General features: G+C 55.3%; 51 protein-coding genes (2 of these 51 cut by a window edge). 28 read left to right on the top strand and 23 right to left on the bottom strand.

The window, feature by feature from the left end; all coding sequences use genetic code 11:
* From ACOTX4_RS11640 to ACOTX4_RS11610, 7 genes are all read left to right on the top strand, one after another.
* On the top strand, positions 1–455 hold the 3' end of the coding sequence (locus ACOTX4_RS11640; RefSeq protein WP_003858231.1) for a ComEC family protein. The gene continues 1,810 nt to the left of window position 1, outside the view; the window shows 455 of its 2,265 coding nt (coding positions 1,811–2,265); its start codon lies off the left edge, out of view; its stop codon occupies positions 453–455.
* Positions 456–491: 36 nt separating this feature from the next.
* Positions 492–2,240: a lipid A ABC transporter ATP-binding protein/permease MsbA gene (msbA, locus tag ACOTX4_RS11635; protein WP_003858227.1), complete on the top strand. Its 1,749-nt coding sequence runs from the start codon at positions 492–494 to the stop codon at positions 2,238–2,240.
* A complete protein-coding gene (lpxK, locus tag ACOTX4_RS11630) occupies positions 2,237–3,214 on the top strand; it encodes a tetraacyldisaccharide 4'-kinase (RefSeq protein WP_032657937.1) in 978 nt (325 codons plus the stop codon). The genes msbA and lpxK overlap by 4 nt, the downstream gene beginning before the upstream one ends.
* A gap of 43 nt (positions 3,215–3,257) precedes the next feature.
* Positions 3,258–4,487 (top strand): winged helix-turn-helix domain-containing protein, encoded by a 1,230-nt coding sequence (locus tag ACOTX4_RS11625; protein WP_003858222.1) that lies wholly within the window; start codon positions 3,258–3,260, stop codon positions 4,485–4,487.
* A gap of 45 nt (positions 4,488–4,532) precedes the next feature.
* Positions 4,533–4,715 carry a protein YcaR gene (gene ycaR, locus ACOTX4_RS11620; protein WP_063937854.1) on the top strand — a complete coding sequence of 61 codons (183 nt, stop codon included), beginning with the start codon at positions 4,533–4,535 and terminating at the stop codon, positions 4,713–4,715.
* Positions 4,712–5,458: a 3-deoxy-manno-octulosonate cytidylyltransferase gene (gene kdsB / locus ACOTX4_RS11615; RefSeq protein ID WP_003858218.1), complete on the top strand. Its 747-nt coding sequence runs from the start codon at positions 4,712–4,714 to the stop codon at positions 5,456–5,458. The genes ycaR and kdsB overlap by 4 nt, the downstream gene beginning before the upstream one ends.
* A gap of 142 nt (positions 5,459–5,600) precedes the next feature.
* Positions 5,601–6,494, top strand: a complete 894-nt coding sequence (locus ACOTX4_RS11610; RefSeq protein ID WP_023315757.1) for a YcbJ family phosphotransferase — start codon at positions 5,601–5,603, stop codon at positions 6,492–6,494.
* On the opposite strand, the gene elyC is transcribed toward ACOTX4_RS11610, so the two are convergent.
* Positions 6,471–7,250 (bottom strand): envelope biogenesis factor ElyC, encoded by a 780-nt coding sequence (gene elyC / locus ACOTX4_RS11605; RefSeq protein WP_003858214.1) that lies wholly within the window; start codon positions 7,248–7,250, stop codon positions 6,471–6,473. The two genes, ACOTX4_RS11610 and elyC, sit on opposite strands and share 24 nt — an antisense overlap.
* 120 nt (positions 7,251–7,370) lie before the next feature.
* Here elyC and cmoM point away from each other — a divergent pair, with 120 nt between their 5' ends.
* From cmoM to ACOTX4_RS11570, 7 genes are all read left to right on the top strand, one after another.
* On the top strand, positions 7,371–8,150 hold the full coding sequence (gene cmoM, locus ACOTX4_RS11600; RefSeq protein ID WP_003858212.1) for a tRNA uridine 5-oxyacetic acid(34) methyltransferase CmoM: 780 nt from the start codon (positions 7,371–7,373) through the stop codon (positions 8,148–8,150).
* Positions 8,151–8,153: 3 nt separating this feature from the next.
* Positions 8,154–9,476, top strand: a complete 1,323-nt coding sequence (mukF, locus tag ACOTX4_RS11595) for a chromosome partition protein MukF (protein WP_015570962.1) — start codon at positions 8,154–8,156, stop codon at positions 9,474–9,476.
* The gene (mukE, locus tag ACOTX4_RS11590) at positions 9,457–10,161 is read left to right on the top strand and encodes a chromosome partition protein MukE (RefSeq protein ID WP_003858208.1); all 705 of its coding nucleotides are present in this window, start codon (positions 9,457–9,459) and stop codon (positions 10,159–10,161) included. The genes mukF and mukE overlap by 20 nt, the downstream gene beginning before the upstream one ends.
* A complete protein-coding gene (gene mukB / locus ACOTX4_RS11585; protein ID WP_032657945.1) occupies positions 10,161–14,609 on the top strand; it encodes a chromosome partition protein MukB in 4,449 nt (1,482 codons plus the stop codon). The genes mukE and mukB overlap by 1 nt, the downstream gene beginning before the upstream one ends.
* 179 nt (positions 14,610–14,788) lie before the next feature.
* Positions 14,789–16,612, top strand: a complete 1,824-nt coding sequence (gene ldtD, locus ACOTX4_RS11580; protein ID WP_003858203.1) for a L,D-transpeptidase — start codon at positions 14,789–14,791, stop codon at positions 16,610–16,612.
* Between the two features lie 175 nt (positions 16,613–16,787).
* Positions 16,788–17,339, top strand: coding sequence for a YcbK family protein (locus tag ACOTX4_RS11575; RefSeq protein WP_003858202.1), 552 nt, complete (start codon positions 16,788–16,790; stop codon positions 17,337–17,339).
* A gap of 20 nt (positions 17,340–17,359) precedes the next feature.
* Entirely contained in the window at positions 17,360–18,007 is a 648-nt protein-coding gene (locus ACOTX4_RS11570) for an MBL fold metallo-hydrolase (RefSeq protein WP_022650729.1), read from the top strand.
* Positions 18,008–18,061: 54 nt separating this feature from the next.
* Here ACOTX4_RS11570 and ACOTX4_RS11565 read toward each other — a convergent pair whose 3' ends face one another.
* The 4 genes from ACOTX4_RS11565 to pncB form a co-directional block, all read right to left on the bottom strand.
* Entirely contained in the window at positions 18,062–19,252 is a 1,191-nt protein-coding gene (locus tag ACOTX4_RS11565; RefSeq protein WP_003858198.1) for an amino acid aminotransferase, read from the bottom strand.
* A gap of 184 nt (positions 19,253–19,436) precedes the next feature.
* Positions 19,437–20,495, bottom strand: a complete 1,059-nt coding sequence (ompF, locus tag ACOTX4_RS11560) for a porin OmpF (RefSeq protein WP_022650730.1) — start codon at positions 20,493–20,495, stop codon at positions 19,437–19,439.
* Between the two features lie 606 nt (positions 20,496–21,101).
* Entirely contained in the window at positions 21,102–22,502 is a 1,401-nt protein-coding gene (gene asnS, locus ACOTX4_RS11555) for an asparagine--tRNA ligase (protein WP_003858191.1), read from the bottom strand.
* A gap of 168 nt (positions 22,503–22,670) precedes the next feature.
* Complete coding sequence (gene pncB / locus ACOTX4_RS11550; protein WP_003858188.1) at positions 22,671–23,873, bottom strand: nicotinate phosphoribosyltransferase; 1,203 nt, start codon at positions 23,871–23,873, stop codon at positions 22,671–22,673.
* 254 nt (positions 23,874–24,127) lie between these two features.
* On the opposite strand from pncB, the gene pepN reads away from it, so the two are divergent.
* Positions 24,128–26,740 (top strand): aminopeptidase N, encoded by a 2,613-nt coding sequence (gene pepN, locus ACOTX4_RS11545; RefSeq protein WP_421635378.1) that lies wholly within the window; start codon positions 24,128–24,130, stop codon positions 26,738–26,740.
* Positions 26,741–26,843: 103 nt separating this feature from the next.
* Here the strand turns inward: pepN and ssuB are convergent, their stop codons facing one another.
* From ssuB to ssuE, 5 genes are read right to left on the bottom strand one after another with little or no spacing between them, the layout of a single operon-like run.
* On the bottom strand, positions 26,844–27,614 hold the full coding sequence (gene ssuB, locus ACOTX4_RS11540; protein WP_023324411.1) for an aliphatic sulfonates ABC transporter ATP-binding protein: 771 nt from the start codon (positions 27,612–27,614) through the stop codon (positions 26,844–26,846).
* Positions 27,611–28,402 carry an aliphatic sulfonate ABC transporter permease SsuC gene (ssuC, locus tag ACOTX4_RS11535; RefSeq protein WP_032608965.1) on the bottom strand — a complete coding sequence of 264 codons (792 nt, stop codon included), beginning with the start codon at positions 28,400–28,402 and terminating at the stop codon, positions 27,611–27,613. Before ssuC ends, ssuB begins: the two co-directional genes overlap by 4 nt.
* Positions 28,403–28,411: 9 nt before the next feature.
* Positions 28,412–29,557 carry an FMNH2-dependent alkanesulfonate monooxygenase gene (gene ssuD / locus ACOTX4_RS11530; protein WP_017384817.1) on the bottom strand — a complete coding sequence of 382 codons (1,146 nt, stop codon included), beginning with the start codon at positions 29,555–29,557 and terminating at the stop codon, positions 28,412–28,414.
* A complete protein-coding gene (locus ACOTX4_RS11525) occupies positions 29,554–30,516 on the bottom strand; it encodes a sulfonate ABC transporter substrate-binding protein (RefSeq protein WP_032657957.1) in 963 nt (320 codons plus the stop codon). Before ACOTX4_RS11525 ends, ssuD begins: the two co-directional genes overlap by 4 nt.
* The gene (gene ssuE / locus ACOTX4_RS11520) at positions 30,509–31,084 is read right to left on the bottom strand and encodes an NADPH-dependent FMN reductase (RefSeq protein ID WP_003858180.1); all 576 of its coding nucleotides are present in this window, start codon (positions 31,082–31,084) and stop codon (positions 30,509–30,511) included. The genes ACOTX4_RS11525 and ssuE overlap by 8 nt, the downstream gene beginning before the upstream one ends.
* 248 nt (positions 31,085–31,332) lie before the next feature.
* On the opposite strand from ssuE, the gene pyrD reads away from it, so the two are divergent.
* Positions 31,333–32,343 (top strand): quinone-dependent dihydroorotate dehydrogenase, encoded by a 1,011-nt coding sequence (gene pyrD, locus ACOTX4_RS11515; RefSeq protein ID WP_045331476.1) that lies wholly within the window; start codon positions 31,333–31,335, stop codon positions 32,341–32,343.
* Between the two features lie 166 nt (positions 32,344–32,509).
* Entirely contained in the window at positions 32,510–33,052 is a 543-nt protein-coding gene (zapC, locus tag ACOTX4_RS11510; RefSeq protein WP_003858176.1) for a cell division protein ZapC, read from the top strand.
* On the opposite strand, the gene ACOTX4_RS11505 is transcribed toward zapC, so the two are convergent.
* A complete protein-coding gene (locus ACOTX4_RS11505; RefSeq protein ID WP_003858174.1) occupies positions 33,049–34,158 on the bottom strand; it encodes a YcbX family protein in 1,110 nt (369 codons plus the stop codon). The two genes, zapC and ACOTX4_RS11505, sit on opposite strands and share 4 nt — an antisense overlap.
* Before the next feature lie 98 nt (positions 34,159–34,256).
* Here ACOTX4_RS11505 and rlmKL point away from each other — a divergent pair, with 98 nt between their 5' ends.
* The 6 genes from rlmKL (at position 34,257) to rmf (ending at position 42,182) form a co-directional block, all read left to right on the top strand.
* Positions 34,257–36,365 (top strand): bifunctional 23S rRNA (guanine(2069)-N(7))-methyltransferase RlmK/23S rRNA (guanine(2445)-N(2))-methyltransferase RlmL, encoded by a 2,109-nt coding sequence (gene rlmKL / locus ACOTX4_RS11500; RefSeq protein WP_003858171.1) that lies wholly within the window; start codon positions 34,257–34,259, stop codon positions 36,363–36,365.
* Between the two features lie 12 nt (positions 36,366–36,377).
* Positions 36,378–38,285: an ABC transporter ATP-binding protein gene (locus tag ACOTX4_RS11495; RefSeq protein WP_006809352.1), complete on the top strand. Its 1,908-nt coding sequence runs from the start codon at positions 36,378–36,380 to the stop codon at positions 38,283–38,285.
* A gap of 13 nt (positions 38,286–38,298) precedes the next feature.
* Positions 38,299–39,552: a membrane integrity-associated transporter subunit PqiA gene (gene pqiA, locus ACOTX4_RS11490; protein ID WP_045331473.1), complete on the top strand. Its 1,254-nt coding sequence runs from the start codon at positions 38,299–38,301 to the stop codon at positions 39,550–39,552.
* A 4-nt stretch (positions 39,553–39,556) separates the two neighbouring features.
* Positions 39,557–41,197 carry an intermembrane transport protein PqiB gene (pqiB, locus tag ACOTX4_RS11485; RefSeq protein WP_421635377.1) on the top strand — a complete coding sequence of 547 codons (1,641 nt, stop codon included), beginning with the start codon at positions 39,557–39,559 and terminating at the stop codon, positions 41,195–41,197.
* A complete protein-coding gene (gene pqiC / locus ACOTX4_RS11480; protein WP_017384809.1) occupies positions 41,194–41,760 on the top strand; it encodes a membrane integrity-associated transporter subunit PqiC in 567 nt (188 codons plus the stop codon). Before pqiB ends, pqiC begins: the two co-directional genes overlap by 4 nt.
* A gap of 254 nt (positions 41,761–42,014) precedes the next feature.
* A complete protein-coding gene (gene rmf, locus ACOTX4_RS11475) occupies positions 42,015–42,182 on the top strand; it encodes a ribosome modulation factor (protein WP_003858162.1) in 168 nt (55 codons plus the stop codon).
* A 71-nt stretch (positions 42,183–42,253) separates the two neighbouring features.
* On the opposite strand, the gene fabA is transcribed toward rmf, so the two are convergent.
* Positions 42,254–42,772, bottom strand: a complete 519-nt coding sequence (gene fabA, locus ACOTX4_RS11470) for a bifunctional 3-hydroxydecanoyl-ACP dehydratase/trans-2-decenoyl-ACP isomerase (protein WP_000227926.1) — start codon at positions 42,770–42,772, stop codon at positions 42,254–42,256.
* Between the two features lie 68 nt (positions 42,773–42,840).
* On the bottom strand, positions 42,841–44,601 hold the full coding sequence (locus ACOTX4_RS11465) for an AAA family ATPase (RefSeq protein ID WP_003858160.1): 1,761 nt from the start codon (positions 44,599–44,601) through the stop codon (positions 42,841–42,843).
* A gap of 186 nt (positions 44,602–44,787) precedes the next feature.
* Here ACOTX4_RS11465 and matP point away from each other — a divergent pair, with 186 nt between their 5' ends.
* Positions 44,788–45,240, top strand: coding sequence for a macrodomain Ter protein MatP (gene matP / locus ACOTX4_RS11460; protein WP_003858158.1), 453 nt, complete (start codon positions 44,788–44,790; stop codon positions 45,238–45,240).
* Positions 45,241–45,305: 65 nt separating this feature from the next.
* Here the strand turns inward: matP and ompA are convergent, their stop codons facing one another.
* Positions 45,306–46,358 carry a porin OmpA gene (ompA, locus tag ACOTX4_RS11455; RefSeq protein WP_003858156.1) on the bottom strand — a complete coding sequence of 351 codons (1,053 nt, stop codon included), beginning with the start codon at positions 46,356–46,358 and terminating at the stop codon, positions 45,306–45,308.
* 356 nt (positions 46,359–46,714) lie between these two features.
* Entirely contained in the window at positions 46,715–47,224 is a 510-nt protein-coding gene (gene sulA / locus ACOTX4_RS11450) for an SOS-induced cell division inhibitor SulA (RefSeq protein ID WP_003858155.1), read from the bottom strand.
* Between the two features lie 217 nt (positions 47,225–47,441).
* On the opposite strand from sulA, the gene ACOTX4_RS11445 reads away from it, so the two are divergent.
* Positions 47,442–48,068: a TfoX/Sxy family DNA transformation protein gene (locus ACOTX4_RS11445; protein WP_023315767.1), complete on the top strand. Its 627-nt coding sequence runs from the start codon at positions 47,442–47,444 to the stop codon at positions 48,066–48,068.
* On the opposite strand, the gene yccS is transcribed toward ACOTX4_RS11445, so the two are convergent.
* Together yccS and ACOTX4_RS11435 are read right to left on the bottom strand one after the other, a co-directional pair.
* The gene (yccS, locus tag ACOTX4_RS11440) at positions 48,025–50,187 is read right to left on the bottom strand and encodes a YccS family putative transporter (RefSeq protein ID WP_346399468.1); all 2,163 of its coding nucleotides are present in this window, start codon (positions 50,185–50,187) and stop codon (positions 48,025–48,027) included. The two genes, ACOTX4_RS11445 and yccS, sit on opposite strands and share 44 nt — an antisense overlap.
* Positions 50,188–50,205: 18 nt before the next feature.
* Complete coding sequence (locus ACOTX4_RS11435) at positions 50,206–50,652, bottom strand: YccF domain-containing protein (RefSeq protein ID WP_003858149.1); 447 nt, start codon at positions 50,650–50,652, stop codon at positions 50,206–50,208.
* Between the two features lie 122 nt (positions 50,653–50,774).
* Between ACOTX4_RS11435 and helD the strand changes: the two genes are divergently transcribed.
* Positions 50,775–52,829 (top strand): DNA helicase IV, encoded by a 2,055-nt coding sequence (gene helD / locus ACOTX4_RS11430; protein ID WP_045331463.1) that lies wholly within the window; start codon positions 50,775–50,777, stop codon positions 52,827–52,829.
* Positions 52,830–52,882: 53 nt separating this feature from the next.
* Here helD and mgsA read toward each other — a convergent pair whose 3' ends face one another.
* Entirely contained in the window at positions 52,883–53,341 is a 459-nt protein-coding gene (gene mgsA / locus ACOTX4_RS11425) for a methylglyoxal synthase (RefSeq protein ID WP_003858146.1), read from the bottom strand.
* An 80-nt stretch (positions 53,342–53,421) separates the two neighbouring features.
* On the bottom strand, positions 53,422–54,084 hold the full coding sequence (gene csgI / locus ACOTX4_RS11420) for a curli synthesis inhibitor (protein ID WP_023315770.1): 663 nt from the start codon (positions 54,082–54,084) through the stop codon (positions 53,422–53,424).
* Positions 54,085–54,255: 171 nt separating this feature from the next.
* Here csgI and ACOTX4_RS11415 point away from each other — a divergent pair, with 171 nt between their 5' ends.
* The gene (locus ACOTX4_RS11415) at positions 54,256–54,669 is read left to right on the top strand and encodes a CoA-binding protein (RefSeq protein WP_003858138.1); all 414 of its coding nucleotides are present in this window, start codon (positions 54,256–54,258) and stop codon (positions 54,667–54,669) included.
* 32 nt (positions 54,670–54,701) lie between these two features.
* On the opposite strand, the gene hspQ is transcribed toward ACOTX4_RS11415, so the two are convergent.
* Both hspQ and rlmI read right to left on the bottom strand, forming a co-directional pair.
* Entirely contained in the window at positions 54,702–55,019 is a 318-nt protein-coding gene (hspQ, locus tag ACOTX4_RS11410) for a heat shock protein HspQ (RefSeq protein ID WP_003858136.1), read from the bottom strand.
* Between the two features lie 60 nt (positions 55,020–55,079).
* The gene (rlmI, locus tag ACOTX4_RS11405) at positions 55,080–56,270 is read right to left on the bottom strand and encodes a 23S rRNA (cytosine(1962)-C(5))-methyltransferase RlmI (RefSeq protein WP_022650747.1); all 1,191 of its coding nucleotides are present in this window, start codon (positions 56,268–56,270) and stop codon (positions 55,080–55,082) included.
* 93 nt (positions 56,271–56,363) lie between these two features.
* Here rlmI and yccX point away from each other — a divergent pair, with 93 nt between their 5' ends.
* On the top strand, positions 56,364–56,645 hold the full coding sequence (yccX, locus tag ACOTX4_RS11400) for an acylphosphatase (protein ID WP_017693676.1): 282 nt from the start codon (positions 56,364–56,366) through the stop codon (positions 56,643–56,645).
* On the opposite strand, the gene tusE is transcribed toward yccX, so the two are convergent.
* On the bottom strand, positions 56,642–56,971 hold the full coding sequence (tusE, locus tag ACOTX4_RS11395; RefSeq protein ID WP_032610197.1) for a sulfurtransferase TusE: 330 nt from the start codon (positions 56,969–56,971) through the stop codon (positions 56,642–56,644). The genes yccX and tusE overlap by 4 nt on opposite strands.
* A gap of 88 nt (positions 56,972–57,059) precedes the next feature.
* Positions 57,060–57,671, bottom strand: partial view of an FtsH protease modulator YccA gene (gene yccA, locus ACOTX4_RS11390; RefSeq protein ID WP_003858127.1) — the 3' portion only. 48 nt of this gene lie beyond the right edge of the window; the window shows 612 of its 660 coding nt (coding positions 49–660); its start codon lies off the right edge, out of view — the gene reads right to left on this strand; it ends in the stop codon at positions 57,060–57,062.

Below are 57,671 nucleotides of genomic sequence, written 5' to 3'. Positions count from 1 at the left end.
CCGTGCACTGGCCACCCGAAAATACCTCGGCAAAAGGTAACAACCGCTCCTGCGTGGTAAAAATCGATGACGGCGAACAAAGCGTTTTACTGACCGGAGATATTGAAGGGCAGGCAGAACTGGCAATGCTGAGCCACCGCTGGCGTCAACTAGCGTCTACACTGATTCAGGTGCCGCATCATGGAAGTAACACGTCATCTTCAACACCGCTGCTACAGCGCGTGGAGGGACAGGTTTCGCTGGCCTCGATGGCCCGCTATAACGCGTGGCGTTTCCCTTCCATCAAAGTAGTCAGGCGCTATCGAACTGAGGGATATCTCTGGCTTGATACTCCGCAGTCCGGACAGATATCTGTGACGTTTTCGCACCAAAGTCGGCAAATTCGCCGCTTACGTGAACACTATTTACCGCGTTGGTATCATCAGTGGTTTGGCGCGCCCGTAGATAACGGGTAGAATATGCGGCTATTTCAACAAATGCTGGTTTTTTGAATGCATAACGACAAAGATCTCTCCACGTGGCAAACGTTCCGCCGGCTCTGGCCGATGATTGCTCCTTTCAAAGCAGGCTTGATCGTGGCGGGCGTAGCGTTAATCCTCAACGCAGCCAGCGATACGTTTATGTTATCGCTTCTCAAACCGTTACTGGATGACGGTTTCGGTAAAACGGATCGTTCAGTGCTGCTATGGATGCCGCTGGTGGTTATTGGGCTGATGATCTTACGCGGAATCTCCAGCTATGTATCCAGCTACTGCATCTCCTGGGTATCCGGTAAAGTGGTGATGACCATGCGCCGTCGGTTATTCAGCCATATGATGGGGATGCCGGTCTCATTCTTTGACAAGCAGTCAACCGGTACCCTGCTGTCGCGTATTACCTACGATTCAGAGCAGGTTGCGTCGTCCTCTTCCAGCGCACTGATTACCGTTGTGCGTGAAGGCGCATCCATCATCGGCCTGTTCGCGATGATGTTCTATTACAGCTGGCAACTGTCGCTGATCCTTATTGTGCTGGCGCCGATTGTCTCCATCGCGATCCGCGTGGTATCAAAGCGTTTTCGCAACATCAGTAAAAATATGCAGAATACGATGGGGCAGGTGACTACCAGCGCCGAGCAGATGCTGAAAGGCCATAAGGAAGTGTTGATCTTCGGCGGTCAGGAAGTCGAAACCAAACGCTTTGACAAGGTCAGCAACAGAATGCGTCTGCAAGGGATGAAAATGGTATCGGCCTCGTCGATTTCCGATCCGATCATTCAGCTGATTGCCTCTCTGGCCCTGGCCTTCGTCCTGTATGCCGCAAGCTTCCCGAGCGTAATGGAAACCCTGACTGCGGGTACCATTACCGTGGTGTTCTCATCCATGATTGCGCTGATGCGTCCGCTGAAATCGCTGACTAACGTCAACGCCCAGTTCCAGCGCGGGATGGCAGCCTGTCAGACGCTGTTCAGCATCCTCGATTCCGAACAGGAAAAAGATGAAGGTACACGCGTGATCGAGCGCGCTAAAGGCGACCTGGAATTCCGTAACGTGACCTTTACCTATCCAGGCCGTGAAGTGCCGGCGCTGCGTGATATCAGCCTGTCCATCCCGGCGGGTAAAACCGTCGCGCTGGTCGGTCGTTCCGGTTCGGGCAAGTCGACCATTGCCAGCCTGATTACCCGTTTCTACGATATCGACCAGGGCGAGATCCTGCTTGATGGTCACGACCTGCGGGAATATACCCTCCAGTCGCTGCGTAACCAGGTCGCGCTGGTCTCGCAGAACGTGCATCTGTTCAACGATACGGTGGCGAACAACATTGCGTATGCCCGTACCGAAGAGTACAGCCGTGAAGAGATCGAGAATGCGGCGCGTATGGCCTATGCGATGGACTTCATTAACAAAATGGATAACGGTCTGGATACGATCATTGGCGAAAACGGGGTGCTGCTCTCCGGTGGTCAGCGTCAGCGTATCGCGATTGCCCGTGCGCTGCTGCGCAACAGTCCGATTCTGATCCTCGATGAAGCAACGTCCGCACTGGATACGGAATCTGAACGCGCTATCCAGTCTGCTCTGGATGAATTACAGAAAAACCGTACCTCGCTGGTTATCGCGCACCGTCTGTCGACCATCGAACAGGCTGACGAAATCGTGGTGGTGGAAGATGGCGTGATCGTTGAACGCGGCAGCCATGCGGACCTGCTGGAACAGCGTGGTGTTTACGCGCAGCTTCATAAAATGCAGTTCGGTCAATGATTGCACGCATCTGGTCGGGTGAATCCCCTCTGTGGGTGCTGCTTCTCCCGCTCTCCTGGCTGTATGGCCTGGTGAGCGGTGCTATTCGTCTGCTTTACCGCCTTGGGATCAAGCGCGCCTGGCGCGCACCGGTACCGGTAGTGGTGGTCGGCAACCTGACGGCGGGTGGAAACGGCAAAACCCCGGTGGTGATCTGGCTGGTAGAGCAGCTCCAGAGGCGCGGTATCCGCCCGGGAGTTGTCTCACGCGGTTACGGTGGTAAAGCGGCGCAGTATCCACTGGTGCTGAGCCCAGCTACGACAACCGCTGAAGCCGGTGATGAGCCGGTACTGATTTACCAGCGTACCGGCGCGCCGGTTGCGGTATCGCCGGTGCGCAGTGATGCCGTGAAGGCACTGCTTGCGGAGCATGATGTACAAATCATCATTACCGATGATGGTTTGCAGCATTACGCGCTGGCGCGTGATAAAGAGATCGTGGTCATTGACGGTGTGCGGCGTTTTGGCAACGGCTGGTGGCTTCCAGCCGGTCCAATGCGCGAGCGTGCGTCGCGCCTGAAAACCGTCGATGCCGTGATTGTGAACGGTGGTGAAGCCAGAGCGGGCGAAATCCCGATGCTTCTTCGTCCCGGACAGGCCGTAAATATGCTGACCGGCGAGCGTAAAGACGTCGCGCAGCTGGATCGTCTGGTTGCGATGGCCGGTATAGGTCATCCGCCGCGTTTCTTCGCAACGCTGGAGCAGTGCGGCGCGCGGCTGGAAAAACGGGTGCCGCTGGCCGATCACCAGGCGTTAGTTGCCGAAGAGGTTGAAAGGCTGGCAGCGCCGGGCCAGACGCTGATCATGACGGAAAAAGACGCGGTAAAATGCCGGGCCTTTGCGAAAGAAAACTGGTGGTATCTGCCGGTTGACGCTGAACTCAGCGGCGAACAGCCGGAACATTTGCTCAAGGAACTGCTCGCGTTAGTGCAGTAACTTCTACGCGGTTCCGGTGGCGCTTTGACTGACAGGAAAACGCATGTCTCTACCGCAACTCTCACTTGCAGCCGCACGAAACCTGCATCTTGCCGCCCAGGGGCTTCTGAAAAAGCCCCGCCGCCGCGCGCAGCCAGCTGATATCCTCTCTACCGTGCAACGCATGTCGTTGCTGCAAATCGACACCATTAACATCGTGGCGCGTAGCCCGTATCTGGTCCTGTTTAGCCGCCTGGGAAACTATCCTCCGCAGTGGCTGGATAATGCGCTGAGTCAGGGCGAACTGATGGAATACTGGGCGCATGAAGCCTGTTTTCTCCCGCGCAGCGATTTTGCACTGGTGCGTCACCGCATGCTCGCCCCGGACAAAATGGGCTGGAAATACCGCCAGGAGTGGATGGTGGAACACGCGGATGAAATAGAACAACTGATTGCCCATATTCAGAAAAACGGTCCGGTACGCTCCGCGGATTTTGAACACCCGCGAAAAGGCGCCAGCGGATGGTGGGAGTGGAAACCGCACAAACGCCATCTTGAAGGGCTGTTTACGTCGGGCAAAGTGATGGTGGTCGAGCGCCGCAACTTTCAGCGCGTCTATGACCTCACGCACCGCGTTATGCCTCACTGGGACGATACGCGTGACCTGCTGTCTCAGGAGGTAGCCGAAGCCATCATGCTCGGGAACAGCGCCCGCAGCCTTGGCATCTTCCTCCCGCAGTGGCTGGCGGATTATTATCGTCTGCGTCAGCCGCAGCTAAAACCACTGCTCGAAACGTGGCAGCGCGAACAGCGCGTCATGCCGGTCTCGGTAGAGTCGTTAGGTGAAATGTGGCTGCATGCGGATTTGTTCCCTCTGCTGGCGCAGGCGCAGGAGGGCAAACTCCAGGCGACCCACAGTGCCGTGCTGTCGCCGTTCGACCCCGTTGTCTGGGACAGAAAGCGGGCCGAACAGCTGTTTGATTTCAGCTACCGTCTGGAATGCTACACCCCGGCGCCCAGGCGTCAGTATGGTTATTTTGTTTTGCCGCTGCTGCACAAAGGACAGCTTGTCGGGCGCATGGACGCTAAAATGCACCGTAAAACCGGCATGCTTGAAATTATCGCGCTCTGGCTGGAAGAGGGCATAAAGGTGACGGCTGGCCTGGAAAAAGGGTTAACGACTGCGCTCAGTGAATTTGCGCGCTGGCAGGGGGCGCATGAAATTGTACTCGGTCGCGTGCCTGTGGAGCTGTTTGCGACCTGTCGAGATGGCTGGGAAACAGACACTCCCTGAAAAGGGAATATGATAAGCTTTAGGGATTACCCATACGGAGGAACTATGGATCACCGTTTACTAGAAATTATTGCCTGCCCGGTGTGCAACGGCAAACTGTATTACAGCCAGGATAAACAAGAGCTGATTTGCAAACTGGACAGCCTGGCGTTCCCGCTGCGTGACGGTATTCCGGTCCTGCTGGAAAAGGAAGCCCGTTCACTGGTGGCAGAAGAGATCAAACCATGAGTTTTGTTGTCATTATCCCTGCGCGTTATGCTTCAACGCGCCTGCCAGGTAAACCGCTGGTGGATATCAATGGCAAACCGATGATTGTGCATGTCCTTGAACGGGCACGCGAATCGGGCGCCGGACGTGTCATCGTCGCCACCGATCACCCGGATGTCGCGCGAGCGGTTGAGGCCGCGGGTGGGGAAGTGTGCATGACCCGTGCCGATCATCAGTCAGGCACCGAGCGCCTGGCGGAAGTCGTCGAAAAATGCGGTTTCAGCGACGAGACGGTGATTGTGAACGTGCAGGGCGATGAGCCGATGATCCCGGCGGCGATTATCCGTCAGGTGGCCGACAACCTGGCTCGGCGTCAGGTCGGGATGGCAACCCTCGCGGTGCCGATTCACCACGCTGAAGAGGCGTTCAATCCGAATGCGGTGAAAGTGGTCATGGACGCAGAGGGCTACGCGCTCTATTTCTCCCGCGCTACCATTCCGTGGGATCGCGATCGTTTCGCGCAATCGAAAGAGACAATCGGCGAAACCTTCCTGCGCCACATCGGTATTTACGGCTACCGCGCCGGCTTTATTCGTCGCTACGTCGCCTGGGCACCAAGCCCGCTGGAGCATATTGAAATGCTCGAACAGCTTCGCGTGCTGTGGTACGGCGAGAAAATTCACGTTGCGGTTGCCCAGGAAATCCCAGGCACCGGCGTGGATACCCCTGAAGATCTCGAGCGCGTACGCGTCGAAATGCGTTAATTCGCTGGCATCCCCTCGTCTGGGGGGATGCTCTCCCGCCAGGCGATTTTCCTTTTCTTTTTCATTATTGATCTCTACCGGGTGACATCCGGGTTTCGCGCGCTCATTATAAAAGCAGTAGTCTTAATGGGGGTAATCTCATATGGAACAGCTGCGTGCTGAACTCAGCCATCTCCTTGGCGAAAAGCTAAGCCGGGTGGAATGCGTGAATGAAAAGGCCGATACCGCACTCTGGTCGTTGTATGACAGTCAGGGAAACCCCATGCCGCTGATGGCCAGAAGTTTTACCTCGCCGGGCGTCGCCAGACAGCTGGCCTGGAAAATGTCGATGCTTGCGCGGGAAGGGACTGTCCGTATTCCGACGGTCTACGGCGTGATGACCCATGAGGAGCATCCCGGCCCGGATGTTCTGCTTATCGAGCGTTTACGCGGGGTTTCTGTTGAAGCCCCGACGCGTACACCGGAGCGCTGGGAACAGCTGAAAGATCAGATTGTCGAGGCTCTGCTTGCCTGGCATCGGCAGGACAGCCGGGGTCTTGTTGGCGCGGTAGACAGCACCCAGGAAAACCTGTGGCCGCTGTGGTATCGCCAGCGTGTCGAAGTGCTGTGGGGCACGCTGAACCAGTTCAACAACACCGGCTTAACGATGCAGGACAAACGTATTCTGTTCCGCACCCGGGAATGTCTGCCGACGCTGTTTGAGGGTTTTAACGACAACTGCGTGCTGGTTCACGGCAACTTCACGCTACGCAGTATGCTTAAAGACTCGCGCAGCGACCAACTGCTGGCGATGGTCGGGCCGGGGATCATGCTCTGGGCGCCGCGCGAGTACGAACTGTTCAGGCTGAGCGAGGGCGGGGCGGCGGAAGATTTGCTCTGGCACTATCTTCAGCGCGCCCCCGTTGCGGAGGCCTTTCTCTGGCGACGCTGGCTCTATCTTCTCTGGGATGAGGTGGCGCAACTGGTCAACACCGGGCGCTTTAATCGCGCCAGTTTCGATCTGGCCGCAAAATCACTCCTGCCCTGGCTTGCCTGACGAACCCTTAAGCCACTGCCACAAGCGGCCAAGCGTCTCGTAGCCGACGCGGTCGCTGTGCATCAGCCATACCGGGGACGGGATTATCCGTTCCCACGGATTGAGCGGGGCGTCAATAGCCATCTGGTTTGCCGGAGCAGGAAGCGGATGCAGGCCCTGCTTCTCAAAGAAAATCATTGCGCGCGGCAGGTGTGAAGCAGAGGTCACCAGCAGGAACGGTACATCACCGATGGCCTGTTTCACCGCCGCCGCCTCTTCTTCGGTATCTTTTGGGCTATCCAGCGTGATGATGGCGGAACGCGGTACGCCAAGTGATTCAGCCACTCTTGCTCCTGCTTCAGCGGTACTGACCGGGTTGGTTTTTGCCGCAGCGCCCGTGAAGATCATCTTCGATCCAGGATTGGCCAGCCACAGGCGGATCCCCTCGTTCAGGCGCGGCAGGCTGTTGTTGATCAGGTTCGAGCTGGGCGCCCAGTTCGGATCCCAGGTATACCCGCCGCCCAGCACCACGATATAGCCCACCTTCTGATTTCCCTGCCACGTCGGGTAGGTGTTTTCAATCGGACGTAATAAACCGTCAGCGACCGGTTGCAGGCTGAGTAACAGCAGCGCCAGCCAGCCCACGGTAACAAGGGATTTACCGCTTTTCTGAAAGCGGCTAAACCATATCATTGCCAGCCCCAGCGCGATGAGAAGCAACAGCAGGGGAAGGGGAAGCATCATGCCTCCGATATATTTTTTTAGGGTAAAAAGCATCCTTTTTGGTTCCTTTTTTAACCATACAGCAGGCGATTGTCGGTGATATTACACCAGAGTGGTTCATTCTCCGCGCGGGTGTGACAAAATAGCGGTTTTGCAGTGAGTGGAACCCTCCCAATGCGGGATCGCAATTTTGATGACATCGCGGAAAAGTTTTCGCGCAACATTTATGGCACCACCAAAGGTCAGCTTCGTCAGACGATCCTCTGGCAGGATCTGGACAAGCTGCTGGCTGAATTCGGTGACCGACCGTTGCGCGTGCTGGATGCCGGCGGTGGGGAAGGTCAGACTGCAATTCTGATGGCGCAGCGGGGACATCACGTCACGCTTTGCGATCTTTCTGCCGAGATGGTTGCGCGCGCCGGGCGAGCGGCAGAAGAGAAAGGTGTGAGCGACAACATGCATTTTATACATTGCGCCGCTCAGGACATTCCGCAGCATTTGGAAACGCAGGTTGATCTGATATTGTTTCATGCTGTGCTCGAATGGATCGCCGAACCCCAGGCGATGTTAAAAACGCTGTGGTCGATGTTGCGCCCGGGCGGTGCGTTATCGCTGATGTTTTACAATGCCAACGGCCTGCTAATGCGAAACGTGCTGGTCGGCAATTTTGGCTACGTACAGCAGGGCATGTATAAAAAGAAACGACGCACGCTTTCACCGGATTTCCCCCGTGAACCGCAGCAGGTCTATGGCTGGCTGGAGGAGATCGGTTGGGAAATTACCGGCAAAACCGGCGTGAGGGTGTTTCATGATTATCTGCGTGATAAACAAAAACAGGATGACTGTTTAGACGCCTTAACAGAAATAGAGACGCGGTACTGCCGCCAGGAGCCTTATCTGAGCCTTGGCCGCTATATACACGTCACCGCGCGCAAGCCGCAGATGCAAGGATAATCTATGAGTGAATTTTCCCAGACAGTCCCCGAACTGGTTGCCTGGGCCAGGAAAAACGATTTCTCCATCTCGCTGCCGGTAGACAGACTCTCATTCCTGCTGGCGGTTGCGACGCTAAACGGCGAACGCCTGGATGGCGAAATGAGTGAAGGCGAACTGGTGGATGCGTTCCGCCACGTCAGTGATGCGTTTGAGCAAACCAGCGAAACCATTAGCGTGCGTGCCAACAACGCAATCAATGATATGGTGCGTCAACGTCTGCTGAACCGCTTTACCAGCGAGCAGGCGGAAGGAAACGCCATCTATCGTCTTACGCCATTGGGCATTGGCATTACCGACTATTACATCCGCCAGCGCGAATTTTCCACGCTGCGTCTCTCCATGCAGCTCTCTATTGTTGCAGGTGAGCTGAAGCGTGCCGCCGACGCGGCTGATGAAAACGGTGACGAATTCCACTGGCATCGCAACGTTTACGCGCCGCTGAAATACTCGGTCGCCGAGATTTTCGACAGTATCGATCTGACTCAACGTCTGATGGACGAACAGCAGCAGCAGGTGAAAGACGATATCGCTCAACTGCTTAATAAAGACTGGCGTGCGGCTATCTCCAGCTGTGAACTCTTGCTGTCAGAAACGTCCGGTACGCTGCGTGAGTTGCAGGATACGCTGGAGGCGGCGGGGGATAAGCTACAGGCCAATCTGCTGCGCATCCAGGACGCGACAATGGCGCACGACGATCTGCATTTTATCGACCGTCTGGTGTTTGATTTGCAGAGCAAGCTTGACCGTATTATCAGCTGGGGCCAGCAGTCAATCGACCTGTGGATCGGTTACGACCGCCACGTGCATAAATTTATCCGTACCGCCATCGATATGGATAAGAATCGCGTCTTTGCTCAACGTCTGCGCCAGTCGGTACAGACCTATTTCGATGCGCCGTGGGCGCTGACCTACGCCAACGCCGATCGTCTGCTGGATATGCGCGACGAAGAGATGGCGCTGCGCGATGAAGAGGTCACCGGTGAACTGCCGCCGGATCTGGAATACGAAGAATTTAACGAAATTCGCGAGCAGCTTGCGGCGATGATCGAAGAACAGCTCGCTGTCTACAAAACCAGACAAGCACCGCTGGATCTTGGCCTCGTGGTACGCGACTATCTGGCGCAGTATCCGCGCGCGCGCCACTTCGATGTTGCCCGCATTGTTGTAGACCAGGCGGTGCGCCTGGGCATCGCACAAGCCGATTTCACCGGACTGCCGCCGAAGTGGCAGCCGATTAACGATTACGGAGCCAAGGTACAGGCGCATGTCATTGACAAATATTGAACAAGTGATGCCAGTTAAGCTGGCACAGGCGCTGGCGAATCCGTTGTTTCCGGCGCTGGACAGCCAGCTGCGTGCCGGTCGTCACATTGGCCTTGACGAGCTGGATAATCACGCCTTTTTGATGGACTTTCAGGAGTACCTGGAAGAGTTTTACGCTCGCTATAACGTTGAGCTGATCCGCGCGCCGGAAGGGTTTTTCTACCTGCGTCCGCGCTCTACCACGCTTATTCCGCGCTCGGTGCTTTCCGAACTGGATATGATGGTCGGCAAAATTCTCTGCTACCTCTATCTCAGCCCGGAACGTCTGGCGAATGAAGGGATCTTCACCCAGCAGGAGCTTTACGATGAGCTGCTGTCGCTGGCGGATGAAAGCAAGCTGCTCAAGCTGGTGAATAACCGCTCAACGGGGTCCGATCTGGACCGTCAGAAATTACAGGAAAAAGTTCGCTCATCCCTTAACCGTCTACGCCGTCTGGGAATGGTCTGGTTCATGGGTCACGACAGCAGCAAGTTCCGCATCACCGAATCGGTCTTCCGTTTTGGCGCCGACGTGCGTGCGGGTGATGATGCGCGTGAAGCGCAGCTGCGCATGATACGTGACGGTGAAGCGATGCCGGTGGAAAACCATTTGCAGCTCAATGACGAGCACGAAGAGAATCAGCCGGATAGCGGGGAGGAAGAGTAATGATTGAACGCGGTAAATTTCGCTCACTGACGCTGATTAACTGGAACGGCTTCTTTGCCCGAACCTTCGATCTGGATGAGCTGGTGACAACGCTCTCCGGCGGTAACGGGGCGGGTAAATCCACCACCATGGCGGCCTTCGTGACGGCGCTGATACCTGACCTGACCCTGCTGCACTTCCGTAACACCACTGAAGCGGGCGCCACGAGCGGCTCTCGTGATAAAGGTCTGCACGGTAAGCTGAAAGCGGGCGTTTGTTATTCAGTGCTGGACGTGATCAACTCCCGCCATCAGCGCGTGGTTGTAGGCGTGCGTCTGCAACAGGTTGCCGGCCGCGATCGTAAAGTAGATATCAAACCGTTTGCGATCCAGGGGCTGCCTACCTCCGTACAGCCAACCGCGCTGCTGACGGAAACCCTGAATGAACGTCAGGCACGCGTCCTGACGCTCCAGGAGCTGAAAGACAAGCTGGAAGCTATCGAAGGCGTGCAGTTTAAGCAGTTTAATTCCATTACCGACTACCACTCTCTGATGTTCGATCTCGGCGTGGTAGCCCGTCGTCTGCGCAGCGCGTCAGATCGTAGTAAATACTACCGTCTGATTGAAGCCTCCCTGTACGGCGGTATCTCCAGCGCCATTACCCGCTCCCTGCGCGACTACCTGTTGCCGGAAAACAGCGGCGTGCGTAAGGCCTTCCAGGATATGGAAGCCGCGCTGCGTGAAAACCGCATGACGCTGGAAGCGATTCGCGTTACGCAGTCTGACCGGGACCTGTTTAAGCACCTGATCAGCGAAGCCACCAACTACGTGGCGGCGGACTATATGCGCCACGCCAACGAGCGCCGTATTCATCTCGATCAGGCGCTGGAGTATCGCCGCGAGCTGTTTACCTCCCGCAAACAGCTGGTGGCCGAGCAGTATAAGCATGTCGAAATGGCGCGCGAACTGGGCGAGCACAATGGTGCGGAAGGGGATCTGGAAGCCGATTACCAGGCGGCCAGCGATCATCTGAATCTGGTGCAGACCGCGCTGCGTCAGCAGGAAAAAATCGAGCGCTACGAAGCCGATCTTGATGAGCTGCAAATTCGTCTTGAAGAGCAAAATGAAGTGGTGGCCGAAGCTGCCGAATTGCAGGAAGAGAACGAAGCCCGCGCGGAAGCCGCCGAGCTGGAAGTGGATGAGCTGAAAAGCCAGCTCGCTGACTACCAGCAGGCGCTGGACGTGCAGCAGACGCGTGCGATTCAGTACAACCAGGCGTTGCAGGCGTTGCAGCGTGCCAAAGAGCTGTGCCATCTGCCGGACCTGACCCCGGAAAGCGCTGACGAATGGCTGGATACCTTCCAGGCCAAAGAGCAGGAAGCCACTGAGAAACTGCTTTCTCTCGATCAGAAAATGAGCGTGGCGCAAACGGCGCATAGCCAGTTTGAGCAGGCGTACCAGCTGGTGGTGGCGATTAACGGTCCGCTGGCGCGTAACGAAGCGTGGGACGTTGCCCGTGAGCTGCTGCGCGACGGCGTCAATCAACGCCATCTGGCCGAACAGGTGCAGCCGCTGCGCATGCGCCTGAACGAGCTGGAACAGCGTCTGCGTGAACAGCAGGAAGCCGAGCGTCTGCTGGCGGAATTCTGCAAGCGTCAGGGTAAAAATTACGATTTCGACGAGCTTGAGGCCCTGCATCAGGAACTGGAAGCGCGTATTGCGGCCCTGTCCGATACCGTATCGAATGCCAGCGAACAGCGCATGACGCTGCGTCAGGAGCTGGAACAGCTTCAGTCCCGTTCGACGACGCTCTTACAGCGTGCGCCGATCTGGCTGGCTGCACAAAGCAGCCTGAACCAGCTCAGCGAACAGTGTGGCCAGGAGTTTGCCTCCAGCCAGGACGTCACCGAATACATGCAACAGCTGCTGGAGCGTGAGCGTGAAGCGATTGTTGAGCGTGACGAAGTGGGCGCGCGCAAGCGTGACGTCGATGAGGAGATCGAGCGTTTAAGCCAGCCAGGCGGCTCAGAAGATCCGCGTCTGAATGCCTTAGCCGAGCGTTTCGGCGGCGTGCTGTTGTCTGAAATTTACGACGATGTTGGTCTGGACGATGCGCCGTACTTCTCCGCGCTGTACGGTCCATCCCGTAACGCGATTGTGGTGCCGGATCTGTCGCTGATTTCTGACCAGCTTGCAGGGCTGGAAGACTGCCCGGAAGATCTCTACCTCATCGAAGGAGATCCGCAGTCGTTTGATGACAGCGTATTCAGCGTTGACGAGCTGGAAAAAGCGGTGGTGGTGAAAATCGCCGATCGCCAGTGGCGCTATTCGCGCTTCCCGGAACTGCCGCTGTTTGGCCGCGCCGCGCGTGAAAGCCGCATTGAAAGCCTGCATGCCGAGCGCGAAACGCTTTCTGAACGTTTTGCGACCCTGTCGTTTGATGTACAAAAAACGCAGCGTCTGCATCAGGCGTTCAGCCGCTTTATCGGCAGCCATTTGGGCGTGGCCTTTGAGCCCGATCCGGAAGCCGAAATTCGCAAGCTCAACACCCGCCGCGGTGAGCTGGAGCGTGCGCTGGCTAGCCATGAAAATGACAACCAGCAGAGCCGCGTCCAGTTCGAGCAGGCGAAAGAGGGCGTTGCGGCGCTTAACCGCATTCTGCCACGCCTGAACCTGCTGGCGGACGATACGCTCGCCGACCGCGTGGATGAAATTCAGGAACGACTGGACGAGGCGCAGGAAGCCGCGCGCTTTGTGCAGCAGCACGGCAATCAGCTGGCGAAGCTGGAGCCGATGGTTTCCGTTCTCCAGAGCGACCCGGAACAGTTTGAACAGTTAAAAGAGGATTACGCCTGGTCACAGCAGGTGCAGCGCGAAGCGCGTCAGCAGGCGTTTGCCCTGACGGAAGTGGTGCAACGTCGCGCGCACTTCGGCTACTCCGATTCAGCAGAAATGCTGAGCGGGAACAGCGATCTTAATGAAAAGCTGCGCCAGCGCCTTGAGCAGGCGGAAGCGGAACGTACGCGCGCGCGCGAAGCGATGCGTACTCACGCCGCACAGCTGAGCCAGTACAGTCAGGTGATGGCGTCGTTGAAAAGCTCCTTCGACACCAAGAAAGAGCTGTTAAACGACCTGCATAAAGAGTTGCAGGACATTGGCGTGCGCGCCGACAGCGGTGCAGAAGAGCGGGCACGTATTCGCCGCGATGAGCTGCATGCTCAGCTCAGCAACAACCGTGCGCGTCGTAATCAGCTGGAAAAAGCGCTGACCTTCTGTGAAGCGGAGATGGACAACCTGACGCGTCGCCTGCGCAAGCTGGAACGTGACTATCACGAGATGCGCGAGCAGGTTGTGACCGCGAAGGCGGGCTGGTGCGCGGTGATGCGCATGGTGAAAGACAACAACGTGGAGCGTCGTCTGCACCGCCGCGAGCTGGCGTATCTGTCGGCCGATGAACTGCGTTCTATGTCGGATAAGGCGCTGGGCGCGCTGCGTCTGGCGGTGGCGGATAACGAACACCTGCGCGACGTGCTGCGCATGTCCGAAGATCCGAAGCGTCCTGAGCGCAAAATCCAGTTCTTCGTGGCGGTGTATCAGCACTTGCGCGAGCGTATCCGTCAGGACATCATCCGTACCGACGATCCGGTTGAAGCGATCGAACAGATGGAGATCGAGCTGGGCCGTCTGACGGAAGAGCTGACCTCCCGCGAGCAAAAGCTGGCAATCAGCTCCCGCAGCGTGGCGAATATTATTCGTAAAACCATTCAGCGCGAGCAGAATCGTATCCGTCAGCTGAACCAGGGCCTGCAAAGCGTGTCGTTTGGCCAGGTCAACAGCGTGAGGCTGAACGTGAACGTGCGCGAGGCGCACTCCACGCTGCTGGACGTGTTGTCTGAACAGCATGAGCAGCACCAGGATCTGTTCAACAGTAACCGCCTGACCTTCTCCGAAGCGCTGGCGAAGCTGTATCAGCGTCTGAATCCGCAGATTGACATGGGCCAGCGTACGCCGCAAACCATCGGCGAGGAGCTGCTGGACTACCGCAACTATCTGGAAATGGAAGTTGAGGTTAACCGTGGCTCAGACGGCTGGCTGCGCGCGGAATCCGGTGCGCTCTCTACCGGTGAAGCCATCGGTACCGGTATGTCGATTCTGGTGATGGTGGTGCAGAGCTGGGAAGATGAAGCGCGTCGTCTGCGCGGCAAAGACATCTCTCCATGTCGTCTGCTGTTCCTCGATGAAGCCGCGCGTCTCGACGCCCGCTCCATCGCCACGCTGTTTGAGCTTTGCGAGCGACTCGATATGCAGCTCATCATCGCGGCGCCGGAAAACATCAGTCCGGAAAAAGGGACAACCTATAAGCTGGTGCGTAAGGTGTTCCAGAACAGTGAACACGTGCACGTCGTGGGCCTGCGTGGTTTCGCCCCGCAGCCACCGGAGTCATTACCGGGCACGGCTGACGCCTCTTAACCTGGGGTGCGACAAATAGCGGCGCTCATGCGCCGCTTTTTTTATTCACTTAACTTGTGTTCAGGGCTGCGTTATCTTTAAACTTCTTTACATAAGGCAAGGCAGCAGCGTGTATGCCTTTCTATACTGAAGGAAAGCTCCAGAATACTGGGCATGTCGTGAAAAACAGGGGGCAAGGGATGTTGCTTAAGAAGAATCGTGGTCGTCAGCTGTCTGCGCTGAGTTTGTGCCTGACAGTGATGTTTGCTCCACTGTTTACCGCTCAGGCCGATGAGCCTGAAATTGTACCGACTGACAGCTCCGCGACGATGGGCGCGCAGCCGACGTCACTGTCACAACCGCTGGATCAGTCTCCGGCGACGGCCATCATGGCCGGCATTAAACCGCTGCCGGAAGGCATCGATACTGGATCATTACGTCAGCAGCTTATGACCGGGCTGCCCTCGGGCTATACTCCCGCTTATATTAACCAGCTCACGCTGCTTTACGCTGCGCGCGATATGAAACCGATGTGGGAAAATCGCGAGGCGGTACGTGCCTTCCAGCAGCAGCTGGCTGAAGTGGCGATTGCAGGTTTTCAGCCGCAGTTCACGACCTGGGTTGAACTCCTGACCGATCCTGCCGTGACCGGACAAGCGCGTGACGTGGTGCTGTCTGATGCCATGATGGGCTACTTACAATTTGTTGCGGGGATTTCGGTGAACGGCAACCGCTGGTTATACAGCAGTAAGCCGTACAAGCTGGCGACGCCTGCGCTGTCCGTCATTAACCAGTGGCAGCTGTCGCTGGATAACGGCGAACTGCCGCGCTTTATCGCAAGCCTTGCGCCTGCCCATCCGCAGTATGCCACGATGCATCAGTCGCTTCTTGAGCTGGTTGCGGATTCCCGCCCGTGGCCTCAGCTGCGCGGCACCACAACGCTGCGTCCGGGGCAGTGGAGCAGCGATGTGCCTGCGATCCGCGAAATTATGAAACGCTCCGGCATTCTCGACAGCGGCCCTAAAATTGCACTGCCCGGTGACGAGACGCAAAATGCGGTCGTCAGCCCGTCGGCGCCGGTAAAAGAGAAAACCGCCGTTGCGTTGAGCAATAAGCCCGCCGCTTACGATCGCGAGCTGGTCGCCGCAGTGAAGCAGTTCCAGGCCGCGCAGGGGCTGGGCGCTGACGGCGTGATTGGTCCATCTACTCGCGACTGGCTGAACGTCTCTCCGGCCCAGCGGGCTGGAGTGCTGGCGTTGAATATCCAGCGCTTGCGCTTGCTGCCGGGCACGTTATCCACCGGCATTATGGTCAACATTCCGGCGTACTCCCTGGTCTACTATCAGGACGGTAGTGAAGTGCTGGCGTCCCGCGTGATTGTCGGCCGACCTGACCGTAAAACGCCAATGATGAGCAGCGCGCTGAATAACGTGGTGGTTAACCCGCCGTGGAACGTGCCGCCGACGCTGGCGCGCAAAGATATTCTGCCTAAGGTCTGGAATGACCCGGGTTATCTGGAGCGACATAACTATACGGTGATGCGTGGCTGGAACAGCAAAGAAGCGATTGACCCCTGGATGGTGGACTGGTCAACGATTACGCCTTCGAACCTGCCGTTCCGTTTCCAGCAGGCACCGGGCGCACATAACTCGCTGGGACGTTACAAATTCAATATGCCAAGTTCGGACGCAATCTATCTGCATGATACCCCGAACCATAATTTGTTCCAGAAAGACGCACGCGCGCTCAGCTCCGGCTGTGTCCGCGTGAACAAGGCCTCTGAGCTGGCGAATATGCTGTTGCAGGATGCAGGCTGGAACGATACGCGGATATCAGATGCGCTGAAGCAGGGAGATACGCGTTATGTCAATATCCGCCACAATATTCCGGTCAATCTTTACTATCTGACGGCGTTTGTAGGGGCAGACGGACGTACCCAGTATCGTACAGATATTTACAATTATGATCTGACAGCGCGATCCGGCGCACAAATTTTGCCAAAAGCGGAACAATTAATCAGGTAAATGAAGTAGTTCGGTAAAAATGATTGTCGTAAGTTATGGTGAATATGAGGCGATCTGGCTGCAAGCCGCGTATTTACTGGGGTTGGGCGCCTTGACGTAACAGGTTTTGCCAGTTATGGTGCCCTTCGTGCGCTAAGCATATTGACAATTTCTTTTACCTGTAGACCTGATTATCATGGACAAATTTGACGCTAATCGCCGCAAATTGCTGGCGTTAGGTGGCGTTGCGCTGGGCGCAGCAGCCATCCTTCCGACGCCAGCATTTGCCACCCTCTCGACACCTCGTCCGCGTATTTTAACGCTCAACAATCTGCATACTGGTGAGACGCTTAAAGCGGAATTTTTCGATGGCAGAGGCTATATTCAGGATGAATTAGCAAGACTCAACCATTTTTTCCGTGATTTCCGCGCGAATAAAATCAAAGCCATCGACCCTGGATTATTCGATCAGCTTTACCGCTTGCAGGGACTGCTGGGGACCAAAAGGCCGGTGCAGCTCATCTCTGGCTATCGCTCTCTGGATACCAACAATGAACTGCGTGCCCACAGCCGTGGGGTAGCGAAAAAAAGCTATCACACCAAAGGGCAGGCGATGGATTTCCATATTGAGGGCGTTTCGTTAGCCAATATTCGCAAAGCGGCGTTATCTATGCGCGCAGGTGGTGTAGGATACTACCCACGTAGCAACTTTGTGCATATTGATACCGGGCCGGTTCGGCACTGGTAATAACGAAACACAGGAGCAGTATGAACTATCGTATTATTCCGGTTACCGCGTTCTCACAGAACTGTTCATTGATCTGGTGTGAACAAACTAAACTGGCCGCGCTTGTTGATCCCGGTGGCGACGCTGAGACAATCAAGCAGGAAGTCGCTGCCAGCGGTGTAACGCTGATGCAGATTTTACTCACCCATGGCCATCTCGACCATGTGGGTGCAGCGGCTGAACTGGCTGAATACTACGGTGTGCCGATTATCGGCCCGGAAAAAGAAGATGAGTTCTGGCTACAGGGATTACCTGCTCAAAGCCGTATGTTTGGCCTGGAAGACTGTCAGCCACTGACACCGGACCGCTGGCTGAACGAAGACGATCGCGTTAACGTAGGGAATGTAACTTTACAGGTGTTGCATTGCCCCGGACATACGCCCGGCCATATTGTCTTCTTTGATGACGTGTCGCGTCTGCTGATTTCCGGTGACGTGATTTTCAAAGGGGGCGTAGGACGCAGTGATTTCCCACGCGGCGATCACGGTCAGCTGATTCAGTCGATTAAGCAGAAGTTATTACCGTTAGGTGATGATGTGACGTTTATCCCTGGACACGGACCAATGTCAACGCTGGGGGATGAGCGGTTGCATAACCCGTTCCTTCAGGATGAAATGCCTGTCTGGTAAACCCGGTAAAATAAAAAAGCCTGCACGATGCAGGCTTTTTTTTAGGGATGCAGGTTACAGCACCGCGACAATGGCTTCGCACAGCGGCGCCATGTTGTCAGGCGTCATACCTGCAACGTTCACGCGGCCAGATGCAACGGCATACACGCCAAACTCTTCACGCAGGCGCAGCACCTGCTCTTTGGTCAGGCCGCTGAAGGAGAACATGCCGTTCTGCTTGATGATGAAGCTGAAGTCACGGTCAGCGCCTTTCTCAGCCAGCGTGTTCACAAACAGCAGACGCATGCGCTGAATGCGCTGACGCATATCGTTCAGCTCTTGTTCCCAGATGGCGCGCAGCGCATCGTTGCTCAGGATCGTCGCGACCACAGACGCACCGTGTGCCGGTGGGTTGGAGTAGTTAGCGCGGATCACGGACTTCATCTGGCTGAATGCGCGATCGACGGTTGCTTCGTCAGCAGCCACCAGCGTACAGGCGCCGACACGCTCGTTATACAGACCAAAGTTCTTGGAATAGGAGCTTGCGACTATCAACTCTTGATGCACGGCGGCGAATGCACGCAGACCTTCTGCATCTTCTTCCAGACCACGGGCAAAGCCCTGGTAAGCGAAGTCAAACAGCGGCAGCCAGCCTTTTTCAACGGACAGCTTAGCCAGCTGTTCCCACTGCTCAAGCGTAGGATCGATACCGGTTGGGTTATGGCAGCAACCGTGGAACAGCACCACATCGCCCGCCTGGGCTTCGCTCAGGCTGGCCAGCAGGCCGTCGAAATCCAGCGCGTGGCTGGCTGCGTCGTAGTAGGCGTATTCACGCACTTCCAGACCCGCAGAATTAAACACGCTCTTATGGTTCGGCCAGCTTGGATTGCTTACCCACACACGCTTCACAGAAGTGTTTTTCGCCAGGAAATCTGCCGCCACGCGCAGTGCGCCGGTACCGCCTGGGGTCTGCGCCGTGCGGGCGCGTTTTTCGCTCACAATGGTGCTGCCTTTGCCGAACAGCAGCTCCTGGGTGCAGCGACCAAATTCAGGGATACCATCAATACCGAGGTAGTTTTTGGTGGTTTCGTTTTCCAGCAGATACTGCTCAGCTTTTTTGACGCTGGTCAGTACCGGAGTTTTGCCGGTTTCATCTTTATATACACCAATACCCAGGTTGATTTTGCCAGGGCGGTCGTCGGCACGAAACAGATCGGCCAGGCCCAGAATTGGGTCGGCAGGAGCGGCAGTAATGTTCTCAAACATGACGAAGTTCCATTGTGATTACAGAAGTGAAATCCGCTATCAGGTTAACGGTAGATTTACAAAATGCCAACCGTTTGCGACGAAAAGCGTGCGGCTTTTCAAAAGTCGCTATTATTTTCTCTCAGGAATAAAAAAACAGGGCCGAAGCCCTGTTCATTAAGCATATAACAACGAGGTGTGCTGATTAGAACTGGTAAACCAGACCCAGAGCCACGATGTCGTCGTTGTTGATGCCCAGCTTGTTGTCGTCTTTCAGCTGGTTGATCTGATAGTCAACATAGGTAGACATGTTTTTGTTGAAGTAGTATGTCGCACCAACGTCGATGTAGTTGATGTAGTCTTCGTCACCGATACCTTCTACGTCTTTCGCTTTAGATTTGTAGTAAGCGATGGATGGACGCAGACCGAAATCGAACTGGTACTGAGCGACAACAGAGAAGTCCTGAGACTTGTTAGCGAAACCACGGCTGCCCAGACGCGCTGCGTTACGCATTTCGCCATAAATAGCTGCCAGGTAGATGTTGTTCGCGTCATATTTCAGGCCGGTTGCCCACTGTTCAGCTTTGTCGCCTTTACCCCATTCCAGCGTCTGCTGGTTGTTGGTACGGTCAGCGGCGCCATAAGCACCCACAATGCCGAAGCCTTCGAAATCATAGCTCAGTGAGGTTGCCCAGCCGTCGCCGTTGGAACGTACTGCATCAGTACGCTCGTTTTTGCCCAGGTATTGAACACCAAAGTTCAGACCGTCAACCAGGCCGAAGAAGTTGCTGTTACGGTACGTCGCCAGGCCACCGGTACGGCCAGAGAAGAAGTTATCGCTCGCGCCGGTGTCGCCACCGAACTCAGGGAGCATATCGGTGATGCCGATTGCATCATAGACCAGACCGTAGTTACGACCGTAGTCGAAGGAGCCTGCGTCACCGAATTTCAGACCTGCGAATGCCAGACGGGTTTTGTTGCCGTTCTGTGCATCGCCACCTTCAGAGTTGTTACCCTGGAAGTTGTATTCCCACTGACCGTAGCCAGTCAGCTGATCGTTGATCTGAGTTTCGCCTTTGAAGCCCAGACGTGCGTAAGTGTTGTCGCCATCATTGCTGTCGTTATCGGAGAAGTAATGCAGGCCGACTGCTTTCCCGTAAAGATCTAATTTGTTGCCGTCTTTGTTATAGATTTCAGCAGCGTTTGCTGCACCGGCTACCAGCAGGGCAGGGACTACCACTGCCAGGATATTGCGCTTCATCATTATTTATTACCCTCATTGGTTTTTTTATGACACTCGCCACTGCCGTCAATAAATTCTGTCAATAAATATTTCCGGAACTATTGATGAGAGTTAGGTGTCTTTATGTGTCTGACAGGCATCTTTCCATTCATAGAACCGTTTCGCTACACTGAAAGTGCTACAATCTTCAAGATTCAGTTACCAAAAGAAAATATATGTAACTAAATGTGTAATTTTGGGAACTTTGTGAAGCACCTCAAACTTCAGCGCTATCTGGTGAATTAAACCTCCGCTTTATTCTTATATATATGATTTCCTTATGTTTAATTTAGCTAAAGGCCTTTCGTATAAACAGAAGTTAAACGGCTCATTATTTCTTATAATCGACAAAAGCCATCCAGATGGCTGTGAGGGTGGTTGTTTTTTGTGCTATTGCGTAAGGAATGTATTAAGCGCCATAAAAATGGGGTTATTTTTTTGTCTCAGGATATTTCGTGGAAACAAAACGTAACAGGTAGGGGTAATCGCGGGGTTGTGGTTTAAATACGCTTACTTTTGACTGACGAAAACTGACATTGCAGGATAAAATAATGGCCAGCATTTGCTGGCCATTAAGGATTTGGTCGGTTAGAAACTTGCGTTACGCGGTGTGCGTGGGAACGGAATCACATCACGTACGTTCTGAACACCTGTTACGTAAGCAATCAGACGTTCAAAGCCAAGGCCAAAGCCGGAGTGCGGGACGGTGCCGTAGCGACGGAGATCGCGATACCAGCTGTAGTCCGCCGGGTTCAGACCCATCTCCTGCATACGCGCGTCCAGCACATCCAGGCGCTCTTCACGCTGGGAGCCACCGATAATCTCACCGATGCCCGGCGCCAGCACGTCCATCGCGGCAACGGTTTTACCGTCTTCGTTAAGACGCATATAGAACGCCTTAATGTCTTTCGGATAATTTTTCACCACAACCGGTGCTTTGAAGTGCTTCTCTGCCAGATAACGTTCGTGCTCGGAGGAGAGATCCACGCCCCAGTAAACCGGGTTTTCGAATTTCTCACCGCATTTTTCCAGGATAGCGACCGCGTCGGTGTAATCCACCTGCGCGAAGTCTGCGGAGACGAAGCGCTCAAGACGGGCGATGGCGTCGTTATCGACACGCTCAGCGAAGAATTTCATGTCGTCTGCGCGCTCTTCGAGAACCGCTTTGAACACGTATTTCAGCATCGCTTCTGCCAGGCCTGCCACGTCATTCAGATCGGCAAAGGCCACTTCCGGCTCCAGCATCCAGAATTCCGCCAGGTGACGGCTGGTGTTGGAGTTTTCCGCACGGAAGGTTGGGCCGAAGGTATAGATCTTAGACAGCGCACAGGCGTAGGTTTCGCCGTTCAGCTGGCCAGAAACCGTCAGGAAGGCTTCTTTACCAAAGAAGTCTTTGTCGTAATCCACTTTACCTTCCGGCGTACGCGGCAGGTTTTCCATATCCAGCGTTGAAACGCGGAACATTTCACCTGCGCCTTCGGTATCGGATGCCGTGATCAGCGGAGTAGAAACCCAGAAGTAACCCTGCTCGTCAAAGAAGCGATGCAGCGCCTGCGCCAGCGTATGACGCACGCGGGCAACCGCACCAATCAGGTTGGTGCGCGGACGCAGGTGCGCAACTTCACGCAGATATTCGATGCTGTGACGCTTTGCAGCCATCGGATAGGTGTCCGGATCTTCAACCCAGCCGGTCACTTCCACCGAGGTCGCCTGAATTTCGTAGCTCTGACCCTGGCCCGGAGAGGCCACCACAACACCGGTGACGATCACGGAACAGCCGGTTGTCAGGTGCAGAACGTCATCATTGTAATTGGGCAGAGAATTATTAATGACGGCCTGTACAGGATCAAAGCAGGAACCGTCATAGACGGCGAGGAAGGAGATGCCAGCTTTAGAATCTCGGCGAGTACGCACCCATCCGCGCACGGTGACCTCCTGGTCAACGGCGACACGGCCCTGGAGTACGTCGGCTACAGGCACAACGCTCATAATATTCTCTCTGTTAATAGTCGGAAAAAATAAACACTTGTCCGCCCTTATAGGGGGGATATCTATGTTACCTGCCATCCGCTATCAGACAAGTAAATTTCACCGTCTTGAGAGAAGAAATAAGAAATAAATAAGAGAAGGGGAGCCATGAAGGCCCCCCCGAAGCCGTTAACTGGCTTTTTTAACCTGAGGCAGATCGAAGGCTTTACGTAATGCGCGGACAAACGCTTTGTCATGGCAGATGGTTTTGCCAGGGCTGTCGGAGAGCTTCGCGACCGGCTTACCGTTACATTCCACCAGTTTTATGACGATGTTCAGCGGTTTCACCTGAGGGATATCACAGGTTAACCGCGTACCAATCCCGAAACTCAGGTTCACCCGCGATGAGAAATGGCGATAAAGGTCGACGGCTTTTGCCAGGTCAAGGTTATCGGAGAAGACCAGCACCTTACTCATTGGGTCGATACCCAGCTTTTCGTAATGGGCGATGGCTTTCTCACCCCATTCAACCGGGTCCCCGGAATCATGGCGTAACCCCTGGTAGCGTTCGGCAAACTCAGGGCCAAAGTCGCGCAGGAACGCGTCCATGGTAATGCAGTCGGTAAGGGCAATACCCAGCCGATCCGGGTATTCCTCTAGCCACGCGGCGAGGGCGGCGCGCTGGCTGTTGGCAAGGTCAGGGCTGATCTGCTGGTGCGCCTGGAACCATTCGTGCGCCTGGGTGCCCATCGGCGTTAAATCAAGGCGACGTGCCAGATCGTAGTTACTGGTGCCAACGAACCACGGCTCCTGTTGCAGACGTCTGACAATGGCTTCCTGAACCTCGCGAGAGAAGCGGCGGCGCGTGCCAAAGTCCATCAGACGGAAGCGGGACATATCCAGCCCTTCGGTCAGTCTGGAAAACTCAACGAGTTTATTCTCCAGAGCGGCGACCGCCTGCGTCACACCGGTTTCAGGGGAGCGATAGCGGTGGGCCAGCTCGCTGATCACGGCCAGAAGCGGCACTTCCCACATGATCACCTCGCGCCACGGGCCGGTCAGACGAATGTCCAGCTTGCCGTTATCATTGGTGACGGTGACCTGTTCCGGCTTATAGCGGAACTCACGCAGCCAGTTAAGATAGTCCGCTTTGAAGAAAGGCAGGCCTGAAAGCCACTGATATTCGTCATCGGTGAGCGCCAGATGCTGCATGGCCTCGACCTGTTCACGAATGGAATCTGCGTAGATACCCAGCAAGTCGTCACCCCGGCAGCGAAATTCCGCCGCAACATGGACATCATGATAGTGGTGAAACACGGCTTGCTGCATATGCAGCTTGTACGCGTCGGTATCCAGCAACGTATGCAGAACCGGAGAAGCGAATTGAGTCATAGGTGCGCTGTAGCATCCTCTCACGGGAGCGTTTAGTACAATAAACAACTCCGGAGTATACCCTGTTTAGTGATTTATTGAACCCCGATCACAACATAAGCACACTTTATGGTCGAGAGCATTTCGTGCCCCGTGTTATAAAAATGTAGCTAAAAAGGGCGTTGTGCCTGAAAAGATGAACATTCTGCATAGCGCGTTTTACACAACAGGAATATATTGAATCGTTACTCGACAAACGATGCATAAGGTTTTCTATGACACAACAGCCACAAGCTAAATACCGCCACGACTACCGTGCGCCGGAATACCTGATAAGCGATATCGATCTGACTTTCGACCTGGATGCCACAAAAACCGTCGTGACGGCGGTAAGCCAGGTGACGCGCCAGAGCGCGACAGCCGTGCCGCTGCGTCTGGATGGTGAAGACCTGATGCTGGTTTCCCTGCATATTAACGATGAAGCCTGGTCAGACTATAAAGAAGAAGGCAACCAGCTGGTCATCGACAACCTGCCGGAACGCTTTACCCTGCGCATCGTGAATGAAATTAGCCCTGCCGCCAATACCGCGCTGGAAGGGCTTTACCAGTCAGGCGTAGCCCTGTGTACCCAGTGTGAAGCCGAAGGTTTCCGCCACATTACCTGGTATCTTGATCGCCCGGACGTCCTGGCGCGCTTTACCACCAAAATTATTGCCGACAAAACGCTGTACCCGTACCTGCTCTCCAACGGCAACCGGATTGGCGAGGGGGAACTGGAGAATGGCCGTCACTGGGTACAGTGGCAGGATCCGTTCCCTAAACCCTGCTATCTGTTTGCGCTGGTAGCGGGAGATTTCGATGTTCTTCGCGACACCTTTAAAACGCGCTCTGGCCGTGAAGTCGCGCTGGAGCTGTTCGTGGACCGTGGCAACCTTGACCGCGCACCGTGGGCAATGACCTCTCTCATCAACTCCATGAAGTGGGATGAAACGCGCTTTGGTCTCGAATATGACCTCGATATCTATATGATTGTTGCTGTCGATTTCTTCAACATGGGCGCGATGGAGAATAAAGGTCTTAACATCTTTAACTCCAAATACGTGCTGGCGCGTACCGATACCGCCACGGATAAAGATTACCTCGATATCGAACGCGTTATCGGCCACGAATATTTTCACAACTGGACCGGGAACCGCGTCACCTGTCGCGACTGGTTCCAGCTGAGCCTGAAAGAGGGCTTAACCGTCTTCCGCGATCAGGAGTTCAGCTCCGATCTGGGATCGCGGGCGGTGAACCGCATCAACAACGTGCGCACTATGCGTGGTCTGCAATTTGCAGAAGATGCCAGCCCAATGGCCCACCCGATCCGCCCGGATAAAGTCATTGAGATGAATAACTTCTACACCCTGACGGTGTATGAAAAAGGCGCTGAAATTATCCGCATGATCCACACCCTGCTGGGCGAAGAGAATTTCCAGAAAGGGATGCAGCTTTACTTCGAGCGTCACGACGGCAGTGCGGCCACCTGCGACGATTTCGTCCAGGCGATGGAGGACGCCTCTAACGTGGATCTGTCTCATTTCCGCCGCTGGTACAGCCAGGCCGGTACGCCGATCGTGACGGTCAAAGACGACTACAACCCGGAAACCGAGCAGTACACGCTGACCATCAGCCAGCGCACGCCGCCAACGGCCGAGCAGGAAGAGAAACATCCGCTGCACATTCCGTTCAGCGTTGAGCTGTACGACAACGAAGGCAACGTGATCCCGTTACAGAAGGGCGGTCACCCGGTGCATAACGTGCTGAACGTGACCCAGGCAGAGCAGACCTTTATCTTCGATAACGTCTATTTCCAGCCCGTTCCCGCCCTGCTGTGCGAATTCTCCGCGCCGGTGAAACTCGAATACAAGTGGAGCGATCAGCAGCTGACGTTCCTGATGCGTCACGCGCGCAACGATTTCTCGCGCTGGGATGCGGCACAAAGTCTGCTGGCGACCTACATCAAGCTGAACGTCAACCGTTACCAGCAGGGCCAGCCGTTGACGCTGCCGGTTCATGTGGCAGACGCGTTCCGTGCCATCCTGCTGGATGAGAACATTGACCCGGCGCTGGCGGCTGAAATTTTAACGCTGCCGTCTGCGACTGAAATCGCCGAGCTGTTTGACATCATTGATCCGATTGCCATCGTCGCCGTGCGTGAAGCGCTGACCCGCACGCTGGCGACCGAACTGGCAGATGAGTTCCTCGCCATTTACAACGCCAACAAGCTGGACGCGTATCAGGTGGAACATGCGGATATCGGTAAACGTTCCCTGCGCAATACCTGCCTGCGCTATCTGGCGTTTGGTGAGGCAGAGCTGGCGAACACGCTGGTCAGCAAGCAGTACCACGAAGCCGATAACATGACGGATGCCCTGGCCGCGCTGGCTGCAAGCGTTGCCGCCGAGCTGCCGTGCCGCGATGCGCTGATGCAGGAGTACGACGACAAGTGGTATCAGGATGGTCTGGTGATGGACAAGTGGTTCATCCTTCAGGCCACCAGTCCGGCAGCCGATGTACTCAGCAAAGTAGGTAGCCTGCTGAAGCACCGTTCGTTCACCATGAGCAACCCGAACCGCGTCCGCTCTCTGATTGGTGCCTTCGCCAGCAGCAACCCGGCCGCGTTCCATGCCGAAGACGGCAGCGGTTATCAGTTCATGGTTGAAATGCTGACCGAGCTGAACAGCCGTAACCCGCAGGTGGCGTCTCGTCTGATTGAGCCGCTGATCCGCCTGAAACGTTACGATGCGCAGCGTCAGGCGAAAATGCGCGCCGCGCTTGAGCAGCTGAAAGGGCTGGAAAATCTGTCTGGCGATCTGTACGAGAAGATTGCTAAGGCCTTAGCGTAATAAAAAAATTGCCCGGTGGGCAGGTAAAAGCAAAACGGCAACCTCGGTTGCCGTTTTTAGTTTTTTCTCCCTCTCCCTGTGGGAGAGGGCCGGGGTGCGGGCATCAGGCATTAGCTTTAATCAACACCCGTTCACTTACCCCACGCTTCATCACCCGATCCAGCACTTCGGCTTCCAGCTCCCCCAGTCGGGCCGATCCCACGCGGCGAGGACGCGGAATATCTACCGTCAGATCCAGACCAATTTTACCTTCTTCTATTAACAGCACCCTGTCTGCCATTGCCACGGCTTCACTGACATCATGCGTCACCAGCAGCACCGTAAAGCCGTGCGTCTGCCATAGGGTTTCAATCAGATCCTGCATTTCGATCCGCGTCAGGGCATCAAGCGCGCCGAGCGGTTCATCAAGCAGCAGCAGGCCGGGACGATGAATCAGCGCGCGTGCCAGCGCTACGCGCTGCTTTTGTCCACCCGACAGGGCCGCAGGCCACTCTCCCGCGCGATTCTCCAGCCCTACCGCAGCGAGTGCCTGCCGGGCGTCCTCCCGCCAGCTGCCCTTCAGGCCCAGCCCGACGTTATCCATCACCGTTTTCCACGGCAGCAGACGCGCATCCTGAAACATCATGCGCGTATCATCCTGAATCGTGGCCAGCGGCGTAGTGCCTGCCAGAATGTCACCGCTGTTTGGCGCTTCCAGCCCGGCTAAAAGACGCAGCAGGGTACTCTTGCCGCCACCGCTGCGGCCGACAACGGCCACGAACTGTCCGGCAGGAATGTGCAGATCCAGTGCATTCAGAATGGTGTTGTCGCCGTAGCGTTTGGTCACGCCGTTCAGCAGTAACGGTGTTCCCTGGTTCAGTCGTGCAGTATTCATGCTTTCGCCTCCTGAGCGGTGTAGGCCGGGTTCCAGCGCAGCCAGCTACGTTCCAGCCACTGGGCGCTGACGTCCGCAAGTTTGCCGAGCAGGGCATAAAGGACAATGGCAACCACCACCACGTCCGTTTGCAGGAACTCGCGGGCGTTCATCGCCAGATAACCAATGCCGGAGTTAGCCGAAATGGTTTCCGCCACGATCAGGGTTAGCCACATCAGGCCGAGCGCAAAACGCACCCCAACCATAATGGAGGGCAGGGCGCCCGGCAGGATCACATGGGTAAACAGGGCAAAACCTGACAGGCCATAGCTGCGGGCCATCTCAACCAGACCGCGATCGATATTGCGGATCCCATGCCAGGTATTGATATAAATCGGGAATAACGTTCCCAGCGCCACGAGGAAAATTTTGGCGCTCTCATCAATGCCAAACCACAAAATAACCAGCGGGATAAGCGCCAGATGCGGCACGTTACGCAGCATCTGAACGGAGGTATCCAGCAGCCGCTCACCCCAGCGGGACAGGCCGCTGATCAGCCCCAGCGTCAGGCCGATGCTTCCGCCAATCGAAAAGCCGATTACCGCGCGCCAGGAGCTGATGGCAAGATGTTGCCACAGCTCACCGCTGGCGCTGAGCGACCAGAACGCTTCCACAACGCCCTCCGGAGAGGGCAAAATGCGGCTCGACAGCCAGCCAGTTGAAGACGCCAGTTGCCAGACGAGGACAATGCCGACGGGCAGAAACCACGGCGCGGCGCGCAGTAGCCATTTTTGTGCGGTTGCAGACATGGTGGCTCCTTAGCTTTGCGCGACTTTTCTCGGGATAAACGCGTTCGCCACGGCTTCGCCCTGTAACTGAAGCTGGCGTGGCTGCGGAATTTCCGGGATAGCGACATCCAGGTGCGGAAACAGCAGTTCACCCACCTTGTACGCCTCCTCCAGATGCGGGTAGCCAGACAGGATAAAGCTGTCGATCCCCAGCGCCGCGTATTCATTAATGCGTGCCGCTACGGTTGGACCGTCGCCGACCAGCGCCGTGCCGGCGCCGCCGCGCACCAGACCCACCCCGGCCCACAGGTTCGGGCTGATCTCAAGATTTTCACGCTTGCCGTTGTGCAGGGAGGCCATCCGGTGCTGGCCCACGGAGTCGGTTTTGGCAAACGCCGCCTGTGCTTTAGCGATAGTATCGTCGTCCAGATGAGCGATCAGACGGTCGGCGGCTTGCCAGGCCTCGTCGTTGGTTTCGCGGACGATCACGTGCAGGCGAATACCAAAGCGTACCGTACGGCCATGCTCTGCGGCTTTAGCGCGTACCTGAGCAATTTTCTCTTTCACCAGCTCCGGTGGCTCGCCCCAGGTCAGATAGAGATCGACCTGCTCGGCCGCCAGCTCCTGCGCCACGTCCGACGATCCGCCAAAATAGAGGGGAGGGCGCGGCTGCTGTACCGGCGGGAAGTAGAGCTGCGCATCGCGAACGTGGATATGTTTCCCTTCGAAGGTGACGGTTTCCCCTTCCAGCAGACGTCGCCAGACGCGGGTGAACTCTGCGGAGGCTTCATAGCGTTCGGTATGATCGAGGAAAACGCCATCCCCCGCCAGCTCCTGCGGATCGCTGCCCGTCACAAGGTTGAATAGCGCACGGCCGTTGGAAAGCCTGTCCAGCGTTGCCGCCTGACGCGCCGCGACGGTGGGCGACACCACGCTCGGGCGCAAGGCTACCAGGAATTTCAGGCGCTGGGTGACGGGGATCATTGACGCGGCAACCAGCCACGCATCCTCACATGAACGGCCCGTCGGGATCAGCACCCCGGTAAAACCGATGCGGTCTGCCGCCTGGGCGATCTGCTGTAGGTAGCCGTGATCGACCGGGCGGGCGCCTTCTTCTGTGCCAAGATAGTGTCCATCACCGTGGGTGGGTAAAAACCAGAAAAGATTCAGACTCATGATTTTTTTCCTTCAATGCCAGCGGGTTGCCAGATGCGTTCGCGAATATTCACCTGCTTTGGAACCAGGCGGTTTTGATAAAAGAGGTCTGCCGTTTGCTGCTGGAGAGCGGCAACGTGGGCGTCAACCGGTGCTATGGTGGTGGGAGGACGGTGGTCAAGATAGGTGGCGATCACCGGTTCAGGCAGGCCCATGGTTTTTGCCAGCAGCGTGATGCTCTGCTGACGCTGGCTTTGGGTCAGCGCATCGGCCTGAGAGAAGGTATCCAGCACCTGCTGAATAAATGCGCCATTTTTCTCAGCGTAAGGACGTGCCGCCAGGTAGAACGAACCGGTCTGCTTCAGGGTGGTGCCGTCTTTCAGCACCCGCACACCGCCCTGCAACAGTGCGGCGGAGTAATACGGATCCCAGATAGCCCAGGCATCAACATTTTTTTGCTGAAACGCCGCGCGCGCATCGGCAGGCGTCAGGTAAACGGGCTGGATATCGGTGAATTTAAGGCCGGCCTCCTGCAACGCGCGCAGCAGCAGGTTGTGGGAGCTGGATCCTTTCTGGAAAGCAACCTTATGGCCTTTGAGGTCGGCGACGCTTTTGATCTCGCTGTTTTCCGGCACCAAAATAACCTCTGCCTTCGGCTTGGCGGGCTCAACGCCAACGTAAACCAGATCCGCCCCGGCAGCCTGCGCAAAGATCGGCGGGATATCGCCTGTGCTGCCTAAATCAATACTCCCGACGTTCAGCGCCTCCAGCATCTGTGGTCCGGCAGGGAACTCGACCCATGAGAATTTGGTCTCCGGGAAACGCTTCTCCAGCAACGCATGGCTTTTCGCCAGCACCATGCTGACGCTGCCTTTCTGATAACCGATACGCAGGCTCTCCGGCGCTTTCTCCGTCGCCTGAGCCAGCGACGCCACTGCCAGCAGACCTGCCAGCCCGATACGGGTAACTGTTTTAAACATGCGCCACTCCTTGTGATTGATGAAATGCCGCCGCGTGGCGATCCCGACGATTCAGGGCGTGCCAGAAGGTTTCAAGCGCGCTGTCGAGGCGGGTTTGCAGATTCGGCGTGAAATGCGGTTTATGCTGGTAGTCGATTACCTGTGAGTCGTCAGCGAAGACGCCATGCAGGATCTCCTGTGCTTTCAGCGCGTTCAGAACCGGCTTGAGGGCATAATCCACCGCCAGTAAATGGGCTACCGTACCGCCTGTGGCCAGCGGCAGGACGACCTTACCGTCCAGCGCACGTTCGGGCAGCAGATCGAGGAGCGTTTTCAGTGCGCCGGAAAAAGAAGCTTTATAAATCGGTGTCGCGACGACCAGCCCGTCAGCACTCTTAAGTTGTTCGATCAGGGTTTTCAGCGCCGGGCTGTCGAAACGGGCGTAGAGCAGATCTTCAGGCGCGAAATTGTGCAAATTCCAGTGACACACTTCGACATCCAGAGCATTAAGCTTTTCGCGAGCGTATTCCAGCAGTGCGCTGGAGCGAGAGGGGAAGCGGGGGCTTCCGGCCAGGGTAATGACGCGCATGGTTGCTCCTTATAACTAATTGTTTGCTTTTATCTAACATTCATAACAATTTTCAGGAGTGTGACATTGCGTGGTTATTCCACTAAATGATTTATCCTCAGGATGAATGCAGAAAAATGCATAAGAAGCGAACCGATAAGTAAACGATTGCGTTTTACGTGGCTTTTTTGCCACAGGTCAATTCCCTTTCCGGGCGGGATCGCACATAATCCCCTCCCGGTTTGCACACCGGGAATCCAGGAGAGTTCATGTACTACCCCTTCGTTCGTAAAGCCCTTTTCCAGCTCGATCCTGAGCGCGCTCATGAATTTACATTTCAGCAGTTACGCCGTATTACAGGAACGCCTCTGGCCGCGCTGGTGCGTCAAAACGTGCCGGAAAAACCAGTTCAGTGCATGGGCCTGACTTTCAAAAATCCACTGGGCCTGGCGGCCGGTCTGGACAAAAATGGCGAATGCATTGATGCACTCGGTGCGATGGGCTTTGGCTCGATCGAAATCGGGACGGTAACGCCGCGTCCGCAGCCGGGAAATGACAAGCCACGTCTGTTTCGCCTGGTTGAAGCCGAAGGGCTGATCAACCGCATGGGCTTTAATAACCTTGGCGTCGATCATCTGGTTGAGAACGTTAAGAAAGCCCATTTTGATGGCGTGCTGGGTATAAATATTGGCAAAAATAAAGACACGCCGGTCGAGCAGGGTAAAGATGACTATCTGATTTGTATGGAAAAAGTCTATGCCTATGCCGGTTATATTGCGGTGAATATTTCCTCGCCTAACACCCCAGGGCTGCGTTCATTACAATATGGCGAAGCGCTCGACGATCTTCTTAGCGCCATTAAAAATAAACAAACGGCGCTACAGGCGATCCACCATAAATATGTTCCGGTCGCGGTTAAGATCGCCCCGGATCTTTCGGCAGAAGAATTGATCCAGGTTGCCGACAGTTTAGTTCGCCATAATATTGATGGTGTGATTGCGACCAATACGACACTCGATCGCTCTCTCGTTCAGGGAATGAAAAACTGTGACGAAGCGGGTGGATTAAGTGGCCGTCCGGTACAATTAAAAAGCACCGAATTTATTCGCGCACTCTCCGCGGAATTAAAAGGCCAGCTGCCGATTATTGGCGTGGGTGGCATTGACTCCGTCATCGCTGCACGTGAGAAGATGGCGGCAGGCGCATCGCTGGTGCAAATTTATTCCGGCTTTATTTTTAAAGGGCCGCCGCTGATTAAAGAAATCGTCACGCATATCTAATCTTTTCTCTTAATCAGACAACCAGGGCTTTATTTCCAGCCCTGGTTGTTTTATATTCCGTCATTGTTGCTTATTTAGACATTATAGTCTTTTATTACTAGTGTTATAAGCGAAGCGGCAAACAGGACATTTTTAGTACAGGACGTTTAGGGGACGGGAGAGAAACATGCGAATTAAACCTGACGATAACTGGCGCTGGTATTTTTGTGAAGAGCATGACCGTATGATGCTCGACTTAGCCAACGGCATGTTGTTTCGCTCTCGTTTTGCGCGCCGAATGTTAACGCCAGACGCGTTTGCTCCCTCAGGCTTTTGCGTTGACGATGCCGCGCTCTATTTCTCTTTTGAAGAAAAATGCCGCGATCTCGATCTCTCCAAAGAACAGCGCGCCGAACTGGTATTAAACGCGCTGGTGGCGATCCGTTTCCTGAAACCGCAAATGCCGAAAAGCTGGCATTTCCTTGCGCACGGCATGAGCTGGACCCCGGCTATCGGCGATGCGGCGAGCGTCAATCTGAGCGATACCGAAGAGGAGGTGAATTTGCTGGTGGTTGAACCCGGTGAAAACGCTGCGCTCTGTTTGCTGGCCCAACCCGGCGTGAACATTGCCGGGCGAGTTATGCAGTTAGGTGATGCCATCAAAGTGATGAACGACAGGCTGAAGCCACAGCTGCGCGTTGATTCCTTCAGCCTCGAACAGGCGGTTTAAGCTTCCAGCTGTACGGATGTTTTCGGGACACAGCTACAGCACAGGATCGTGCCGTCACCGCCAATCGCAGATTTCTTCAGGGCACTCACTTCACCATCGACCAGTTTAATGCGACAGCATCCGCAAATCCCCGCGCGACAGGAATACGGTACGCGGATACCCGCCTGTTCCAGTTGTTCCAGTAGCACCTGCTGATTGTTACCACGGATAACTTTGCCTTCCCAGTGAATATCCACCGCGGAAGCGACGTTGGTTACCACGTCAACCATCTCTTCTTCCTGACCTGCGCCATACACCCTGGCAGGCCCTCGGGTAAGGATCTCGATCTCGTCGCCCACGCGGATCACGCCGCTGGAGCGGGGGATCAGGTTCTGGCCGAAGTCGACATCACCTTTATCCTGCGCGGTGCGAAATGACTGCAAGGTTTTTAGCGGTTCACCGGAAGGATGCTTCTGGCCTTTCTCCGGGCTAATGGTGGTGAGAATACAGCGGCTGCACGGTTTCACCACGTCAAAAATAACGCTGCCGATGCGGATGACTTTCCAGGTATCTTCATCCCAGGCCTCCGCTCCGGTCACCACCAGATTCGGGCGAAACTGCTCCATCTGCACGCTGGCTTTGCAACGTTTTTGTAAATCTCGCAGCGAGGCCTCGCTGGTCAGCAGAAAGGGAAAACCATCCGCGAAGGAGAGGGGAACCGCATCGTGGCGCTTCACGCGACGGGTCAGCGCAGGCCCAACCCAGCGCAGCTGAACGTCACGGGAGAAAAAGCCGCTGAGCCACTGGTTAATGTTATCCGGCGCGATACGCGCGGTAAAATGATTGCCCCACACTTCCGTTGGCGCATCAAGCGGCGCAAAATCAGCAAAGCGGATCACGACGCTTGAACCGTCTGGCGCGGTCAAATGCAGCCCGTCATGAAGCGGGGAAGGCGTAAAGCGAACCATCTGCGGGAACTGACGTGCGGTGATAAACGTACCGTCAGGCTCGGTGACCATAAAAATACGATCGAAGGCGAATCCGCTCATATCGGCCAGCGCGTGAGTCACGCCGATACCGCGCATCGATTTCACCGGATGAATAAAAAGCCTGGATAACGTCGCCACTACACACTCCCGCTAAAGAAAATAAGCCTTCAACTTTATGACATACACGCCATATTAGCTATAATGCGCGACAATTTTCTATGAGTAAAAGTGACGATATGAATTCTCTGTTTGCCAGTACGGCCCGTGGGCTGGAAGAGCTGTTAAAAACTGAACTGGAAGCCCTGGGCGCGAAAGAGTGCCGGGTGGTTCAGGGTGGTGTCCATTTTGAGGGCGACACGCGGCTTATTTACCAGAGCCTGATGTGGAGCCGTCTGGCGTCGCGCATCATGCTGCCGATGAAAGAGTGCAAGGTCTACAGCGATCTTGATCTCTACACCGGCGTACAGATGATCGACTGGACAGAGATCTTCACCCCGGACGCCACCTTTGCGGTGCATTTCAACGGCGTCAACGATGAGATCCGCAACAGCCAGTACGGTGCCCTGCGCGTTAAGGATGCCATTGTGGACTGCTTCACGCGTCGTAATAAAGAACGTCCGAACGTTGACCGTGAAAACCCGGATCTGCGTATCAACGTCTGGCTGAACGGCGATACGGCCAGTATTTCCCTTGATCTGAGCGGCGCAGGCCTGCATCTGCGCGGTTATCGCGATCGCACCGGGATGGCGCCGATCAAAGAAACGTTGGCTGCCGCTATCGTGATGCGCTCCGGATGGCAGCCAGGTACGCCGCTGCTCGATCCGATGTGCGGTTCCGGTACGCTGCTGATTGAAGCCGCGATGCTGGCCACCGACCGTGCGCCAGGGCTGCACCGCGGCCACTGGGGCTTCAAAGGCTGGGCGCAGCACGATGAGGCCATCTGGAAAGAGGTCAAAGACGATGCGCAGACCCGCGCCCGTAAAGGGCTGGCGGAATACACCTCTCACTTTTACGGTTCGGACAGCGATGCACGGGTGATTGAACGTGCGCGCAGCAACGCCCGTCGTGCCGGTATCGGCGAGCTGGTCACCTTCGAGGTGAAAGACGTGGCGAACCTGACCAACCCGTTGCCAAAAGGCCCGTACGGTACGGTGATCAGCAACCCGCCGTATGGTGAGCGTCTGGACAGCGAGCCGGCGCTGATTGCACTGCACAGCCTGCTGGGCCGCAACATGAAAGCGCATTTCGGCGGCTGGAACCTCTCCCTGTTTAGCGCCTCGCCGGAGCTGCTGAGCTGCCTGCAATTGCGTGCCGATCGCCAGTTCAAGGCGAAAAACGGCCCGCTGGACTGCGTGCAGAAAAACTACCATCTGGCAGAGATAGCGGCGGATAGCAAACCGTCAGGCGTGGCGGAAGATTACGCCAACCGCCTGCGCAAAAACCTGAAGAAATTTGAGAAGTGGGCAAAGCAGGAAGGCATCGAATGTTATCGCCTGTACGACGCTGACCTGCCGGAATACAACGTGGCGGTTGACCGCTATGCGGACTGGGTAGTGGTTCAGGAATACGCCCCGCCGAAAACTATCGATGCGCAAAAAGCGCGTCAGCGTATGCTGGATGTGATTGCGGCCACCATCGCCGTACTCGGCATTTCGCCAAACAAGCTGGTGCTGAAAACCCGTGAGCGTCAGAAAGGCAAAAACCAGTATCAGAAGATGGGCGAGAAGGGTGACTTCATCGAAGTGGGCGAATATAACGCGCGCCTGTGGGTTAACCTGACCGACTACCTTGATACCGGTCTGTTCCTCGACCACCGTATCGCCCGCCGCATGCTGGGCCAGATGAGCAAGGGCAAAGACTTCCTGAACCTGTTCTCCTATACCGGCAGCGCCAGCGTTCATGCGGGGCTTGGCGGCGCGCGTAGCACCACCACGGTCGATATGTCCCGTACTTATCTGGAGTGGGCAGAGCGCAACCTGCGTCTTAACGGCTTAACCGGTCGTCAGCATCGCCTGTTACAGGCCGACGTGCTGGGCTGGCTGCGCGATACCGACGAGCAGTTTGACCTGATCTTTATCGATCCGCCGACCTTCTCTAACTCCAAGCGTATGGAGGATAGCTTTGACGTTCAACGCGATCACCTGCGCCTGATGACCGACCTGAAGCGCCTGCTGCGTAAAGGCGGCACCATTATGTTCTCGAACAACAAGCGCGGATTCCGCATGGATCACGACGGCCTGGCCGAACTGGGACTGAAAGCACAAGAAATCAGCCAAAAAACGCTGTCTCAGGACTTTGCCCGTAACCGTCAAATCCACAACTGCTGGCTGATTTCCGCGGTCTGAAAGGAAAAATAAATGTCTTTAATTAGTATGCACGGCGCGTGGCTCTCTTTCAGCGACTCACCGCTTCTCGATAATGCAGAGCTGCATATCGAAGATAACGAGCGCGTCTGTCTGGTGGGCCGTAACGGCGCAGGTAAATCGACGCTGATGAAAATCCTCAACCGTGAGCAGGGGCTGGATGACGGCCGTATTGTTTACGAGCAGGATCTGATCGTCTCTCGTCTGCAACAGGATCCGCCGCGTAACGTCACCGGCAGCGTTTACGATTTTGTGGCCGAAGGGATTTCAGAGCAGGCGGAATACCTCAAGCGTTACCACGAGATTTCGCATCTGGTGATGACGGACCCGAGCGACAAGAATCTCAACGAGCTGGCAAAAGTGCAGGAGATGCTCGATCACCACGGTCTGTGGCAGCTGGAAAACCGCATTAATGAAGTGCTGGCCCAGCTTGGCCTGGAAGCGGATATGGAGCTGTCGGCGCTCTCCGGCGGCTGGCTGCGTAAAGCGGCGCTGGGCCGTGCCCTGGTGAGCGGGCCTAAGGTGCTGCTGCTGGACGAACCGACGAACCACCTGGATATCGAAGCGATTGACTGGCTGGAAGGGTTCCTGAAAACCTTTAACGGCACCATTATCTTCATCTCCCACGACCGTTCGTTCATCCGCAATATGGCCACGCGCATTGTCGACCTCGACCGCGGCAAGCTGGTGACTTACCCGGGCGATTACGATACCTATCTACTGGAGAAAGAAGAGAACCTGCGCGTCGAAGAGCTGCAAAACGCCGAGTTCGACCGCAAGCTGGCACAGGAAGAGGTCTGGATCCGTCAGGGCATCAAAGCCCGTCGTACCCGTAACGAAGGCCGCGTTCGCGCCCTGAAGGCGATGCGCCGCGAACGTAGCGAACGCCGTGAAGTCATGGGGAGCGCCAAAATGCAGGTTGAAGAGGCGTCCCGCTCGGGCAAGATTGTCTTCGAAATGGAGAATGTGAATTATTCGGTTGACGGCAAAGTGCTGGTGAACGATTTCTCCGCTCAGGTTCAGCGCGGCGACAAAATTGCGCTGATCGGCCCGAACGGGTGCGGTAAAACCACGCTGCTGAAACTGATGCTCGGTCAGCTCCAGGCCGACAGCGGTCGTATCCACTGCGGTACCAAACTGGAAGTGGCGTACTTCGACCAGCACCGCGCAGAGCTGGATCCAGACCGTACGGTGATGGATAACCTCGCTGAGGGCAAACAGGAGGTCATGGTTAACGGCAAGCCGCGTCACGTGCTGGGCTACCTTCAGGACTTCCTGTTCCACCCGAAACGCGCCATGACGCCGGTGCGCGCGCTGTCCGGCGGTGAGCGTAACCGTCTTTTGCTGGCGCGTTTGTTCCTGAAACCCAGTAACTTATTGATTCTCGATGAACCGACTAACGATCTGGATGTCGAAACGCTGGAACTGCTGGAAGAGTTGATTGATGGTTATCAGGGAACCGTGATGCTGGTCAGCCACGATCGTCAGTTTGTCGATAACACCGTGACCGAGTGCTGGATCTTCGAAGGCGAAGGGCGCATCGGGCAATATGTAGGCGGCTATCATGACGCGCGTGGACAGCAATCACAGTCGCTGGCGCAAAAACAGGCGAAGACTAAAAATGTCGCTGAACCTGTTGTTGCAAAAGCAGAAACTGTCAAAAAGTCTCCTGCTAAAATGAGTTATAACTTGCAGCGCGAGCTGGAGGGGCTGCCGCAGCGTCTGGAAGAGCTGGAAGCTGCACTGGAAGCACTGCAAATCCAGGTCGCTGATGCGTCATTCTTTACGCAGCCTCACGACTATACTCAGAAAGTATTGGCTGAACTCTCCCAGGCTGAACAGGCGCTGGAAGAGGCATTTGAGCGCTGGGAGTACCTTGAGTCTCTGAAAAACGGCGCATAAACAGGGATAATCTATGTGTGACCAGCACCATGCCGATCGGCATATATTATGCTCGCAATGCGATATGCTCGTGGCGTTGCCAGAGCTTGGTCACGGACATAAAGCTGCCTGCCCGCGCTGCGGCGCTACGCTGACGACCGAGTGGGACGCGCCAAGGCAGCGTCCTACGGCTTATGCGCTGGCAGCCCTGTTCATGTTACTGCTCTCCAATCTCTTCCCTTTCATCTCTATGAAAGTGGGCGGGATGGTAAGCCAGGTGGAGTTACTGGAAATTCCAGGCGTGATGTTCTCGGAAGATTACGCCAGCCTTGGCACCTTCTTTCTTCTGTTCGTGCAGATAGTCCCGGCTTTTTGCCTGGTCGTCATTCTGCTATTGGTCAATCGCGTCAGGATGCCCATCGCCCTTAAAATCAAACTCGCGCGGATCCTGTTCCAGCTGAAAAGCTGGGGGATGGCGGAAATTTTTCTCGCGGGTATCCTGGTCAGCTTCGTGAAGCTAATGGCCTACGGCGATGTGGGGATTGGCAGCAGCTTTATTCCGTGGTGTCTGTACTGCGTGCTGCAACTGCGCGCGTTCCAGTGCGTGGACCGACGCTGGGCCTGGGATGATATTGCCCCGGCGCCGACGCTCTCGCAGACGGTAAAGGTGGGCGTACCGGGTATCCGTCAGGGGCTTCGCTCCTGCTCGTGCTGCACCGCCGTGCTGCCCGCGGATGTCGAGGTGTGTCCGCGCTGTGAAACAAAAGGTCACGTCCGGCGCAAAAATAGCCTGCAATGGACCATGGCGCTGCTGGTGACCTCTGTCATGCTCTATCTGCCCGCCAATATCTTGCCGATCATGATCACCGATTTGCTCGGCGACAGAATGCCCTCGACCATACTAGCCGGGGTGATTTTGCTGTGGAGCGAGGGATCTTACCCTGTAGCAGGCGTCATATTCCTCGCCAGTATTATGGTTCCGACCTTAAAGATGATTGCCATTGCCTGGCTTTGCTGGGATGCAAAAGGGCACGGTAAGCGAGACAGCGAGCGCATGCATCTGATTTATGAGGTCGTGGAATTTGTTGGCCGCTGGTCGATGATTGACGTGTTCGTGATTGCGGTTCTCTCAGCGCTGGTGCGTATGGGGGGGCTGATGAGTATTTATCCCGCTATGGGAGCGCTGATGTTTGCGTTGGTCGTCATTATGACCATGTTTGCGGCCATGACCTTCGACCCTCGTTTATCGTGGGATCGTGAGCCCGATTCAAGCCATGAGGAAGAGTAAGAGCATGGAAAATAAGAGTGGAGAGGCTAAAGTGCAGAAGGTCAGAAACTGGTCGCCGGTGTGGATTTTCCCCATCGTGACCGCGCTGATCGGTGCATGGATCCTGTTTTATCATTACAGCCATCAGGGACCGGAAGTCACGCTAATTACCACCAATGCAGAGGGGATTGAGGGCGGAAAAACCACCATCAAGAGCCGCAGCGTAGATGTGGGTGTCGTGGAAAGCGCGACCCTGACGGATGATTTAACCCATGTTGAAATCAAGGCCCGCCTGAATGCTGGCATGGAAAAACTGCTCCATGAAGATTCTGTTTTTTGGGTAGTGAAACCGCAGGTTGGTAGAGAAGGGATCAGCGGCTTAGGGACGCTATTGTCCGGGGCTTATATTGAACTCCAGCCCGGCAACAAAGGCGCCCAGCCAGCAAACTATCAGCTGCTGGATTCACCGCCGCTTGCGCCACCGGATGCAAAAGGGATCCGCGTTATTCTGGACAGTAAAAAAGCGGGCCAGCTCTCGCCGGGCGATCCGGTGCTGTTCCGTGGGTATCGCGTCGGTTCGGTTGAAACAAGCACCTTCGATCCGCAAAAACGGACCATCAGCTATCAGCTATTTATCAACGCGCCTAATGACCGCCTGGTGACCAGCAACGTTCGCTTCTGGAAAGACAGCGGGATCGCGGTAGATCTCACCTCTGCGGGGATGCGCGTTGAGATGGGTTCACTCACCACGCTGTTTGGTGGGGGCGTCAGTTTTGACGTGCCGGAAGGTATAGATCTGGGACAACCGGTGGCGGAGAAAACCGCCTTCAGACTGTTTGACGATCATAAAAGCATTCAGGATGCGCTCTATACCGATCACATCGACTACCTGATGTTCTTTAAGGACTCTGTACGCGGCTTGCAGCCAGGGGCGCCAGTTGAGTTCCGCGGTATTCGTCTGGGGACAGTGGGACAAGTGCCTTACTTTGTTCCGGGACTGAAGCAGATGCTTGATGATGATTATCGTATTCCGGTGCTGATCCGCATTGAGCCTGAGCGTTTGATTAACCAGATAGGCGAGGACCAGGATATTGGGGAGCATATCAGCGACCTGCTGAATCGCGGGCTGCGCGGCTCGCTGAAAACCGGCAACCTGGTCACAGGGGCGTTGTATGTCGATATGGACTTCTATCCAAAAGCGCCACCAATGACGGGTATCCGTGAATTTGGTGGCTACAAAATCATTCCTACGGTCAGCAGTGGCCTGGCGCAGATCCAACAGCGCCTGATGGAAACGCTGGATAAGATCAACAATCTGCCGCTGAATCCAATGCTTGAAGCTGCGACGGGATCACTGCATCAGAGCCAGGCAACGATGCTACGTCTGCAAACCACGCTGGATAATATCAACAAGATCACCGCTAACCAGTCCATGCAGCAGCTGCCGCAGGATATGCAGAAAACGTTGCGCGAACTGAATCGTAGTATGCAGGGCTTCCAGCCGGGCTCAGCGGCCTACAACAAGATGGTGGCGGATATGCAACGTCTTGATCAGGTTTTACGCGAGCTACAGCCCGTTCTGAAAACGCTCAATGAAAAGAGCAACGCACTGGTGTTTGAAGCGAAAGACAAAAAGGATCCTGAGCCTAAGAGGGCGAAACAATGAAAAAATGGCTAATCATCGCAGGCGCACTGGTATTAACGGCCTGTAGCTCTGGAAGCGATAACAAAAGCTACTACCAGCTGCCGTTAAGCGCCCAGTCCGGTGCGCAGAGCAGCACCTCGCAGGGCAGCCGTCTGCTGTGGGTTGAACAGGTTGCCGTGCCAGATTACCTGGCGGGCAACGGGGTGGTCTACCAGACCAGCGATGTGCAGTACGTAATCGCCAACAATAACCTGTGGGCCAGCCCGCTGGATCAGCAGCTACGCAATACGCTGGTGGCGAATCTGAGCAGCCAGCTCCCCGGTTGGGTCGTTGCCTCGCAGCCTCTGGGAAGCGATCAGGACACTCTGAATGTTAACGTGACGGGATTCCATGGCCGCTATGATGGTGCCGTTGTTATCAGCGGGGAGTGGCTGCTGAATCATCAGGGTCAGCTGATTAAGCGTCCTTTTCATCTTGAACTCAAGCAGCAGAAAGATGGCTATGACGAAATGGTGAAAGTACTTGCGCAGGGATGGGCACAGGAGTCGGCTGCTATCGCAAGAGAGATTTCCCGCCTGCCATAAGTAAAATTCATCGACGAAAGCCGCACTCAGCTTCTTGCTGATTGCGGCTTTTTTTTCGTTTTGCGTTCAGGTTGTTACTTGTCCCGCGTCACATTTTTTGTACAAACGATCTTCCATGTAGCTCACAAATATGACACCCGTATGAATTTTGAACGTTGACGCTGACGTCGATTCGGGGTATTCGTTAACTGTGCTTGCACATATTGCAACCACTGTTTTCTTTCCACCAGACAAAAGAATGAGGGAAACGAGGCATGAAGAGACAGAAACGAGATCGCCTGGAAAGGGCTCATCAACGTGGTTATCAGGCTGGCATCGCCGGACGTTCAAAAGAAATGTGTCCCTATCAGGCCCTGAATCAAAGGTCCCAATGGCTAGGGGGCTGGCGAGAAGCCATCGGAGACAGGGCAGTACTTGCTTGATACCGTCTCTTTAAAAAGAAACCTCCGCAATGCGGAGGTTTCGCCTTTCTGGATGGGGCTAAAAGCCGTTATCAGAAAGCGGAGGTATCCTGGAACAGACCCACTTTCAGGTCGTTCGCGGTATAGATCAGGCGACCATCTACCAGCACTTCACCGTCCGCCAGGCCCATAATCAGGCGGCGGTTAACGATGCGTTTGAAATGGATACGGTAGGTGACTTTCTTCGCGGTAGGCAGAACCTGACCGGTGAATTTCACTTCGCCTACGCCCAACGCACGGCCTTTGCCTTCACCGCCAAGCCAGCCCAGATAGAAGCCAACCAGCTGCCACATGGCATCGAGGCCCAGGCAGCCAGGCATTACCGGATCGCCAATAAAGTGGCAACCGAAGAACCACAGGTCCGGGTTGATATCGAGTTCTGCTTCTACGTAACCCTTATCAAAGTTGCCGCCGGTTTCGGTCATTTTCACGACACGGTCCATCATCAGCATATTTGGGGCTGGTAACTGCGGGCCTTTCGCGCCAAACAGTTCACCGCGACCAGAGGCAAGAAGGTCTTCTTTAGTATAGGATTCGCGTTTATCTACCATGTTCTCAGTAAGCCTTATTTTAGTGAAGGACGCAGGATAGCTAACACGTGTACGCTGAACAAGTCCGATCAGTTCGCACTAAACCAACTTAACCAGCGTAACGGCCACGGATAACGATGACGAGCATCCTGCTGTGTCGCCTGAGCTATACGTTCCTGAATGGTCTGCATCAGGGTTGTCTGGCCTTCGCCGTCCCAGACCAGGTTTGTCAGTAAGGGTAGTGCATCCTCAACCCCTTCGATGGCCCAGACGGTGAATTGTTCCTGCTCTACCGCATCCAGAATCGCCTGGCTCAGGCTCAAATGGCGAGCGTTAGGTGCCGGAATAATCACGCCCTGTTTGCCGTTTAAACCGCGCTGCTGGCAGATTGCGAAGAAGCCTTCGATTTTCTCATTCAGTCCGCCCACCGGTTGGGCACGGCCAAACTGATCCACGGACCCGGTAATCGCAATATTCTGGTTAATCGGCACGTCTGCAAGCGCGCTGATCACGGCACACAGCTCCGCCATTGAGGCGCTGTCGCCGTCGACTTCACTGTAGGACTGTTCAAAGGTCAACGAGGCAGAGAAGGGGATCTGCTGCTCGAGCTGAAGTTCAGACATCAGGAACGCCTGCATGATCATCATGCCTTTGGCATGAATGTTTCCGCCCAGTTCGGCCTTGCGTTCGATATCGGTAAATTCGCCGTCACCAATGTGTACGACACAGCTGATACGGGAAGGCTCACCAAAGGCGCGCGGGTGTCCGGGGAACTCGATGACGGACAAGGCGTTGATTTGCCCGATACGTTCGCCTTCGGTCTCCACCAGAATCTGTTCCAGCAGAATTTCATCCTGCATACGGTCAGCAAGATAACCTTCACGCCATTCACGCTGGGCCAGCATCTGGCTAAGCTGCTCACCGGTAAACGGACCGTTACCGCTGATAACCCCCACTTCACGCAGCTGTTTACCGATCCAGAGCGGGCAGAGCGGCAGGGTTTCCTGATCGCCAGTGTAGCGTACGGCCTCGCGGATTAAGCCCGGCCACGCATCCTCGGCAGGCGAGGGCAGTGCGAAACGTTCCGCCACGGCCATAACCCACTGACACCACTGCGCCATGTCATCGGCATCGGCGATCTGAATATTATCTTCAAATTCGCTATAGACAGCCTGCTCCGCGAGTTCTGGCTCCATTTCCTGGAAATCAGCCAGAGATTCACGGTCGCCCGTCAGCACGACGGTCAGCGACAGCGGCATAGACGGAATGGATACAGGCAGCGGACGCGAATCGTCGTAGCCTACCCAGTCAAAACGTTGCTGCGTCACCACCGTTTTCAGGCGCATCCACAGCAGAGGCTGAGCAAGCAGGGTGCGAAGGGAAATGAGCAACACGCCGCCATTCGCGCGGTGTACCAGCCCCGGTTGCAGTGACACATCGCCATTGAACTGACGAAGGCAGCCGAACAGCTGTTCTGCTTCCACCCAGTTGGCGGTGATCACCTCGCCTTTTGCAGCGAACTGTCCGTCTGCCTGCGTGGCAGGTTCGTACGTCACCTCACGTCCGGCAATATGATACTGGCCACCAAAAACGGCATTCGTTTTTGGCTGCAACTGGCGCATGGCATCACCGAGAAGCGTCAGATACTCGGCTTCTTCCGGGGCTTTGAGCAGCATGAAAGGAGATGTAGCCCATGGGGATGACATCTGCTCCAACGCGTAATGCAAACGCGGTTGTGTATCGCTAAGTATGAATTCGTGTTCTTTTGTGAGGTCTGGCTGTGCAAACAGCTCCTGATAGCTCTCGGTATCCGGAACCAGGTCACGCCATGCAAGTTTCGTAATGGTCAAAGTTGATGTTTTTTAGTCAGAAGTAAAACCGTGGAGTATACCGTAAGCGGCGCACTCTGCCCAATCAGGATTCGGGTTTTCGTCATGCGGATCGCCTGCGGCGTTTCACAGGATATGATTTCTTTTCAGCAGATTGCCAAAAAACTGATATTCTGAACAGAGTTACACGGTAACACTGAGATCGCAATGAAATATCAACAACTGGAAAACCTCGAAAGCGGCTGGAAATGGAAGTACCTGGTCAAAAAGCACCGTGAAGGGGAGCTGATCACCTGCTACATCGAAGCCAGCGCGGCGCAAGAAGCTGTGGATATGTTGCTGACCCTCGAAAACGAACCGGTACTGGTCAACGGCTGGATTGAGAAACACATTAATCCGGCCCTGTTAAACCGGATGAAGCAAACTATCCGTGCTCGTCGTAAACGGCATTTCAATGCCGAGCATCAGCACACCCGTAAGAAATCCATCGACCTGGAGTTTATGGTCTGGCAGCGTCTGGCCGGGCTTGCGCAACGGCGCGGGAAAACCCTGTCGGAAACGGTGGTGCAGCTGATTGAAGATGCCGAGCACAAAGAGAAGTATGCCAGCCAGATGTCGACGCTGAAGAACGATCTACAGGCACTGTTAGGTAAAAAATAAGCGTTTTGCTTTTCTTCAGATAATAAAAAACCCCGCATGGCGGGGTTTTTTTATAAGACGATAACTTATGCCGCAGGCTGAGTTACAACGTCTTTGATACCTTTAACTTCGATCTCTACGCGACGATCTGGTGCCAGGCAGTCGATCAGTGCAGCGCGTGGTTTCACGTTGTCACAGGTAGAACCGGTAACTGGGTTAGATTCGCCCATACCACGTGGGGAGATCTTGTTAGCTGGGATACCTTTAGATACCAGGTAATCAACTACAGACTGAGCACGTTTCTCAGACAGACCCTGGTTGTAAGCGTCAGAACCGATACGGTCGGTGAAGCCCAGAACCACTACAGAACCGTCTTTAGGATCCAGGTTGCTCAGCTGGGTGTACAGCTGATCCAGTGCCTGCTGACCTTCTGGTTTCAGGGTAGCTTTGTTGAAGTTGAACAGAACGTCAGACTTCAGAGTGAAGTGCTTGGTCTGTACTTCTGGCGCTGGAGCCGGAGCTGGAGCTACGACTGGCGCATCTTCCTGCTGACCGAAACGGTAAGAAACACCAACGCTCAGCATGCCGTTGTCTGGACGAACGCCAACGGTAGCACCGTCACCGATGTTGTTAACCCACTGGTATTCCAGACGGGTAGCGATGTCACGGGTCATTGCCCACTCAACGCCACCAGCGAATACTGGGGAAACACCCGTGTCGTGGTCGTCACCAGCACGGCTGTTGCTGGAGTCTGCACGCCATACCATGCCGCCCAGACGGGTGTACACGTCCAGATCGTCAGTTACTGGGTAACCCAGTTTAGCGGTCAGCTGTACGCCCTGAGCTTTGAAAGCGCCATTGGTTTCGTTGCCTTTGTAAGGCATACGACCTAACCAGTCGTAACCCATTTCAAAGCCAACATACGGGTTAACCTGATAGCCACCGAACGCACCTGCACCAAGCTGGCTCTCATGAGTTGGGCCATCATTGTTGTTTGCGCTGTCGTACCAACCGGTGTCATGGAACTGAGACCAACCCAGTTTACCACCTGCATACCAGGTATTATCTTTCGGAGCGGCCTGCGCTACGGTAGCGAAGCCAGCCAGTGCCACTGCAATCGCGATAGCTGTCTTTTTCATTTTTTGCGCCTCGTTATCATCCAAAATTTGCCATGAATATCTCCATCGGAGGAATCACGGTTAAATCCTTCACCGGGGGGCGTGGTCAAATATAAACCTACCGATATCTTCGGCTTAGGCCGAGCACCCCTGGCGATGTAAAGTCTACAACGTAGCTGAAAACTTACAAGTGTGAAGTCCGTCAGGCATATGAAAAAAAAAGTTCCGTATACCTAATATTTAACAATTTTTGAACGAATTTTGTGCAGTAAAATTAACGAGAACCGCGTCAGACAAGACTTGCCGCAGTTTTGGCGCGTTGAACTTTTTTTGCATACTGCGGTCGAAAAAAATTCCAGGAAAACTCTTAAAATCACTCAATGGTACACATTCGAGTGAATTTTTAGCGCGGGATGTTGTCCTCTGCGATAGGAATCTCCACGAACTGGCCGCATGATGAAACCCATCGCGTTACCTTCTTCAGCCGCTTCAGTCAGACGCAAATGTTCTTCTTGCGACAGATCCTCAGGCAACCACCCAATCACGACGCTATAGTTCCCGGTACGTAATGCCCGGACCATCGACTCGACCGTATCGCAAGGGGAGAGTTGATTAATCTGCATCACCTTCGCTAACGGCAGCCCAGCCGACTGAACCCATTCGCGACTTAATTTTTGCTGTGGCGTCAGCCAGAGCTGCCAGCGAGACTGTTGCCCGAGCTGCTGCAAAAGCGGCAGGAGTAAGAGTTGTGTCAACAGCGGCTGGTCTTCACGGTAAACCACTTCACTGATAAGCCCTGTCGATTCACGCCCGATAGAATTCTGCGCAGCATTGCCTGCGGCAGAAGTAGAAGGTGTTAAGTGATTTGCATAGCCTGAAGTGTACATAATCATTCCAGCCCTGTAGTTACTGTATGGATATACAGTAACCCCTGTATGCATAAAGATCAACCTCATTTTCGGAAAGCGACTCGCAAATTTCATCCATTCCTGGTGAACATGAAAAAATCATCTTGCCCAACGGCAATAAGTTGCCTATTTTCCTGCTAACGGATCCGTTAGTAAGAAATATCGTGGTTACTGTATGATTTTTAATGGAATTATCATGAAAAAGATATCTTATGAGCGGATTTATCAATCTCAAGAATACCTCTCTCCGCTGGGCGAAATTCATCATCGCGCCCTGTTTGGCGGTTATACCCTGGCCGTGGATGAAGCGGTGTTCGCGATGGTGTCTGACGGCGAGCTGTACCTTCGCGCCTGTGAGCAAAGTGCAAAATACTGTGTAAAAAACGCTTCCTCTTTTCTGACCCTGATGAAACGAGGACGCCCAGTGCTGCTTAATTACTACCGTGTGGACGAAGGTCTGTGGCAAAACAGGGAAAAACTGCTTCAGCTCTCCTCGTTTGCGCTCGATGCCGCCAGGAAAGAGCGCTACCAGCGCCATCAGCGTAACCGGCTTAAAGATCTGCCGAACCTGACCTTTCAGATTGAGGTCCTGCTTATGGAGGCGGGCATTACCAATGAAGAGACGCTACGACAGTTGGGGGCGAAGACGAGCTGGCTGAAAATGCGCTCGAAGAATAAAGCGCTGAGTATCCGGGTATTGTTCGCGCTTGAAGGCGCGATTGAAGGGTTACATGAAGCGGCACTCCCGGCGGATATTCGCCGGGAGCTTACGGAGTGGTTTAATGCGCTGCCTGAGTCGCAGGGCCATCATTCCGCCAGGTAGCGATCTGCTGTCGCAGCCGACAAATTTCCGGCAGCAAAGCGATAAGCAGGCCAATTTGCTGAAGGACCAGTGGAGCTTTGTTGTCGGTGCCTGGATCAAGGTGTGCGATACGTTGCACCAGTTCATCCAGTGCCTGGTGAACCCGTGGCTCATCCGAAGGTTGATGATGAAGCGCATCATCAACGTAGCAAACGGCGTCGTCCAGCAGCGCCAGGATGCCCGGATTCGTCAGTTTCTCTCGGTGGGCGCCAAGGGTAGAGATATAGCTGGTGAACGTGTGGTTCAGACACAGCAGGCGGAAGGCTGTCTCACGGATTTCTGCCGTAGCGCGCGGCTCAGTTGACATATTCGAGACAACGGAAGCCAGCTCTGCGTCAGTGTTATGCGCATCGCGACGGGCAATCCGATAGGCCAGACGGTTATCGCGACCCTGATGGTATTGCTCAAGAATAGCATCCAGGTAGCGGCAGTTGGCGTTCATTGCTCTGTCGGACACCCGCGGTAAATTTCGGAAACGCCAGTCAGGCCAGATAAAACTCACCGCCGCCCAGGCGATGGCGCAGCCGATTAGCGTGTCAATCACACGGGGGAGGGCCACCTCAAAGCCTTCACCCAGCAGATTGAAGCAGAGCAGCACCAGCAGCGTGATGAACATCGTGGCGTGGGCATACTGCACATTGCGGAAAGCGAAGAACAGTACACCGGTAATCACAATCAGGATCAGTTGCCCTTCTACGGATGGCACAAAGTAGAGCACCGGCAGCCCGATGGCGACCCCGACTAATGTCCCGACAATACGCAGCGCGAGCCGATGGCGGGTAGCGTTATAGTTCGGCTGGCAGACAAACAGGCTGGTCAACAGGATCCAGTAGCCGTGGTGCAATCCTGTTATCTGGATAAACGCGTAGCCGACGCACAGTACCAGCGACATCCTTACCGCATGGCGAAAGAGGGCGGATTCCGGCGTAAAATGACGGCTCAGGCGCAGCCACATATCGCTGAAACCGTTGAGACTGTCGTCGGCAAGCTGGTTGTCAGCGTCATTGCCCGGCATCGCCATCGCCTGTTCAGACTCAATGGTGGCGAGCTGAGCATCAATGGCTCTCAGGTTGTTGAGCAGGAATCCCAGGGCTTTGAACTGTTCCGGTGATGTCCCACTGGCCTGAACGCGATCGAGCGCCGCATCCAGGTGGCTGAATGCGCGTTCAAAGCGCGGATCGTGCTGATAGGGCGTGCGCAGCAGTATTGAGCGCGCAAGTTGCTGGCAGGCCTGAGACTGCATCGACAGCAGGCGCTGGAAACGGAACATCACGTCGCTATAGCGGAATTTCTCGCGCAGGTCAGCGTACTGCACATGCGAGGAGCTGGCGCGCTCGTGAATATCCTGGGCGACAAAATAGTAGTGCAGTGTGCGCCGTGTACCGCGCTGACCGCGATCGCCGCGCAGACGGGTGAGCAGAGACGCTTTGGTCTGATTCAGCGTGGCGACCAGCTGGCCATTTGCCAGCGCCAGATCGTACAGGGGCGCCTGACTGTCCTCTTCAATATCCGGATCAAACAGCCGGGATTTCAGCTCCAGATAGTGGGCCAGCTGTTCGTAACTGCGGGCAATGTTGTCCTGTAAGGCACGAACCGGAAAAATAAGATGCCCGGTTAAGGTCAGCAGGTTATACCAGATAGCACCCAACAGCAGCAGGACCGGTTGCTGATACCACTGCTCGTAAAGAGAGACGCCCAGCATGGTGTAAATGGCAATCAGCAGGGCGCCAAACGCGATAGTGGCGTAGCGTTGCCCGAGGCCGCCGAGCAAAATGAAGCCGCTGGTGGACACCGTCAGCCCTAAGGCAAACAGCCAGGGCCACGGGAAAAGCAGCTCAACGGAGGCGGAAGCAATAAAGAAGCAGACCAGCGTGATGACCAGATTACGCAAACGACCGGCCAGGCGGTCGTCGAGATCCGCCAGCGCACCGGCCACCACCCCAAGCGTGAGGGGGATGGTGAGCTTCACATCATTCAGCCACCACGGCAGAGCGACGGTGCCGCAGAGGGCGATAAAAATCCTGACGTTATACAGCCAGTTACTGTTCCATGTATAGCGACGAAGCAGGGGGCTTAGCATGAGAGCGGCCAGTCCTTATTACTGAAAACGACGACGGGCATTGGCTTCACGCGCGGCTTGCGCGACTTCGACCGGGACAACTCGGCGTCCTACCGGCCACAGGGCGATGGTGGCAATTTTGAAATTAGCGATGCCAACCGGAATGCCAATAATCGTAATGCACTGGGCGATGCCGGCGAAAATATGCATCAGACACAGCCACCAGCCAAAGAAGATCAGCCATAAAATATTCAGCAGCGTGCCGCCGGTATTCATCAGGGCATTTTTTCTTTCCGGCTCCAGCTCATCCACGTGCACGGCTTCATTTCCATAAGGAACGAGGGACAGTTTGGTGATTTCCCAGCAGGAGCGCGTCAGCGGAAGGGTGAAGATGAGCACAATGCTCACCAGGGTGGCAAAAAGCCAGGAAAGGGTGGTGGCAAAACCGCCAAGGACAAAATTCAACACATTCAGAACGGTACGCATAAACCCTCATTTCCTTCGATATGATTAACGCCCGGTGATTGTAACGTTTTTTTGGGCTGGAGCACCTTAAAACTGGCAGTTAAACTGTCTGACAAATTATGACCTCGTGGATCCGGCAGGATATGGAACTGAAAGCAACTTCAATGGGCAAACGCCTGGCGCAGCACCCTTACGACAAGGTTGTCCTTCTCAATGCGGGAGTGAAAGTCTCCGGGGAACGCCACGAATACCTTATTCCGTTTAATCAGCTACTGGCCATTCATTGTAAACGAGGGCTGGTATGGGGGGAGCTGGAGTTCGTCTTGCCGTCAGACAAAGTGGTGCGGCTTCACGGGACCGAGTGGGCGGAAACCCAACGCTTCCACTACCATCTGAATACGCGCTGGCAACAGTGGAGCCAGGAGATGAGCGTGATAGCCGCACAGGTGCTGCAACAGGTGCTGGACGATATCGCGCTAAGCAATACGCAGCAGAAGTGGCTGACGCGCCAGCAAACCGCCGGGCTTCAGCAAAAAATTGCCCAGGCGCTGACGGCATTGCCTTTACCGGTGGCGCGGCTTGAGGAATTTGATAACTGCCGCGACGCGTGGCGGAAGTGTCAGGCCTGGCTGAACGATATCGAGAAAAGCCGTCTGGCGCATAACCAGGCCTGGACTGAGGCGATGCTTACGCAATATGCCGATTTTTTCAGTACGGTGGAATCATCGCCCCTCAATCCTGCCCAGGCGCGCGCCGTGGTGAATGGCGAGCAGTCTCTTTTAGTGCTGGCAGGCGCCGGGAGCGGCAAAACGTCGGTGCTGGTGGCACGCGCGGGCTGGCTTCTGACAACGGGCGAGGCGGTTGCCGACCAGATTTTGCTGCTGGCCTTTGGTCGCAAGGCGGCGCAGGAGATGGATGAGCGCATTCAGGCGCGTTTGCATACCCAGGATATCTCGGCGCGCACGTTCCACTCCCTCGCTTTACACATCATTCAACAGGGCAGCAAAAATGTCCCTGTTGTCAGCAAGCTGGAGAACGACGCTCAGGCTCGCCAGACGCTGTTTATCAAGGCATGGCGTCAGCAGTGCAGTGAAAAAAAGGCGCAGGCGAAAGGCTGGCGTCAGTGGCTTGAAGAGGAACTCAACTGGGAGGTGCCGGAGGGCAGCTTCTGGCAGGATGAAAAGCTGGCGCGCCGGCTGGGCTCTCGTCTTGACCGGTGGGTAAGCCTGATGCGCATGCACGGCGGCTCTCAGGCGGAGATGATAGAAAGCGCACCGGAGTCGATCCGCGCCGTGTTTTCTAAGCGGGTTAAGCTGATGGCGCCGATGCTGAAAGCGTGGAAAACCGCGCTGAAAGACGAAAACGCGGTCGATTTTTCGGGGCTGATCCATCAGGCCATTATCATTCTGGAGAAAGGGCGCTTCGTCAGCCCGTGGAAACACATTCTGGTGGATGAGTTTCAGGACATCTCGCCGCAGCGCGCTGCGCTGCTTTCGGCGCTGCGGGCGCAGAATAAACACACGTCGCTGTTTGCCGTGGGCGATGACTGGCAGGCTATCTACCGTTTCAGCGGGGCGCAACTTTCTCTCACGACGGCCTTCCACCACTATTTTGGGGAAGGCGATCGCAGCGATCTGGACACCACCTACCGCTTCAACTCGCGGATTGGCGAAATAGCCAACCGTTTTATTCAGCAGAACCCGCATCAGCTGTCGAAACCGCTTAACAGCCTGAGGTCTGGGGATAAAAAGGCCGTCACGCTGCTGGCGGACGATCAGCTGGAACCGCTGCTGGATAAACTGAGCGGCTATGCGAAACCGGATGAACGAATTCTGGTGCTGGCGCGTTACCACCACCTCAAGCCGACGGCGCTGGAAAAAGCGGCGACGCGCTGGCCAAAACTACAGCTCGATTTCATGACCATTCATGCCAGTAAAGGGCAGCAGGCCGACTACGTGATTGTGGTGGGGCTAAAAGAGGGGAGCGACGGTTTCCCGGCGCCGGCGCGGGAATCCGTGATGGAAGAGGCGTTATTACCTGTTCCGGAAGATTTTCCGGATGCAGAGGAGCGGCGCTTACTGTACGTGGCGATAACCCGCGCGCGCCATCGCGTGTGGCTCTTGTTCAACAAAGAGGAGCCGTCGGTGTTTGTCGATATTTTGAAGAGTATTGACGTGCCGGTGACGAGAAAGCCGTAACGCGCCGGGCAAATTCTGTAGGCCCGGTAAGCGCAGCGCCACCGGGCAAAAAACTACTTCAGTCTCTCCGCAAGATAACGCTGATAATCCGGGATCAAAATCTCCACCGGATCGTTAAACTGCGGCGATTCAATGATGAAATCTGCCGTTGAAAGATTGGTGGCTACCGGAATGTTCCACACCGTAGCCAGCCGCAGCAGCGCTTTAACGTCCGGATCATGCGGAACCGCGTTCAGCGGATCCCAGAAGAAAATCAGAACGTCAATTTTACCTTCTGAAATCTGAGCGCCTACCTGCTGGTCACCCCCCATCGGGCCGCTCAGCATGGCATTCACTTCCAGACCAGTTTCGCGGTGGATCAGGTTGCCGGTTGTTCCCGTAGCAGAAAGGGCATGATGCTGTAAAAGAGGCTGATGGCGACGAACCCAGTTAAGCAGCATTTGTTTACAGTGATCGTGCGCAACCAGAGCAATGTGCTTGCGCGCCGGAAGTGTGCGTGTTGTCAGTTCCATAATCTTATCCGTGAGGTTACCTCGCTACACGATGACGGGAACTGACTGATGCTGCAAGAGAAAGGACAAAAAAATGTGGCTTACGACGAAGGTTGCTGTTTCGCCCATTGCAGAAAACGGGCGCGCGTGTCCGGATCGGCATTCTGGAACCAGAACTTGAGACGTTGCTCAGTAAGGGTCTGCGACTGAGGGGGGAGTACATCCAGCTCCGATACGCCCGAAAGCAGGGTACTGTCATCCGCCATCATGGTGGCGAACTGGGGCAGCGAGGCGCGCCTGCTGGCCCTGTTGTAGGTCTCGGTGTCCGCTTCATAGTCAGTTCCCTTTGGCCTTTTTGTCAGCGCCAGAATATCCAGCTTTACCGGGATGGGCATGGAATCCCCGTCCACCAGTTCAATGCGCGGCGAGGCATCAAATGCCAGTGACTCCTTTTCTGTCTCAAGGCGCGGGAGACGAAAATTGACCTGGCTGATACGCTGGGTATTAAAGCTGACCACCAGCGGAGGCGAAATGTACACCTGCTGTTCGTTGTCGGCGAGGCGAATGGTCTTTTCCACCCGAAAAACCACCTGGTGCGGGCCGTTATCCAGCTCGATGCTGTCTGCGCCCCGCAGCAGGGAGCTGGAGACTTTTTTCCCGTCCAGCACCAGCAGGTCAATGTCGGTTGTGAGTCTGAGAGTAGTTGCGAAAACACAAACCGGCATGATTAACGCAACCACAGCCCAGGCAATGCCGGTTTTCATAGCAGACTCCTGTAGACAAACTACCCAGCAAGAATGTATCAAAATTTTTCGATAAACACGTTTACTAACATATAGACATATTCTGCCGTTTTGCCCTCATACTTCTGTATGGGATGCGTGGTTGAGATGTTCGCTTTGACGTACACTTTGAAAAAAACCAGGAGGAACAGCATGAAAGAGAACGACATTGTCGAGATTCTGACGACCACGCGCACTATCGCGCTGGTCGGCGCGAGCGATAAACCGGATCGCCCAAGCTATCGGGTCATGAAATACCTTCTGGACCAGGGATATCACGTGATCCCGGTCTCGCCGAAGGTGGCGGGGAAAACGCTGCTGGGTCAGCAGGGTTATGCGACGCTCGCGGACGTGCCGGAAAAGGTGGATATGGTGGACGTTTTTCGTAATTCAGAAGCGGCCTGGGGCGTGGCGCAGGAAGCGATCGCCATTGGCGCGAAAACGCTGTGGATGCAACTGGGCGTGATTAATGAGCAGGCGGCCGTGCTGGCACGCGATGCCGGGCTGAAAGTGGTGATGGATCGCTGTCCGGCAATCGATATTCCCCGTCTGGGGCTGGCAAAATAAAAAAAGCCCGTTTGACGGGCTTTTTTACACCTTTAGTTACGCAGTCTTGGTGCCTGTAACTGTTTGCGGATGGTCTGAGCAAGCTCGTCCATAGTGGGTTGTTCCGGATGCTCATCCTGTAGTTCACCACTCAGCTGCGCTTCGGCAAGATAGGTATGGACAGGCTGACCATCGTCGCCCTCCATAACCACATGATACCAGGGCGCGGCGCGAAGCTCTGCGTCAACGGCCAGATCGTCTGCTGACGGTTCATCAAGGGAATACTCCGGGTCGATATCCACGACCACACCCAAATATCCAAGCAAGGTGTGGCGGACCTGCTGGCCGATACCGAATTTGCTGGCAATCATAGTCACCTCCCGGGAAACATTACATACACACTATGTGCGGGCAATATTTCTCTTTTCAAGTTACATGACGCGACAGGCAAACCCTTTCAGATACAGCCCTTCCGGGTAGGTAGCGATCACCGGGTGATCGGCGGCCTGACGGAACTGCTCTATAAATTGTACATCACGACCCGCATCTATTGCGGCATCGGCGATGATTTTTTGGAATAAATCTGTCGTCATCAGGCCAGAACAGGAGAACGTCAGCAGCACGCCGCCCGGGTTCAGCAGCTGGATCGCCAGCATGTTGATGTCTTTATAGCCACGGCAGGCGCCCATCAGCTGGCTTTTATTTTCTACAAACTTCGGTGGGTCCATCACGATAACGTCAAATTTCTCGCCCTGGTCGCGGTATTTACGCAGCAGTTTGAACACGTCGTCGCGCACAAACTCCGCTTTGCTCAGATCCAGCTTGTTCAGCTCAACGTTCTGTTTCGCCACGTCCAGCGCTTCCTGTGAGGTGTCGACGCTCACAACCTGGGCACAGCCGCCCATCAGGGCAGAGACCGCAAAGCCGCCGGTATAGGAGAAGCAGTTCAGCACGCGCTTATCGGCAACGTACTGGCGCGTTGCCAGACGGCTGTCACGCTGGTCGAGATAATAACCGGTCTTATGGCCGCCCTGGATGTCCACCAGCAGCTTCATGCCGTGCTCCTCGATAGGCAGCAGGGCAGGCGGCAGTTCGCCGGTGACCGGGCCCTGCGTCAGCTCCATGCCCTCTTTTTTACGTACCGCCACGTCGCTGCGGTCGTAAATGGCACATTCCGGGAACAGGGTTTGCAGGGCGCTAATCAGCGCGGCACGCTGGTATTCCGCCCCGGCGCTCAGCAGCTGCAACACCAGGAAATTGCCGAAGCGGTCGATGGTCACGCCCGGCAGCCCGTCGGACTCTCCGGCAATCAGACGATAGCTGTCCAGCCCGTCACGCTTTGCCAGCCACTCACGCCACTGCTGCGCCTGTTGCAGACGACGGACAAAGAAGTCGATATCGATGGCTTCTTCTTTATTGAACGTCCAGACGCGCGCGCGGATCTGAGATGCAGGCGAGTATGCGCCGCGTGCTAACCATTTCCCCTGATGGTCAACAATATCGATGGTTTCACCGAGGCTGGCTTTACCTTCCATGCGGGCAACCGCGCCGGAAAAGACCCAGGGATGACGGCGCAGTAATGACTTCTCGCGCCCTTTGGCTAACACTAAACGTACACTCATAATTTGCTATTCTGTCGATTCCAATGAAATGGCCGCCATTTTCCCGACTTCAGTGAGGAAATGCAACGCGCCAGTCGGATAAGGAGAAGGATGATGTCAAATGTTTGCACCATTGCCTGGGTCCATGGCCTTGTACAGGGCGTCGGATTCCGCTACAGCACCCAGCGCGAAGCCCTTCAGCTCGGGCTGACGGGGTATGCGCGTAACATGGATGATGGCAGCGTGGAGGTTGTGGCCTGCGGTGAGGCGGATCGGGTAGAGAAGCTGGTGGCGTGGCTGAAAGCGGGCGGGCCGCGCAGCGCGCGGGTTGATAAGGTGCTAACGGAACCGCATCAACCCGACCGGGAATACGCTGACTTCAGTATTCGCTATTAAATGCATTTTACCGGCTTTGGCAGGCCGGCGATTTTTGTCGCCTGTTTAGCCGGGCCTTTCGGAAACAGGCGATACAGATAACGGCTGTTGCCTTTCTCTTCGCCAAATTTATTCGCCATGGCTTTGACCAGCATGCGGATAGCTGGCGACGTGTTGAATTCAAGGTAAAATTCTCGCACGAAGCGCACCACTTCCCAGTGTTCCGGGGAGAGGGTAATTCCTTCGTTATCCGCAATTTTCTCCGCCAGCGCTTCGCTCCACTGGCTGCTCTCTTTCAGATAACCGTCGTTATCGGTTTCGATCTCTTTGCCTTCAAAACTCAACATATTCATTCACGCTTTAGTCAAAAACCGCCTCAGTCTACCAAAAAAACAAAGCCCCGCATAAGCGGGGCCCTGTTCACAGCACGGTGAGTTAATCGCGGCTGGCGAAGCCCAGGATGCTCAGCAGGCTGACAAAAATGTTGTACAGCGACACATACAGGCTCACGGTGGCGCGGATATAGTTCGTCTCACCGCCGTGAATGATGTTGCTGGTTTCATACAGGATTGCGCCGGATGAAATCAGGATAAACACCGCGCTGATTGCCAGATGCAGCGCAGGCAATTGCAGGAAGATGTTCGCCAGCATACCGACCAGTACAATCACGATACCCGCCATCAGCATACCGCCAAGGAAGGACATGTCCTTACGGGTGGTCAGCACGTAGGCCGAGCAGCAGAAGAACACCAGCGCGGTACCGCCCAGCGCCATACCAATCACGTCGCCCATTCCGGCAGACAGATAGGCATTCAGGATTGGCCCCAGAATGTAGCCCAGGAAGCCGGTAAAGGCGAACGCGGAGAGAATACCCACCGGTTTATCCGCGGTTTTGTAGGTCAGGAACATCAGACCGTACATACCCACCAGCGTCAGGATCAGGCCTGGAGAAGGCAGCATCAGTACGGTGCTGGCCGTTGCGGTGATCGCCGAAAACGCCAGCGTCAGGCTGAGCATGAAATAGGTATTGCGCAGCACCTTATGGGT

It is taken from the genome of Enterobacter cloacae complex sp. IR5459, assembly GCF_049238005.1.
In the GTDB taxonomy this organism is placed as follows: domain Bacteria; phylum Pseudomonadota; class Gammaproteobacteria; order Enterobacterales; family Enterobacteriaceae; genus Enterobacter; species Enterobacter hormaechei_C.
Note: the sequence above shows the minus strand (reverse complement) of the source record. Positions and strands in the feature narration are given on the sequence as shown.

Bases quoted from the DNA above. Each gene is read 5' to 3' on its own strand.
- ACOTX4_RS11445 (WP_023315767.1), top strand. From the start codon at position 47,442: ATGAAAAAGATATCTTATGAGCGGATTTATCAATCTCAAGAATACCTC.
- ACOTX4_RS11495 (WP_006809352.1), top strand. From the start codon at position 36,378: ATGTCTTTAATTAGTATGCACGGCGCGTGGCTCTCTTTCAGCGACTCA.
- hspQ (WP_003858136.1), bottom strand. From the start codon at position 55,019: ATGATTGCCAGCAAATTCGGTATCGGCCAGCAGGTCCGCCACACCTTG.
- kdsB (WP_003858218.1), top strand. From the start codon at position 4,712: ATGAGTTTTGTTGTCATTATCCCTGCGCGTTATGCTTCAACGCGCCTG.
- ACOTX4_RS11610 (WP_023315757.1), top strand. From the start codon at position 5,601: ATGGAACAGCTGCGTGCTGAACTCAGCCATCTCCTTGGCGAAAAGCTA.
- ACOTX4_RS11625 (WP_003858222.1), top strand. From the start codon at position 3,258: ATGTCTCTACCGCAACTCTCACTTGCAGCCGCACGAAACCTGCATCTT.
- pepN (WP_421635378.1), top strand. From the start codon at position 24,128: ATGACACAACAGCCACAAGCTAAATACCGCCACGACTACCGTGCGCCG.
- ACOTX4_RS11435 (WP_003858149.1), bottom strand. From the start codon at position 50,652: ATGCGTACCGTTCTGAATGTGTTGAATTTTGTCCTTGGCGGTTTTGCC.
- yccX (WP_017693676.1), top strand. From the start codon at position 56,364: ATGTCAAATGTTTGCACCATTGCCTGGGTCCATGGCCTTGTACAGGGC.
- rmf (WP_003858162.1), top strand. From the start codon at position 42,015: ATGAAGAGACAGAAACGAGATCGCCTGGAAAGGGCTCATCAACGTGGT.
- asnS (WP_003858191.1), bottom strand. From the start codon at position 22,502: ATGAGCGTTGTGCCTGTAGCCGACGTACTCCAGGGCCGTGTCGCCGTT.
- ACOTX4_RS11570 (WP_022650729.1), top strand. From the start codon at position 17,360: ATGAACTATCGTATTATTCCGGTTACCGCGTTCTCACAGAACTGTTCA.
- rlmKL (WP_003858171.1), top strand. From the start codon at position 34,257: ATGAATTCTCTGTTTGCCAGTACGGCCCGTGGGCTGGAAGAGCTGTTA.
- matP (WP_003858158.1), top strand. From the start codon at position 44,788: ATGAAATATCAACAACTGGAAAACCTCGAAAGCGGCTGGAAATGGAAG.
- rlmI (WP_022650747.1), bottom strand. From the start codon at position 56,270: ATGAGTGTACGTTTAGTGTTAGCCAAAGGGCGCGAGAAGTCATTACTG.
- msbA (WP_003858227.1), top strand. From the start codon at position 492: ATGCATAACGACAAAGATCTCTCCACGTGGCAAACGTTCCGCCGGCTC.
- ycaR (WP_063937854.1), top strand. From the start codon at position 4,533: ATGGATCACCGTTTACTAGAAATTATTGCCTGCCCGGTGTGCAACGGC.
- ACOTX4_RS11565 (WP_003858198.1), bottom strand. From the start codon at position 19,252: ATGTTTGAGAACATTACTGCCGCTCCTGCCGACCCAATTCTGGGCCTG.
- mukB (WP_032657945.1), top strand. From the start codon at position 10,161: ATGATTGAACGCGGTAAATTTCGCTCACTGACGCTGATTAACTGGAAC.
- ssuD (WP_017384817.1), bottom strand. From the start codon at position 29,557: ATGAGTCTGAATCTTTTCTGGTTTTTACCCACCCACGGTGATGGACAC.
- pncB (WP_003858188.1), bottom strand. From the start codon at position 23,873: ATGACTCAATTCGCTTCTCCGGTTCTGCATACGTTGCTGGATACCGAC.
- ssuE (WP_003858180.1), bottom strand. From the start codon at position 31,084: ATGCGCGTCATTACCCTGGCCGGAAGCCCCCGCTTCCCCTCTCGCTCC.
- helD (WP_045331463.1), top strand. From the start codon at position 50,775: ATGGAACTGAAAGCAACTTCAATGGGCAAACGCCTGGCGCAGCACCCT.
- ACOTX4_RS11575 (WP_003858202.1), top strand. From the start codon at position 16,788: ATGGACAAATTTGACGCTAATCGCCGCAAATTGCTGGCGTTAGGTGGC.
- ompF (WP_022650730.1), bottom strand. From the start codon at position 20,495: ATGATGAAGCGCAATATCCTGGCAGTGGTAGTCCCTGCCCTGCTGGTA.
- pqiB (WP_421635377.1), top strand. From the start codon at position 39,557: ATGGAAAATAAGAGTGGAGAGGCTAAAGTGCAGAAGGTCAGAAACTGG.
- ACOTX4_RS11415 (WP_003858138.1), top strand. From the start codon at position 54,256: ATGAAAGAGAACGACATTGTCGAGATTCTGACGACCACGCGCACTATC.
- mukF (WP_015570962.1), top strand. From the start codon at position 8,154: ATGAGTGAATTTTCCCAGACAGTCCCCGAACTGGTTGCCTGGGCCAGG.
- pqiA (WP_045331473.1), top strand. From the start codon at position 38,299: ATGTGTGACCAGCACCATGCCGATCGGCATATATTATGCTCGCAATGC.
- cmoM (WP_003858212.1), top strand. From the start codon at position 7,371: ATGCGGGATCGCAATTTTGATGACATCGCGGAAAAGTTTTCGCGCAAC.
- ssuB (WP_023324411.1), bottom strand. From the start codon at position 27,614: ATGAATACTGCACGACTGAACCAGGGAACACCGTTACTGCTGAACGGC.
- ACOTX4_RS11525 (WP_032657957.1), bottom strand. From the start codon at position 30,516: ATGTTTAAAACAGTTACCCGTATCGGGCTGGCAGGTCTGCTGGCAGTG.
- lpxK (WP_032657937.1), top strand. From the start codon at position 2,237: ATGATTGCACGCATCTGGTCGGGTGAATCCCCTCTGTGGGTGCTGCTT.
- yccS (WP_346399468.1), bottom strand. From the start codon at position 50,187: ATGCTAAGCCCCCTGCTTCGTCGCTATACATGGAACAGTAACTGGCTG.
- pqiC (WP_017384809.1), top strand. From the start codon at position 41,194: ATGAAAAAATGGCTAATCATCGCAGGCGCACTGGTATTAACGGCCTGT.
- sulA (WP_003858155.1), bottom strand. From the start codon at position 47,224: ATGTACACTTCAGGCTATGCAAATCACTTAACACCTTCTACTTCTGCC.
- ssuC (WP_032608965.1), bottom strand. From the start codon at position 28,402: ATGTCTGCAACCGCACAAAAATGGCTACTGCGCGCCGCGCCGTGGTTT.
- tusE (WP_032610197.1), bottom strand. From the start codon at position 56,971: ATGTTGAGTTTTGAAGGCAAAGAGATCGAAACCGATAACGACGGTTAT.
- pyrD (WP_045331476.1), top strand. From the start codon at position 31,333: ATGTACTACCCCTTCGTTCGTAAAGCCCTTTTCCAGCTCGATCCTGAG.
- csgI (WP_023315770.1), bottom strand. From the start codon at position 54,084: ATGAAAACCGGCATTGCCTGGGCTGTGGTTGCGTTAATCATGCCGGTT.
- zapC (WP_003858176.1), top strand. From the start codon at position 32,510: ATGCGAATTAAACCTGACGATAACTGGCGCTGGTATTTTTGTGAAGAG.
- elyC (WP_003858214.1), bottom strand. From the start codon at position 7,250: ATGCTTTTTACCCTAAAAAAATATATCGGAGGCATGATGCTTCCCCTT.
- mukE (WP_003858208.1), top strand. From the start codon at position 9,457: ATGTCATTGACAAATATTGAACAAGTGATGCCAGTTAAGCTGGCACAG.
- ompA (WP_003858156.1), bottom strand. From the start codon at position 46,358: ATGAAAAAGACAGCTATCGCGATTGCAGTGGCACTGGCTGGCTTCGCT.
- fabA (WP_000227926.1), bottom strand. From the start codon at position 42,772: ATGGTAGATAAACGCGAATCCTATACTAAAGAAGACCTTCTTGCCTCT.
- ldtD (WP_003858203.1), top strand. From the start codon at position 14,789: ATGTTGCTTAAGAAGAATCGTGGTCGTCAGCTGTCTGCGCTGAGTTTG.
- mgsA (WP_003858146.1), bottom strand. From the start codon at position 53,341: ATGGAACTGACAACACGCACACTTCCGGCGCGCAAGCACATTGCTCTG.